The following is a 57,671-nucleotide window of genomic DNA, read 5'->3' as shown; positions in this document are numbered from 1 at the left end:
GGTACCAGGGTAACAGTGGAATCGCGCTTTATAAGGCTGCGTATGATATTGTACTTTACACCGCAATCGATTAATACCACTTTGTATTTTCCGTTTCCGAATATCTTTTTTTCCGGGGTACTCACCTTGGCAACCAGGTTTTCGGCCGATGGGTTATAGAGCGGCACATCTTTGTTGTCGAAAATAATTTTGCCCAGCATGGTGCCTTTTTCGCGTAAAATTTTGGTAAGCTCGCGGGTATCGATACCATAAATGCCGGGCACCTGGTTTTGTTTTAACCATTGGCCAAGGCTCATTTGCGCATTCCAGTGGCTGTATTCTTCGGTGTAATCGCTCACAATAAGTCCTGAAATATGCATACTGAACGATTCATAAAATTTTTCCAGGCCATCCGATTTTTCTCCGCCCGGCACACCGTAATTGCCAATGAGTGGGTAGGTTAGAACCAATATTTGACCCTTGTAGGAGGGGTCGGTAAGGCTTTCGGTATAACCTACCATGGCGGTATTAAACACCACTTCGCCCGAAACCGAATTTTCGCTTCCGAATGAAAAGCCGGAGAATTCACTGCCGTCTTCCAGTATCAGTTTTATCGCTTTATCCATTTTTATTTGTTGTATTTTTTATAGACTTGAATCAGGTCAGCCACATTTTCTGGCCCTAATCTTTTGCCGATGATTTTTTTATTCCGGTCGAGCACAAAAATCTGGGGCGTCGAACGGATGTCATATATTTCTTTGAACTTATAATCGTAGGGGTTCCAGGCATTAATCCAGTCATAAAGCTGTTTCTGGTTCACAAAATCGACCCATTTTTCTTTTCCATCTTCGCCAAAGAGCGTGCTTACTGCTATCACCTGTATGTTCATGGCTTTGAGCGAATCGGTATAAAGCCGATAGAGCTCGGGCACCACAATTTTACAATGGCTGCAATTGGCTTCCCAGAAAACCAAAATGGTAAATTCAGCTTCGATCTGGCTTATTTTGAAAAAGTTTCCGGCATGAGGGTATTTTTTCAGGCTTGTATCGTTAGCAGCTTGTTTAAAATGATCGGAAGGCACATACCTTAACTCCACATCGGGGGCTATTTGCCCTATTAGCAAGGGTTTTAAGAGAGCAACGCGCTCTTTCAGGTCGGCTATAAATTTCTCATCGCTCCACCAGGCCTTTGGAATATAATACTTCTCGGCAATATGCACCTGCACGGCATCCATGCCCATGTACTGGCTTTTACCGTATTTGTTGAACAAGGTGATCAGCACAAAACGGAACAAAGAACTGTCTGCAAGGCTTTTGTCCAGCACCATGTCAATTTCCTTTATCAGGCTGTCTGGTACTTGGGCCACCACCTTGTCGAGGTAATAGTTCATTTTATCTTCGTAGAGCGGGGTGTGCAGCAAACGCACATCGGCCAGGTCGAAATAATCGAAAAAGTGATTTTTATAAAAACCATAACTCAGGCGGGCATCGTCTTTAATAGAGTCAGGTACTTCAGCTTCGAGGGTTGCCGATAAGAAGGTCGATACAAACAATTCGGGAAAAGTCTGGCGTATTTCTTTTATTTTGGCAATGCGTTGTTTGCCAAGGGTAAAAATTTCTTCCTGCACCAATTCTTTGTCTTTATCGCTTTCTGCGGTTTTTAGTTTTTCCTGCAGTAAAGCCATTTCATCTTGCTTATTCAACATAAAGCGCTGGAAGTCGACAAAGATTTCGTTGTCTTTCGATCCTTTGGAAACCAGGTTTTGAACATAATTGATGGTATCAGTTTCAAGTGCAAAATGTTGGTCTTTTCCCATCATAATTTCGAAATAACTGCCATCTTCGAAAAATATCACATAAAGCCCCTGGATGAGGGTTTTTGATCCGGAAAACCTACCTTGACCGGCAATATCCAGGGTAAGTGTATCATCGGGGTACATCGATTTGCCAAAATAGTGGCCCAGAATCAGGTTCTGTCCGCTAAGCTCTTTGACCTTGACATCGATCTGATAGCCCTTTTCCTGCGCTTGAAGGGAGTTAAGTAAAACCACGCAGACCATCGATACGAAAAACCTTTTCATGACACGAAACTATTGGTTGCTGAGGCGCAAAAATAGCATAATAAAGTATTTGAATAAAGTGAATAGTTTATTTTGAATCACAATTCGCTCCGTTTTTAATATTTTTAACTTCAGAAGAATAAAATTACATTTGACAAAAACACACAAAATGTTATCATTTACCGATTGTTCAGCGCTTTTTGGGCAAAAGATTTTAGGTCTGAATTTTCCAGATGAACCAAGCAGCTTGTATGAGCCTGTTCGTTATATTCTCGATTTGGGAGGAAAACGTTTAAGACCTTCACTGGCATTGCTTTCTGCCCAGTTGTTTACCAACGAGTTAGAAAAGGCAATGCCGGCTGCATTGGCCCTCGAGGTGTTTCATAATTTCACACTTATGCACGACGACATCATGGACAAAGCAGATTTACGTCGTGGCAAAGCTACCGTACACAAGGTATGGAACGAAAATACCGCCATTCTATCCGGCGATGCAGCAATGATACTCTCCTACCAGTTTCTCCAGCAGCTTGATACCAGTGTATTTCCTAATGCCTTTGTGCTTTTCAACCAAACGGCCCTGGAGGTTTGCGAAGGTCAGCAATACGACATGGATTTCGAGAGTAGAATGGATGTAAGGCTCGACGAATACCTGGGTATGATACGTCTGAAAACGGCTGTATTAATTGCTGCTTCGCTACAGTTAGGCGGCTTGGCCGCTGGGGCAGGTGTCAGCGAGCAGGCAGCGCTTTACGAACTGGGAGAAAACCTTGGCATGGCCTTTCAGCTTCAGGACGACTACCTCGATGCCTTTTCCGATGCTTCTACCTTTGGAAAAGCAAACTGGTGGAGATATTGTCAACAACAAAAAGACATACATGCTGATCAAAGCTTTGCAAAGTGGCGACAAAGCATTGAGCACCCAATTGAAGCAATGGATCGCTAAAACCGATTTTGTGGCCGAAGAAAAAATAAGGGCTGTGAAAGATATATTCGTTCAGTTAGGAGTAGCCGACGATGCTCAATTGGCTGCCATTACCTTTATCAACAACAGCATAGAAATACTTAACAGCATTGATGTGCCTGCCGATCGCAAAAAACCCCTCGAAGAAATTATTTTTCAGATGATGTACCGACAGATTTAGTTTTTGAATTTTTTCGAATGCTAGACTAGTAATTAAAAAACAGTTCAATAAAATACCAATACAACAAGACTATTTAGATGAGTAAACTCTGGCCATTATTTCTATTTCTGGGGTTATTTAACCCATGCGGTTATTCACAAAACTATAACGACACCATCGAAAAAAATGATTATTTAAGTTTTCAATCAGGGATGATAGCCGATGCATACAATTCATTGGGTGTTCGAACATTTTTTGAATACCAAAAAGACATAAAGAAAAATTGGCAATTTGGAATATCTTATGAGCACTCTACCCATCTCGGATTTTTTATGACAGACCAACCTTACGAACTTAATAGTAATTTAAGTCAGTTAAGTATCAATGGTTATTATAAACTGAATCTCATTAAAGATAGGCTATTTTGGACCGGTGGCTTAGGTTTCGGTGCCTTGCATGTGAATTGGGACAATAACAATGATTTTGGTGCAACAATGAATGCAAGTTTGACCTTGAACATCAGGATAACAAAAAGAATATATTTTGAATCATCTCCTTTGATTGTTCTGATGCCTTTCAATAGAGTCTATTATTCTCCCATGGACATTGATCATTTCGATAATTTTTATGCTTTTACATTCTTCCCTGTAGGTTTGAAAGTAAAGTTGTAGGCAGAAGGAAAGTTTACAATTTACTATGCTTGCAGATTCAATTATTCGAATAAATTTGCAGTAGCACCTTTTCGTTTTTGATAACACTCACTTCAAATCCATATTCTTATGGAAAGCAGTCTTACAATGTTAATGGCTACCGCACTCACACTTGGTTTTGTGCATACTATTACGGGCCCAGACCATTATTTACCTTTTGTTGCCATATCGCAAACTAAAAATTGGACCATGGCCAAAACCATGTGGGTGGTTGGTTTGTGTGGCATTGGCCATGTACTGGGCAGTATTGCCATAGGTTTGGTGGGTATCGGTGCCGGGATATTTGTGGGTAAGCTTGAATTTTTCGAAGGGGTGCGCGGTAGCCTGGCATCGTGGCTCTTGTTTTCTGCCGGTATAGTGTATACCATTTGGGCTATTGTACATCGAATCAGGCACAGAAACCATACGCATAGTCATGGACACAGTCCATTGGAGAAGAACCAGACGGTAACTTTTTGGGTGTTATTTGCCATTTTTGTTTTTGGCCCCTGCGAACCACTGATACCCTTGCTTATGTACCCCGCAGCCGAAATGAATACCTATGCCATTGTAATGGTTTCGCTCCTGTTCTCGCTTGCAACCATAGGCACTATGATGGCTACTACCTATCTGATGATCAAAGGCATTAGTTTAGTCAGGTTCCATCGTCTGGAGAGTTACCAGCACATTCTGGCAGGTTTAACCCTGCTCATTTCGGGTGCCGGCATTATTTTTATGGGGCTTTGAGATGGCTTCAACAAGAATTTCCTGACTCAAGCAACATTACTTTAATTAAAAACCAGCACTCCACTTTTGTACACTTGATTTTCAATACCTAATTGATAGAAATAGGTACCACTTTTCAACTCATGCCTCTCTACCACAAAAGAATCTGTGATGTGTTGGTTTGTTCGAACGCATTGACCGAGTGCATTGTATAATTTCAATGTGTAAACCTGATCAGGCTTTTGGTCGAAGCGAATTACCACAGAGTTTGTTGCGGGATTGGGATATACCGATACCATATTGTCCATTGCATAATCGTTAGCATTGGTAACGAAACAAGAAACTTCGCACCAATCACGCTGATTCAATTCACACAAAATCCTTTCATAAGCTTCTTTGTTGGTTCCATCGCCAACCCAGGTTCTTACACCCAATGTGCGTAAATATTCTTTAAAAATGGTGTCCTGAAGGTTGTAGTATTCTCCAAGTTCATTGACAGCAGCAGCAGACCAGTCGGTACTTTTAAATACGGTGATGTATGGAATATTATCCTGATAAGTATCCCAGGCATTAAACACCTCTGTCCAAAAATCTGCCTGAATAGTTTCGCTGCTGTTGCAAAGGGTACTACTCGCATAACCACACTCGGCAAAATAGATGGGTTGTGAGGTATCTGGATATTCACTTACCAATGCACCAAAATCAGCACTAACTGTACTGGGGGGCTTCATGGTAAAATCAGAATTTAAAGGGTAGTAGGTAACCGTTACTATGTCCAAACCATTGTTTACCGATTTACATAAACTTGCGGTTGAACTGTGCGTCAATCCGTGATGGGTAAAGGTAGTACCTGTGTTTAAATTGGTGCTGTGCAGGTTGAAATAAAGGGCTTTGGCATAATTCGATACTGAATCAAGAAATACTTTGTAGGCATTGTATTGCGCGGCATCTGTTCCAAAGTTGATGTCGCTTTCATTGCCTATATTCAATGCGGCCAGAGTAACATTTGGAATGTGTGCAAATACCGTGTCTAAAAGAATTTTAAACCGGTTTATTACCAAGGGTTCATCAAAGGGCAGGTTCATTAATTCACTGGGCACTTCTTTTACACCTGTGTTGGTAGGGGCAATTTGTAATTCAACTTTCACGTCCCAGGCCGGGTAGTAAATATTGACAATATCCAGGAAGTTGTGGATAAAGGAAGTATTAAAAATGGATGTATCCGACTCCACATCTGTCCATTTAAAAAATAAGTGTACACTTTCCATACAGGCATCATTTCCATAAGTAAATGCACTGTCGTAGTTATAATTCTCTGTCATGTCTATTTGCCAGGCAAGCGTTCTTTCTCCTTTAGGTTGCTGAGAAAACCCGAATCCAATAAATAGAAATATTCCCACAAAGGTTAATATTGATTTTTTCATGAGACGATGCTTTGTTTTAGTTTCAGTAATATCACACTAAAGTCTGAAATAACCCTAATAAAAACCTGGTAAAAATTTCATTTTTTTCTTAATACCGTAAGCAAAATGCCGGCAATTACCACAAACGCTCCGGCTATGGTTAAAGGAGTGAGCACTTCACCACTGATCCAACTTACTTTTTTTGCGCTCAACCAGGCCATTACTGCAAAAGTAATAAGGGGATTTAGGGCAATGATGGCAGAAATTTTATTGGCTTCGAGGTATTTAAAAGCATATGCCAAAGAAACATAGCCAGCCAGGGTATTGAATCCCAGAAATAGAACAATGAACCATTGGACGAACGAAAGGGAAGGAAGTACCTGATAATTTACAAGCGGACTATAAAGCAGGGCCGGAAATCCAAATACTATCAGGTTAAGTTGCATGGGGTTATATTGCCTTACTGCTACCTTCTGAAAAACGGCATAAAGGGTCCAGGATATAGCACCAAAAAGCACCAGCAACACGCCGGTTTTATAGCTTGTCAATCCGCCGGCAATCTGCACAATCTGTTCGTGGTAAAAAATAACCAGGCCAGCCAGTACTATGGCCAGACCCATGCCCTGCCGCAGGCTAACCTTCTCTTTAAAAAATACAAAACCTGCAACAGCAAGCATTACCGTACCGGTTTGGATAAATACCTGGCCAATGGAAGGCGAGGTAAGCTGGATACCGGTGATATATCCCAGGTAATTGAGGCCTAAGAAGATGCCGGCAAAAAGTGCCACCCGGGGAGGTTTAATTACCATATGCAGTTTTTCGCGGTCGCTTACAATGTAATAACCAACCAAAGCAGCAAAAGCCAGCACAAATCGCAACCAGATTACGGTAAAAGCTGGCAGAAAATTCAGTGCCACTTTAATGGCGATTGCCAGGAATCCCCATAAAAGTGCTGTAATGAGGCAAAATATATACCTTTGTTCATGCTGGTGAAGTTAGAAAAAAACCAGCCTGGCGGTTCAGAAAATTGTACAGACATAGATCTAAAAACTCGATTGGGCAATTAACCGATCTGCAACCCAAACTATTTAGCAGCCATGAATTCCGAGAACACCCTTTTACATACCAACCAGTTTGCACCCCATTACGATGCGTACATGGCCAAAACTTACTGGTATGGACCTGAAATGCTTTTTGGCCTTATGCACGAATACATTCAGTCTGGGCAAAATTTGCTTGATTTGGGAATTGGAACCGGCTTAAGTTCTGTGGCTTTTTCGCGGGCCGGCATCAATATTTATGGCATCGATGGTTCGGAAGAAATGTTAAAAATATGCCGCGAAAAACTCTTTGCTATTGATTTGCGTGTAGCCGATCTTTCTCACTTTAAAATGCCCTACCAACAAGCCTTATTTGATCATGCTATCAGCATGGGGGTTTTTCATCTGGTAGGCAACCTGGGCTCGGTTTTTTCTGAAGTGGCCCGCTGCCTGGTGAACGATGGAGTATTTGCTTTTACAACACTTCAGTACTTACCTGGTATTGAATCGGGCTATGAGAAAACGCACATAGAAGGAATTTTTCGCAGGTAAAAGAATCAGGCATCAGGGTTTTTAAGCACAGCAATCAATACATACACGAATTGCTCATGGCGCATCAATTTAAGCTGATAAAGCAAACAGAATTTCTTGCTTACCGCGATGAGGAAGCCGGGAGGGAGTATTTTTTCACTGTTTACCTGGCGCAAAAATGAAGCCTTTTATACTAAGCAAAAAATACCACTTTGAAACACCCATGTTTTGCAAAAAAAAAACGATGTATATCGGAAGAGTTCAACGAAGTTACACACAACTATAAAAAATTCAGCAACATGGGTGTTCCATCATACCTTGTAAATTAATTTTATCATGATGAAAATTCATAGCATTATTCAAAGGGGTTTAGACTACTTAAATTTAGAACCTGAACTGGAAAATCAAGAGTCAGTTTATGAAGAAATTAAAAAGGGGATTATTTTCAAGGGTACGAATCTTTGGATATTGATTTTTGCAATTATTGTGGCTTCGGTGGGTTTAAATATGAACTCCACAGCTGTAATAATCGGTGCCATGCTTATATCTCCCCTAATGGGTCCTATCAATGCAATGGGTTATAGCATTGCAACATATGACCTGGACCTGTTTCGAAAAGCACTGAAAAACTATGCTTTTGCTATATTGGCAAGCCTTGTAGCTTCAACGGCTTATTTTGCATTAAGTCCTGTTTCCACTGCGCATTCTGAATTACTTGCCAGAACAAGTCCAACCATTTATGATGTGTTAATTGCACTTTTTGGTGGTTTAGCTGGAATAGTTGCAATTAGCAGCAAAAACAAAGGGAATGTGATTCCGGGTGTTGCAATTGCTACAGCTCTAATGCCCCCTCTTTGCACTGCTGGTTATGGAATTGCAACAGGGCAATTTGAATTTTTCTTCGGGGCCTTTTATTTGTTCACCATTAACACCATATTTATTGCACTGGCATCCGTTTGGGTTTCTCAGATATTGAAGTTTCCAATCAGAACTATTGTGGACAATGACAAAAAGAAAAAATCGATCGTGCTATCACATTGGTAATTATAATTGTTCTTTTACCCAGCATATTTTTCGGGTACAAACTTGTAAAAAAAGAGGAATTTATACTCAATGCAAATCAATATGTTTCGAATGTGTCACTTTATGAAGGAAATTACCTCTTAAAATCTGATATTGATGCTAAATTAGGTACCATTACATTGGTTTATGGCGGATCAACCCTTTCAGAAAATCAGAAAAATGAAATAGCGGAAAAATCCAAAAACTTTCACATTAAAAATGCCACTATTCAAATCGAACAAGGATTAACCTTCAGTAGTATAGACGATAAAAATTTCGAACTGTTTAAACTAAGGGAGCAAATTGTTGGCCTGAATACTTCACTAACCCAGCGGAATTTGGAATTAGATAGTATTTTAATTCAGCAAGAATTTGGAGAGACTTTATTGAGTGAAATAAAAACTATATTTCCCCAGGTACAAGGTAGTCTGTATGCTGAATCTTTATATTTTCATGATTCACTTTCGTCACCCCAGAGGATGCCTATTGTTATTTTGTCGGTAGATTCAAAATTAGTGGAGAGCGATAAAAAGAAATTAAACAATTGGGTTAAACAAAGATTAAAGAATCAGAATGCAATGATTTACTATGAATAGCACGCTGCATCCAGCATTGTTAATTAACAATGATTTTTAGTGTGTTAAAGTTTTTGCCCTATATTCATCGCAACGTTGGGGGTGTGTCATCCGAAAGCGTGAAAAACAAAAACAAACGAAGCAAATAATTCTCAAAGCTTTAAACCCTCTATCCTTATGCAACATAAAACCAAAGGCATTGTCTTGCATAGCCTGAAATACGGCGAGGGTTCGCTGATTGTGCATGTATATACCCGCGAGTTTGGCCGCCAATCGTATATGGTACAAGGTGTGCGAAGCAAAAAGTCAAAATTTCATGCAGGTTATTTTCAGCCATTGTCGTTGCTCGATTTGGAGGTTGACCATAAGCACACACGCTCCATACAGCGTATTCGCGATCTGAGCCTTGGAAATCCCCTTCACCAAATACGATCAGATATTGTAAAAAGTACCATTTCTTTGTTTATTGGCGAATTGCTCTACCGAAGTTTGCATGAGGCAGAAGCCGATCATAACCTTTTCGATTACCTGGCAGGATCCATCGAAATTCTTGAATTTTGCCACGAAGGCTGTGCCAATTTCCACTTGGTGTTTCTGGTTCAGTTTACCCGCTTTTTGGGTATTTTTCCTCAAAATAACCACGAAATAGATGTGTATCAACCCGCTGGCACAGGATTAAAAATTCATGAGTTATTAGGTTATTCGCTCAACGATTTGCCACGCATTCAGTTAAGCAATGCGCAGCGCAATCTATTGGTTTCGGCCGTGGTCGATTATTATTATTTTCACCTCGAAGGCATGAGCCCTATCAGCTCGCTGAAAATATTACACGAAGTGTTTAGCTGAATAAAATTGATGTATACCGAACAGAAAGCTGGTTGTGCGATCAGAATTCAGCTATATCGCCCTTAAACCGCATGTATTTTGCCATAGAGCGGTGAATGCTTTCCATTTCGAATGCCAGATGCCAGTCTTGTGTGTTTTCGAAATAGGGCAGTAAAATTCCTTTACAAGGCTGGCAAAACAAGCCTGAGGGCAGGGATTTTTTACATCTTATACACTTCATCTGACATTCACTTTCCATGTTACGGCAAAGTTTACGAAATGGGCTAAGCGGTGGTTGCATTTTGGCAGCTGATTCTTCCGATGAGAAAAATCATTCAGGCTTTGACAACCCTGAAGCAATCTGTGCGTAAACCCAATAAAATCACAAAACCATGTATTTTTTCATTCAGGGAACAAAAACAACACCTTATGCCATCATTCAGGAAGGCTATATGAAGATTACCGGGAATTCGACCCCGGTAGAGGCGAACGATGAATTTTACGGGCATATGACCAGGAAAATGAACCTCTATGCGCTGCAACCTGCAAACCAAACAAATGTAGATATTGCTCTTAAACACGTCAATGCAGCTTCGAAACGACACATTATCGAATTGCTTAAAACACTTGAAAAACTTGAACAGCAGGGATTTAAAGTGATAATAAACTGGCAGTACGAAAAGGACAACGAAGACGTACGAGAATTGGGCGAAATTTTACAAACAATGTTTTCGATCGAATTCAGGTTTTTGGCTGCATAATCCGAAATAAAAAAACCCCCTCGGTAATTTCGAGGGCACTGAAAAAGTCCCAAGTACAAGAATATTAATAATATAGCAGTAAAATACAAGATAAAAACTTGGCATTTTACTGCTTTTTTTTGTATCTTAAGAGCCTAAAATAAAGGCACTTATATGCTCGTACAACAGCAAAAACTTCAGCTTAGTTTATACTCTGATCTATATTCCCTTATCGTTCCCAAGGATAATCTACTACGAAAAATTAATGAGCTCATTGATTTTTCGTTCATTTATGATGAACTGGTAACCAAATACTGCTCAACCAATGGGCGCAATGCTGAGAGCCCTATTCGTATGTTCAAATATCTGTTGCTCAAAACGATATACGACATTTCGGATGTAGATGTAGTAGAACGTTCCCGTTTTGACATGTCTTTCAAGTATTTTTTGGAGATGACACCTGAAGAAGATGTGATAAATCCCAGTTCGCTTACCAAATTCAGGAAACTGCGGTTGAAGGATACCGATTTGTTGAATCTTTTGATAGGCAAGACCGTTTCCATTGCCATTGAAAAGGGTATCATCAAATCGAAGTCCATTATTGTTGATGCCACACATTCATTATCCAGATCGAACCCATTGTCCCCCTTGGAAGTGCTCAAAGAACGTGCCCGGCAACTTCGTAAGGTGGTTTATTCCACAGATGAGAACTGGATAGAGCGAATGCCTAAAAAGAACGAAGACAATGATTTGGAGCATGAATTATTATATTGTGATACGCTTGAAAAGGCGATAGAGTCAGACGAAGTAATACGTTCATTCCCAAAAGTAAAAGAAAAGCTAAATCTATTGAAAGAAACCATTGAAGATACACAGGATCATTATACACTTTCAAAGGATCCTGATGCCAGAACAGGCCATAAGACGCAAGACTCTTCATTTTTTGGATTCAAAACCCATATCGCCATGACAGAGGAACGAATTATTACGGCTGCCGTGGTAACATCCGGAGAAAAGGGCGATGGCCCAGAGTTACCGGCATTGCTTGAATCTAGTCAAAATAATGGAATTGAGGTAGATACAATCATTGGCGATGCAGCCTATTCAGGAATGGAGAATCTTAAAATTGCTGATGAACAAGAAATAAAAATCGTTGCAAAATTGAATCCCTCTATTACGCAGGGTTTTAGAAATCAAGAAAATACATTTGACTACAACAAAGATGCCGGAATGTTTGTATGTCCCGCAGGGCATATGGCTATAAGAAAAGCACGTCAAGGAAAGAAAGATGATGGCTCCAACCAAGTAGACACTTATTACTTCGATATTGAAAAATGTAAAACATGTACCTTAAAAAACGGATGCTATAAACCTGATGCAAAAACTAAAACCTATTCTGTTTCTATTAAATCGGATAAACATTTGGAACAAATGGAGTTTCAACAGACCGAATACTTCAAAGAAAAGGCAAAACACCGTTATAAAATTGAAGCAAAAAATAGTGAACTAAAAAACGTACATGGCTATGGAAGAGCTACTTCGTACGGAATTACCAACATGCAAATGCAAGGGGCAATGGCCATTTTTACTGTAAATCTCAAAAGAATCCTCAAATTAATGAATTAACAGGGGACTCCAGCCTCAAATTACATCTACCCTCATTACAAAAAGAATTTAAAAGCTCTTTTTACCAGAAAATTTGCATTTCGTTCTTTAAAAAGAAACTGGCAAATGAAGATATTGTCTTCACTTGCCAGTTATCTTTTAGAGAATTACTTAAATAAGTTGATACTTTTTCAGTGCCCTCGTAATTTCCGAGGGGGTTTTTTTATTTCTTCTTGTTTTGTTCGCGTATAAACTGGTCCAGCGCCATGGTCATCGAAGGGGCTTCGGGCAGCGGAGCCTGAAGGTCGAGTCTTAATCCTGCATCTTTTACGGCCTGGGCAGTGGAGTTTCCGAAAGAACAAATCTTAATTTCGTCTTGCTGAAAATCTGGAAAGTTCTTGAACAGCGATTTTATTCCCGAAGGGCTAAAAAATACCAATACATCGTAATTGATAATCGATAGATCGGTTAAATCGCTGCTAACGGTATTGTATAAAATACAGATTTTATGGTTTACCTTGTACTTTCCCAGCAACTCCGGAATTTCTTTCTTGTGCTGGTCGGATAGGGGCACCAGGTATTTTTCTCCTTTGTGCTTATCGAGTAATTCCACGATGTCGACAAAGCGACCCTTGCCATAGAATATTTTCCGTTTTCTGAATACGATGTATTTCTGCAGGTAGTGCGCAATCGACTCCGAAGTGCAAAAATACTTCATGGTATCCGGAATGGTAGTTCGCATTTCACCGGCAATGCGAAAGTAATTGTCGATGGCAGTTTTGCTGGTGAAAATGACTGCTGTGAAATCGAGAAAATTCACACGCTGTTTTCGAAATTCTTTGGTTGGCACACTTTCGACATGAATAAACTGCCTGAATTCAATTTTCACATTGTGATTTTCGGCAATTTCAAAGTACGGATCCTTGTCTGACGAAGGTTGTGGTTGTGAAACGAGAATATTTTTTATTTTCATATTCTTTAAATCCTCCTATTTTTCTCTGCTACCTCTGCGTTACAACAATTTTAATACCCACCAGAACAGGCAAAATTTCAAGGGTACAAAGGTATAAAATACTATATAATAAAAAAACTTTGTGTTTGAATATAATCTGTAAAGCACGGATGTATCTGTATACGAGCACAAGAGCGATAATTGCTGTGGCGGTGAAAAAAACCCCTTCCCATAGCGCGGGCTGTATATAAAACAAAGCCAATACAAGCGGAAGAAGAAAAATACCCAATACTTTATTGAGGATTAAGGTGTTGTGCATGTATTCGCGGTAAACCGGCCTGGCATCGAAAAGGTACCCCAGCAGCAGTATAGCCCCAATGCGCAAGAGCAAAACAAGAATGAACGAGAATTGCAAAATCAGGTAGAATAAAAAATTGGCAGAGTCATTGCTACCTTGCAGGTATTTAACTGCCTGGTAGAGATACAATGCCATCACTACTACAAAAATGGCATTCAGAAAGAAGAAAGTTCTTTTTACCAGTACGTTACGTTCGCGCAGAAGTTTTTCGGAAATTTGCAGGTTGGCTGCTGAATTGAAAACTGATTGAAGGTATTTTTCGTAATTTTTACGCAAAGTTACCAGCAGTATCACTGCCAATAAGAATAGTCCCAGGCCCCAGCCTTTTTCTGCCAGCAGGTTCGAGGGCAGTTTTTCAAAACGCATTTTTGTTTTTGCAGTAGAATTACCAAATCCGGTAAAACTGTTATTGGCAATCATTACCCGGCTGCTATCTTCATTCTTAATTGTCGGATAAAGCACAATCCATTCTTCCTTTGGCTCTGGCTGCACTGGCAAACTATCGGTGACAAGACTATCGGCCGCTAATCCTATACTCTGGGTAGTATCCGGGACTAGAGTTGTTGTAATAGAAGGGGATTTTAAGGCAATTGCAGGCTGCTGGGGTTTGACGTTGGATGGTGGAAGAGCCGAATCGATTTGCTCAGGCACGTTGACAACCTGGGGCAGGGTGTCGGGGGTGGTTTGAGTTGAATCGGCCTGCTTAAATGGCATAAGCGTTACAATAATTGCTGCAAAGGTAACATACAAGAGGCAAATTGATTTTCAGTTTGCCAAATAATTACCAACACTTACGGTTTGAATTCGATAAAGTTGGGAAAAGGGAATTATTTTTCCAGTTCTTCAAGGTCCTGGAGCAGATTCAATGCAAGGCGGCTTGCACCAATACGGAATCGTTCCGGGAAAAGCCATTCTTCGCCGAGAAGTTCGGCCACAATGGCCAGGTAATTGAGTGCCATGTTGGTTTCCGATATTCCTCCTGCGGGTTTAAATCCGGCAATAAAGGCATTTTCGCGGTAGTAATCTTTGATGGTTTTGCACATGATATAGGCAGCTTCCAAACTTGCTACAGAGCCATCCTTGCCGGTAGAAGTTTTTATAAAATCGGCGCCTGCTTCAAGTGCAATACGGGCAGCCTCTTCGATAAGTTTGTAGTCTTTCAGCAAACTAGTTTCCAGAATAACTTTCAAATGGTGTTTGCCGCAAATCTGGCGCATGGCTTTAATTTCGTCGAAAACCACCGATTCTTTTTTATTCAGAAAAGCCGAGAGATTTAGCACCATATCTATTTCATCGGCACCATGGGCAATGGCCATTTCTGTTTCGAGGTATTTCACTTCGGCAAACGATTGGGCATGCGGAAACACGCCGCTTACGGCAGCGACTTTTACCGGGGTGTTGGCTAACAATTCCTTGCATTTTTTTATATACACCGGATAAATGCATACGGCTGCAACCTGGGGAATTTCTTGCTGCTTGTGCAGGGTCTGCGAAGCCTGGCTACACAATTCCGAAATGTCTTCGTCGGTGGCCGTACTGTTGAGGTTGGTTAAATCGAGTAGCGAATAGAGAAGCATAAGATTCTCCTTGTCGCGGGCTGGCCTGTTGTAGCTGATAATTTCTGAGCAGAGCCGTGTAATTTTATCCATAAATCAATTGAGTTTTTTGTTTTTCAGGTGTCTATCCGAGTCGCGTTGGGTTTTCTTTTCCATGTTCTTTGCAAAAGCTTCGGTAAGGTTTACGCCTGTTTGGTTGGCAAGGCAAAGCAGCACCCACAATACATCGGCCATCTCGTCGGCAATTTTTCCTTCCGGCTCACCTGCTTTAAAAGATTGCTCGCCATAGGTGCGTGCCACCAAACTGGCCAGTTCGCCCACCTCTTCGGTGAGTAGGGCCATGTTGGTAAGCTCGCTGAAATAGCGTACGCCATAGGTTTTTATCCATTTGTCTACTTCAGTTTGGGCTTGCTGTAGGGTCATTGCACAGGTTTTTTAAGATTGATAAAGGTAAAGAATTCTTACTGCTTATTTATAAATCTGACATAATCATATTGGCCGCTATATTTCTTGGTGACAGCCGTATTAACATATTTTAAATACGCAAAAGTCTTGTTGGTATTTATTTCTTTCTATTTTTGTGGCTTATTTTGCATGAGCTATGCCCAAAGGGAACCTGAAAAAATTAGAGAATAGAAGACTACGCAGTTCGTTTATCATTTCCACCATAAGTATATCGTTGTTGCTGTTGCTCCTGGGTGTTGTGGGTGTTTTGTTATTAAATACAAACCGCCTAAGCAATTACGTCAAGGAAAATATCCACTTTAAAGTAATTATCAGCGAACAACTTCGCGAAGCAGAAATCTTCCGCATTCAAAAGGCCCTCGATGCGCGCCCCTATGTAAAAGAAACCAAATACATTACCAAGGAACAGGCAGCTGTGGAGTTGCAGGAAGCTTTAGGAGAGGATTTTCTCACCACACTGGGGTACAATCCACTTCTGCCTACCATCGAAGTGAACTTTTATGCTTCTTATGCCAACAACGATAGTATTGCTGTAATCGAAAACGATTTAAAGGAGTTTGAAGGAATCAAAGAAGTATATTACCAAAAGAACCTGATACAGGCTGTGAACGAGAATGTAAAAAAAATATCCTTGTTTATTCTTTTTTTCAGCGCCTTTCTGTTTCTTATAGCCCTGACACTCATCAACAATACAGTGCGCCTTTCGGTGTATTCTAAACGTTTTCTCATTCGTACCATGCAACTGGTGGGAGCCACTCCGGGGTATATCCGAAAACCATTCCTGCTGGCTGGTTTGTTGCAGGGCTTTGTAAGTGCCCTGGTAGCCATCAGCCTGCTTACGGCAATGATTTATTTTATACAGAAACAAGTAGAAGGCATGGTTAAACTAACCGACCTGAAGCTTTTATTGGCTCTGTACGCCATTGTACTTTTTTTGGGTTTGTTGCTCAATTGGTTCTCGACCTATTTAGCGGTAACGCGCTACATTCATATAAAAACAGATAAACTTTACTCCTGACACATGGCAAAAAAAGTAGAACAAAGCACAACAAAAACCGGCTTCGCTCTGGGCAAAGAAAACTATAAATACCTGCTCATCGGCATGGGAATAATTCTATTGGGTTTCATACTCATGATGGGAGGGGCTTCCGAAGATCCAACAATATTTAATGCCGAAGAAGTTTTTTCATTTCGCCGTATTACCCTTGCGCCCATTGTGGTGCTGAGTGGTTTTATTTTCGTTATTTGGGCAATCATGAAAAAACCAAAAGAATAATAATTCCCGAAATCATTTATCTATTGCCAGACTAACTGGCATAAATACGCATTCATGGATATATTAAAAGCCATTATAATTGCCATCGTAGAAGGCATCACAGAATTTCTGCCGATTTCATCTACCGGGCACATGATTATCACACAAAAATTGCTCAACATCGAAGAGAGCGATTTTGTAAAAATGTTCATTGTGAACATTCAGTTTGGAGCCATTCTCTCGGTAGTGGTCTTATACTGGCGCAGGTTTTTGCAATCGTTTAGTTTTTATCTGAAACTAATTGTTGCTTTCCTGCCTGCTGCAGTGATTGGATTTTTGTTTATCGACCTAATCGACCAATTACTCGAAAGTGTGCTGGTGGTAGCCATATCGCTTGTGGCAGGCGGAGTGGTGCTCTTGTTTGTCGACAATTGGTTTAAAAAACCTGTTCAAAACGAGATTACTTATCCCAAAGCACTTAAAATAGGGTTTTTTCAAGTCATTGCCATGATACCCGGCGTTTCACGATCGGCCGCTACCATCATAGGTGGGCTGAGCCAAAAACTCGACCGTAAAGCGGCCGCAGAATTTTCGTTTTTTCTGGCAGTGCCTACCATGTTTGCGGCCTCGGCATACAAACTTTATAAAAACTATCAATTTATTACCAAAGAAAATATCGATGTCCTGCTCATTGGCAACCTGGTTGCTTTTGTAGTAGCCTTGCTGGCCATAAAGGGGTTTATTACCTATCTTACAAAGCATGGATTTCGAATTTTTGGCTGGTACCGTATAGTGGTAGGGATGATAATTATTCTACTTTTGGCTTTTGGTGTGGATTTAAACATGATGGGCTAACTAAATGATACCCATAATTGATTCCGAATCCATAAGTAGCGGACAAGTTCTTTTATTTGATAAACCTTTTCAATGGACTTCCTTTCAGTTGGTGGGCAAAGTGCGCTGGCTGTTGTGCAGGAAATTTGGCTGGAAGAAGCTGAAAGTTGGTCATGCCGGAACCCTCGACCCCCTGGCAACAGGTCTGATGATTATTTGCACCGGAAAGGCTACCAAACAAATTGCCAACCTTACCGGGTTCGACAAGGAGTATGTGGCCGAAATAAAGTTTGGCGAAACCACTCCTTCTTTCGATCTCGAAACGGAAGTTGATGCCACTTTTGATACGGCAGGAATAAATGCCGAAAAGATAAGAGAGAAGCTGGAAAATTTTATAGGTAACATACAGCAGGTACCACCTATTTTTTCAGCCAAATATGTAAACGGTATTCGCGCCTATTCATTGGCCAGACAAGGTATCGAAGCAGAACTGAAACCATCGGAAGTTACGGTGCATGAGTTTGAATTGCTCGATTACCAGGCTCCGGTTGGAAGGTTTAGAATCCGGTGCAGCAAGGGAACCTATATTCGCTCACTGGCACGCGACCTCGGGCTTGAGCTGGATTCGGGAGCGCACCTTACAGCACTGGTACGCACGGCTGTAGGGGCATACAAGCTTAGTGATGCCATGAAACTGGAAGATTTTGAAAAAAACATAAAATTGTTGTAACCCAGATAGCCTTTTTACGTATAAAGGGCACTTTAATAAAGACCAATAAATAAATATAAAATATGAAGTTATCGCAGTATAAGTACAACCTTCCCGAAGAGCTGATTGCCTTGTATCCAACCCCCAATCGCGATGAGTCGAGGCTCATGGTATTGAACCGTGAAAAAGGAACCATCGAGCATCATGTGTTCAAGGATATTATGAATTATTTTGGCGAGCGCGATGTAATGGTGTTTAACAATACAAAAGTATTCCCGGCACGTCTCTATGGAAATAAAGAAAAAACCGGAGCCGAAATCGAAGTATTTCTTCTGCGCGAACTCAACAAAGAACAAAGACTCTGGGATGTGCTGGTCGATCCGGCCCGCAAAATTAGAATAGGCAATAAGCTCTATTTTGGCGAAGACGATTCGCTGGTAGCCGAGGTAATTGACAATACCACCTCGCGCGGACGTACCTTGCGCTTTTTATTCGATGGCAGTTATGATGAGTTTAAGGCCACCCTTTATGGATTGGGCGAAACTCCGCTTCCTAAATTTATTAAGCGTCAGGTTCAACCCGAAGACAAAGACCGTTATCAAACTGTATTTGCTAAACACGAAGGAGCTGTGGCAGCCCCAACTGCCGGATTGCATTTTAGTCGAGAGTTATTGAAACGCCTCGAGATTAAAGGAGTCAACTTTGCTGAAATAACCCTTCATGTGGGTTTAGGCAATTTCCGTACGGTCGATGTGGAAGACCTCACCAAGCACAAAATGGATTCAGAGCGCATCATTATTCCCGACAGTGCGGTGAAAATTGTGAACCAGGCCAGGGAAGAAAATTGTAAAATCTGCGCCGTTGGCACTACAGTGCTGCGCACCCTTGAAAGCTCTGTTTCTACCCAGGGATTCCTGAAACCATTCGATGGATGGACCAATAAATTCATTTTTCCGCCTTACGAGTTTAGCGTGCCCACCAGCATGATTTCGAATTTTCATTTGCCCCTTTCCACTTTATTGATGACTGTTTCGGCATTTGCCGGTTTCGATTTCCTTTTCGAAGCCTACAAAATTGCCATCAAGGAAAAATACCGTTTTGGCACCTATGGCGATGCCATGCTCATTGTTTAATCAGTGAGACATATTTTTAAAAGTCGAAGACGCCTTAAAATTATTTAGTCGAACTGATCCCGATACCGGAGCTTATCGGGATAAATGAGTTGAATACTGCGATGTATGAATTCCTAGAAGGTGGACTTTTTTAGATGCTTTCGCTGTATGTTGCAGGGAGCTTCTTTTAAAATGCTTAAATGCTTCTAAAAAGCCCGGATTTTTCCGGGTTTTTTTATATATTGTGCAACCCTTGGCCTACTGATTATGTCTTTGCCAATAAGTCTGAACAGCTGTTTGTAGAAATGAAGAAAATATTTACGGCTCTTTTGCTTCTCTTAATTCTATCTGGTATCAAAGCTCAATCTGATACTTTTGAAACCATTGGTAACCCTGATGGCAAAGCTAAAGTACGTGGATTTATGGCACCCCTTATGTGCTTTACCAGAATCGACGACGAGTTTGTTCATATGATGGGTGGTGGAGGTGCCGTGGTAATTAACAATTTCTTTTTTGGCGGTTACGGAATGGGCAAAACCACCCAAACCGAATACAGGGGCAATCCGAATTATTACATGACATATGGCCACGGAGGTCTTTGGATGGGTTATACCTTCAAACCCCACAAAGCCATACATCCCGTGTTGCATACACAAATGGGATGGGGAAAAATAGGCGAAAAGCCTAAAGACCTGAACAGTGAACCCCTTACAAAAACCGGCGACCTGGTGTATGTAATTGTGCCCACACTGGAGTTGGAAATGAATTTTTCATATTTCTTTAAACTTGGTGCCGGAATCAACTACCAATTCTTTTACAATACCGGCGAAATAGTAAGCCCATACACTGCATCAGATTTTGCTTCGCCCGGAGTGTTTGTTTCACTCAAATTCGGATGGTTCCGGTAAGATCCTGCTTATTTTTAGTGTTAAAAGATGCCTATCTGGTATTTTCCCTCTATCAAAAGGAAAAATCCGATAAAAATTTTCCAGCTTAAATTTTATTTGGCTGTAACTTTATTCACTTAAGAGCGTCATAGTATTTGAAATTGCGCGCAAATGACCCTAGCCGAATACAACCTTTGTGTAGAACTCTATGCCGATGGTATCTACAGATTTTTACTGAAGAACCTACGGAACGCTGTGCTTGCAGAAGACATGGTGCAGGATAGTTTCGAAAAGCTCTGGAAGCATTATACCGAAGTAAATTACCAAAAAGCAAAGTCCTACCTTTTTACTACCGCTTATCACACTATGATTGATTCAATCCGAAAAAGCCATCGGAACGAAGAACTTGAAGAGGCTGCTTATGTCTGCGACAAAAGAACCGATTCCTATTCCGATTTAGGGGAAGTGATCCAAAAGGCAGTTGATTTACTTCCTTCCATTCAGCGTTCGGTGGTGCTTTTACGCGACTATGAAGGGTATAACTATCAGGAGATTGAAACCATTACGGGGCTCAACGAAAGCCAGGTGAAGGTGTATATTTACAGGGCCCGTCAGTTTTTGAAGAATTATATTGGTTCGCTTGAAAACGTGATTTAACATGGACATTACACGCGATAATTACGAAAGTTGGGCAGTATCTTACATCGAAGGAACGCTCGATGTAGCCGATGGAGCCATGTTTATGCTCTTTCTGGCTCAGAACCCCGATATTATGGCTGAAATAGAACTTTTGCGAGCCCATTCAGATTCTGTGCCAGATCTTTTATATGCTAAAAACTTTAGATACCTTAAGAAAGATTTTTATTCCATAGCCATTAATGAAATTACCATCGAAGAGTTTTGCATTGCTTACCACGAGGGCGATCTGGATGCAGACACAAAAAAAACACTGGAAGAATTCATCGAAAAAAATCAGGAATACAAGCCAGTTTTTTATTTGTACGAGAAGCTAAAAGTAAAACCAATTAGCGATAGATATAAAAAGAAGAAAGCACTTTACCGTCAGGAGAAATACATCTTGTTAACAAATAAGCGAAGGGCACTTGTTTATTCATTTGCTGCCGCCGCTTCCATTTTGCTCCTGGCCGGTTGGTTTTTTGTTAACCAATCGAGAAATGTGCAGGATGTAACCTGGGGCAATAAACCGGATTTGGCAGAGTCAAATTCTGTAGCCAAGAACATCTCAGAAACTGAAGCAGAGAAGGAGATTAGCATGGATAGTCCGCAAAATAAAGAAATTGCCCAGTCGATGGCTTTGTCAAAAAAAACAATACTTGCTGATAAGATTTCGGAAGAAGTTGTTGATACAACCGGCGAACAGGATGTTTTTATACCTGCGAACCGGATAGAAATTAGCAGAGTGAAAAGCCAAACTCCCATGCAGGAAACAATTTTAATTCCACCTGCAAAAGAGTCTGTAATTGAGCAGGAACAACCAAACCGCCCTCAAATGGCCTGGAGCCTCTTTCAGAAAAAAAGTGCCGAAATACTTGACGAAACCACACAACTATCTGTGAACCAGGTTTTGGAAAAAGGAGTAAACAGCCTTAACCAGCTAACCGAGGCAAACCTTCAGTTCGAATCCGAAACCGACGAAGAGGGCCGAATTATAGCTTTTGCCATATCATCGGAAAGCTTTACAATCAAGCGAAAAGTAAGAAGCAATTGATATTCTATTCAATATTGCTTCAAGAAAAAGATGCCCACCTGTAACATCCCTTCGTTAAGGGCGTCTTACAGAAAAACATTAAACCAGAAGCCATGTACCGTCAAATCGTTCTAATTAGTTTATTTACCTTGTGTTTACTTTTAACAGGGTATGCAAGCGAACCATCTACCGATTCTGCTTCAATCGAAGTATTTCAGGACACTGTTTCTTTTAAGGCAGATACAACTTCAACGTTAGCCGATACCAGCTATTTTACAGTTGGAAAAAAGAATGTAGAAATCATTGAAATTAACGACAGTACCTACGTGAAAATATGGGAAGAAGACGAAGAGAAAGAAGATAATGAGGATGAAGAAGATGGGTTTGACTTTGATACAAAACTTTTCGAAGAATCATCACGGTTCAGAGGTCATTGGGCCGGTTTTGAATTTGGCATGAATAACTACGTTGATGCTAATTTTTCACTGAATCGCTCAACCGAAACCGAATTTATGGACATTAGCACCAATAATTCCTGGAATTTTAACCTCAATTTTATCCAATACAGTTTACCCATTCATAGCTCCTATTTTGGCGCAGTGACCGGTATGGGTATCGAATGGTCTAATTATCATTTTTCGCACTCCAACACCATTGTAAAAAATACACAAACTCAACAAATAGAGCCAAAAAACCTTACCCAGGATTTAAATAAAAACCGTTTTCAGACTACCTACCTCACTGTTCCATTGTTGTTTGAGGTTCAATTTTTCGATGGACCCCGAAAAGATCGTATGTATGTATCGGCTGGAGTAATAGGAGGATTGAAACTGGGCGCCAACACAAAATATACTTATACCGAAAATGGTAACAAGCGAAAAGAAAATTTACGTGGCGATTATTACCTGCGGCCTTTTCGTTATGCTGTTACCGGACGCATTGGCTATAAACTTCTGAAAGTGTACATGAATTACTACCCTGTAAGTTTATTTCTCGACGAGAATGGCCCAGAGCTTTACCCAGTTGCTATGGGATTTTGCATCACTTTCTAAAGGGCTTAAATATTTTCAATGCACCCGTTCTGCATTCTGGAAAAATTGAGTAATTTTTCCAGTACAAACAGAATATTATGAAACTATTTATCAGCTACCTGATTTCTGCAATGGTTTTTGCCTGCAGCTCTCCACACACTAAAAACCTTGCCGAACAAGATATGGCCCTTATGGCAGAGCCTGCTATGGGCAATGAGCAAGCTATAGCCAAGGAATCACCAGCTTCTGACGAGCAGGTTCAAGAACCGGTGCTGAAAATTATCAGGGAGGCCAACATTGGTTTCGAAGTAAAGGATTATTATAAAACCCGCCAGAACCTAGATACAATAATCCGCAAGTACCAGGGCTACCTTGTAAATGAAAGCGAAAGTCATTCCAATGTCCAGCTCTCTAACAATCTTACAATAAGGGTCGAAAGCAAATATTTCGACCAACTTCTAAGCGATATAAGTGCCTTGCCGGGGCGTTTCGAGTATAAAAACATCACAGCCCAGGATGTGACCGAAGAATACATCGATGTGGAAGGTAGGCTAAAAACCAAACGCGAAGCGGAAAAACGTTATTACGAAATACTAAAGCAGGCAAAAACCATTAAAGAAGTGCTGGAAGTGGAAACAGAGTTACGCAAACTTCGTGAAGAGATAGAGTCTGTGGAAGGCAGGTTGCGCTATCTGCAGAATAGAGTCAATTATAGCACGGTATACCTGAATTTTTATCAGAAGTTTGCTTATCAGTACGAACCTGAGTTGCAGAAAAACATTTTTGAAAGGCTAGTAAAAGCCTTGCATACCGGATGGAAAGGTTTAGTGGGCGTATTTGTAGGCCTGTTTTATGTCTGGCCCCTCTTTTTACTTGCAGGACTTGCCTTGCTCTTAATTAAGTATTATCGGAAGAAAAAGAAAAGGAATAAAACTACTTGATACCAGTCAGCCTGATCACATCTGCCTTACCATTATGAAATTCACCTTCGTTTAATTCGAGCTGGTGATAGCTGATTTGTAGCTGTTGTAAGTCCTTAAAATCTTCAGCAAGCTCTTCTTTCGAGTACAAAAAATCGATGTTTTGTGGCCCGCCTGTTTTATTCTGAATTTGACTCTTCGAAAAAGCTTCTAAGATCAGTTTTCCACCTGGTTTAAGGCTTTTAAGCATTTTTTGGTGATAAAGCTGACGATTACCATCTGTAATATGGGCATAAATTAAAGCAAGGCAATCGAACATCGCTTCTGCAGGAATATAATCGGCATAACTAATTACCTGGTAATTAATTGTAACAGAATGGTGATGAGCCAGTTTAAGTGCCTTGTCGTGAGCATTGTTGCTAAAATCGAATGCCCAAACCTTCCAACATTGCCGGGCGGCATGCACTGCATTTCTGCCTTCTCCCTCGCCGGGTAGCAAAAGCTTGCCTGGAGTCAATCCCTGAATCTCTTGTGCAAAAAATTCGTTTGGATTTTCGCCATAGACATATCCATCGAGGCTATACCTGTTGTCCCAGAATGCTTGCATAGGAGCTTAGTGAATAAATACCAGTTTGGTGATGTGGGTTTTACTTCCGTCTTCGGTAGCCAAAAATACAAGGTAAATTCCGGTATTTACTCTATTGCCTGAAAAATTTTTTCCATCCCATGCAGCTTTTCCTCCCAAAGAGTTTGTTTCAAAAACCAGGTTACCCGAAATGTCGGTAATCTTCACTACCGAATTTTCTACCAGACCCGATATAGTAATTTCACCCTCATAATCTGGTCGCACCGGATTAGGGTATACATATACATCGCTGTATTCTTCATTGCCTATTGTTGAAACGCCCATAAATGCTACTAAACCTTTGTTGGTGGAGATAAATACTTCGCCGGTTTTTTGCTGTACATCTACACTTATCACATTGTCTGAAATAATCGGTGAGTTTTCGGAAGTAAACTGATGAATGGTTTTTTTTCCATCCGGCGAAACCAGAAATACACCTGAATTTTCAGTGGCCAGCCATTTTTGGTTGCCACCATCTACAGCGATATCGTTAATTATCTCGTAGTCTAGCAAATAGTCAGCCAGGCCTGTGCCATCGTTGCGTGGTATTTTAATCTGGTTGCCTATGACTTCGGTTTCGTCAAAAAGCTGGTTACTGGAGGAATACACAATTGGACCTTTGTTGGTGCCAACCCATACGTTGCCATCGCGGTCTTCTGCCAAACAATAGCCAGCAGATAGAAACTCTCCATCCTGGTTCTTTATTGTAAAATATTTCTCTCTTTTGTTACCATCGGAAAGTTCCTGAATTACTACAATGCCGTTACGATCGTCGAGCAACCATACCTGGTTGGTTTGGGTTATGATCAGATCACGCCATTTGCTGGCCGACTGAAAAATGGGAGAGACAAGTTGAGGTTGTACCCATTGTTTGTCTTCTCGCAATATAAACACTGGTTGAGGTGTCGATTCCATCACCGTCCATAAATCGCCCTTGTAATTAAAAGCCATGTTCATTATGCGCACACCCAATTCGGCAGGTATTTTATCGGCAAACAAAGGGGTGTTGGTGCGATCGTGCCTTGCTACGACCTTTTCGTCTACAATTTCGAAAAGTGCATAGCGATAAGCGCTTGCATACACATGGTTGATGTTGTTAGGATGAAAGGTAAAGCGGTTGAAATTTCCAATACCTGCCAATTCCTCAGCGTTAGCAGGAGAAAGGGTGAACCAATTTTCGTTGAAAAAATGATAGGCTGCTCCGTTTGCATATGGATAGAAAAAGCCGCCAGAACCTACCCATACATGGTCATCCTTTGCATGCACATAGCCGGTGATATTTCCTAATGGGCCATTGATATATCTCCATTGTTCCTGGGTGCCTCCCCTGAAAATAAGAAAACCTTTGAATGTGGCAGCAGCATATATATTTCCATCGGCATCGTAAACCGCATCGCGGCCCCGGGGCATATCGATCTGATGAACTTTTTGTAAGGAGGAATTGAAAAATGCAGTGATGGAATTGCTTACCACCGCAAGTTTGTCGTTATAGGCCCTCAATTGGTGAATGAGGGTATCGGCAACTGGTGTCCATGGGTTCCAAATCTCATCATGTGTAAACCGGATAACTTTATCGGTATTTTCACCAACAGACTTGTATAGCGCAAAAATCTGGTTATCAAAAGTTTCAATTCGCTTGTACTCCGAATTCGGCTGAGGAATGTTCGCCAAAACTTGCCAATAAGAAAAATCTACAAGGTTTGGAGCATTTAAATCGGCTCTATAGATGCCAATTTTAGTAGCAGCATATAGGTAATTATCGAGCACACTAATATCGTTTACTTCGATAGTGCTTCCGTCTGGGCCAAACATATAACTATCAACCACTTCTTTCTTAATGAGGTCAATTTCTACCACACCAAAGCTACAGGCCAGGTAGGCTCTTGTTCCATACACATAAATCATGTTGATAGACCGGTCTGTTGACATGCGTTTTCGTTTGATATCAGGCATGTTGATCAATCCGGATGAAGTGAGCAGGTCAATGTTTCCGTTCTGATATCCGATGATTAAAACGGCTGCTTCTGAAGAATAAGCCAAAGCTGTTACATTGATATCGGACAAGCCGTTTACTTTTGACAATTTCTCATATTCTCCGCTCGAACGGTGATATACCAGCATGCCGCCATTGGTCATGTTGCAATAAACCTTTTGTGGGGTTACAGCCACACCGGTAGCCTGGTTAAAAGCAAGATGATCGCGCCAGGAGTTGTTAGGTATTTGTGCCTCGGAAACGATACCAGTTAACAAGAATATCCAAAAGAACAAGGCTCTCAACGGCAGGAGGAGAAAGGGAAAGTTTCTGCTGGGGAAAGAATGCATGAGTAAAAATTTAATTATAAGCTAAATACGGCTTTTTCGTTAGAAAATTGTTAGCGTGCATCTAAAAATTGGATAAACTGCTTTAATGCCCTGGCCCGATGCGAAATACTGTTTTTTAGTGAAAGTGGCATTTCGGCAAATGTTTGGCGAAAGCCAAGTGGCAAAAAAATGGGGTCGTAACCGAAGCCCTGGGTGCCGCGTTCGAATTCTATAATTTCCCCTTCCACTTCGCCATTAAAAGTATACACTATACCTTTTTCGACAAGGGCTATTACGGTTCTAAAACGTGCTTTCCGGTTCGAAATACCTTGCATTTCATCGAGCACCATTTTTACATTGTCTGCAAAGGTACAATGCTCGCCTGCATACCTGGCAGAAAAAACACCCGGTCTTCCATCGAGGGCATCAATTTCGAGCCCCGAATCGTCGGCAAAGCAATCGTAGCCGTATTTTGTATAGATGAAAATCGCTTTTTCGATGGCATTCTCCCTTAGGGTATCATGCGTTTCAGGAATTTCTTCTTCAATTTGTAAATCTTGTAGGCTAAGCAGCTCATACTTGTTATGAAGCAGAGTAGCCACTTCTTTCACTTTGTGGGCATTGTTGGTGACAAATAGCAGAGACATAGTGCTGTTTTTTCTGAATTGCTTAAAACAAAACAAGGGCTGTGGAGCCCTTGTTCATTTATTATCGAAGAATGAATTGATTATCCGCCGGCTGTGCTAAAGCTGCCACCTACCTTTGGAGGACGCGGGTTTATACAGATAACCGGAATTTCGTATTTGTTGGCGATAATGTATTGCTCATGCGCACCAAGCATATAGTCTGCAATGCCTATGTCTTTGGTAGTAACAATAAAGATGGCGTCTGTATTTATTTTTTTGGCGTGTTCTACAACCTGGGTGGCAAAATCTTTGTCAGTTTCGGCTTCTTCGATCACAAATTCAACTCCTTTAGACACAAAGTTTTTGGTCAGGAACATGATATTCGACTCGAGACCTTTTACAAAAGCCGGGTCGGTATGTTTTGCCGTGAACATATTTATCTTGGTACTAAAGTAGCGCGAAAAAAAGCTTATCCAGTTGACCGATTCTTTGTTTTCTTTCCTGTAATTAACAGGGAATAGCAGATTTTTGTATTCGAGGTTGGCTGCAGGAGGTCCTTGTACTACAACAAAAGGCACTTTCGAACTCGAAATTACCTTGAGGGCCCAACTACCAAAAAGTTTTTGGGTGCCTTTTATACCATGGGTTCCCATAAATACCATTTTTGCACCATGCTCCTCTGCCGTTTCGGTAATGCTTGTAAAAATGGTTCCGGCAACTACAAGTGCCTCTGGTTTTGGATCGTAATGGTTGTATTTATCGGCAATCACACCATGAAGGCGCTCTTCGGCCGGTTGAATTTCACTGTCTTTTTTTACAATATGCAGCAACACAACCTTTGTACGAATCTTTTTTGCCGCTATTTGGGCATGTAAGAGGGCATTTTCAGAAACTTCTGTAAAATCCCAAGTTACTAGTATCATACTTTTTTCTACCATGTTATCGCTCATTTAATAGCACAAGATAATATTTTATACTTAAATGTGGGTTTAAAAACCTAATTAATAATTAACAGCCATACTAAAACCTATTCTGAACCGCTTGTTTTTCATCCTTAAAAGGAACGATATAATAAGCTCTTTCAGTATAAGTTCAATGTAAAAGATGAAAAGATACTAAAAACATTCAAAGATGACAATAGTTTCTTGTTTAGAATGCGCGAATAACTAAATTTGAAGAGCTCAATGAATTAATTGTTTTAAGCCATGATAAATCTTGACTGGAAGCACCTACCCTTCCAATATACCAAAACCGACTTTAATGTTCGCAGCACCTATTCGGAAGGTTCCTGGGGTGATTTGGAAATCAGCACTTCGGAATACATACAAATTCATATGGCCGCAACCTGCCTGCATTACGGACAAGAGATTTTCGAAGGTCTCAAAGCCTATCGCGGCAAAGATAACAAGGTGCGCATATTTCGTCTCGATGAAAACTGGAAACGCATGCAACGCTCAGCCGAAGGCATTCTAATGCAAGCACCTCCTTATGATTTATTCGAACATGCAGTGCTCACGGCGGTGAAAAAAAATATAGATTTTGTACCGCCCTATGGCACAGGTGCTACCTTATACATCAGACCACTGCTTATAGGCATTGGGTCCGAAGTGGGGGTAAAACCATCGCGGTCTTACATGTTTGTGGTATTTGTTACTCCCGTTGGGTCTTATTTTAAAGATGGGTTTAACCCGGTGGATATCATGATTTGCCGTGATTACGATCGTGCGGCACCGCTTGGAACAGGTTGCTACAAGGTGGGAGGGAACTATGCAGCCAGTTTACTTTCTCTAAAAATAGCCCATGACAGTGGCTATGCCACCAGTCTTTACCTCGATGCTCGTGAGAAAAAGTACATTGATGAGGCAGGCCCTGCCAATTTTTTTGGCATAAAGCAAAATACCTATGTGACTCCTTTATCAAAATCAATATTACCTTCGATTACCAACATGAGCCTGATGACCCTTGCTGAAGATATGGGTATGAAAATAGAACGCAGGCCCATTCCGGTGGAGGAATTGTGGACATTTGACGAAGTAGGAGCCTGTGGTACAGCCGCTGTGATTACTCCTATTCGGAAAATTATTGATCCGGAAACCAATCATATATACTCATACGGAAAGGATAATAAACCCGGAACAGTAAGTACCAGGCTTTATGAGCACCTTACGGCCATACAATTTGGCGATGAGCCAGATGTACACGGATGGCTCAAGTTTGTAGAACCCTGATAAACATAAAATGCATAAAAAAACCGGACTCCTGAAATATTCAATTCAGGGATCCGGTTTATTTTTTTCAGTGTTTATTCGTGAGACTTAAATTTCATGAGTTCACGAAATGAAATTTTATAGTCGAATCCCGATTTAAATCCATCGGGACTGAAAGCGGGTGCGCGGGTAAATACCCCGCCTCTTAAGGCGAATAAAATAAAATCCTTTGCAGATACCCCGTCAACTTGCTGCGGGGAGCTTCATTCGTGAAAAGTACTGATGTTAATTTCCTTCTTAATTTCGGTAATAAAGAGTTTTCGGAGGGTTAAAGCACGTTCGGCGGTTTTGTCTTTGTCGTATATGCGAATTACATTTTGGGGTCCGCAAAAACGGTAAATCACACCGAGGGCAGCATCGAATTCTTTGTTTTTACAATCGAATTTGATTTTTTTTACAATGTATTCGAATCGTTTCCAGTTCAATTCGCCTGAATATTGGAGATAGAATTTTTCACCTTCGTTCAAATCTCGGTAGATACCATTGCTGGTTTCAACCAATTTAAAGGTTTTAAAAATCTTTATCCTGCTTTGCTGGTCGAAGAATTTATAAGCCATCATTTGCAGGGTATTGTTTCTAAGGTATTCCTGAATGCCGGAAAGCTCTGAAATACTAGTTTCTTTCAGACGAATGCAAGGGAGTATGGAATCGTGTGTGATGATTTCACCAAAACTAGGATAGCGGTTCAGTTTTTTATCTTTGAATAAACTACTGTTAATTCGGTTAATTTTTTCGGGCGCATAACGATACCGTAGCACAATAAAGAAGGAACCAAGGCTGCTTCTTTCATTGAAATCTTCACTTTTAATTCCCGGAAAGGGTGTGATATTGTTTAATACCAGCGTGTTGACCAAGGGACCTGTTTCTACCGAACGCAAGTGTTCCATTTTGGTAATGCTCCCGATGGTTTCTATTACCTTATTCTCTTCCATGATATTAATGTTATATTTGTTTGAAAAGGTATTTTTGCATGAACCTTAAAAAGGTTTACTGAGAGGATTGGAAGCTGCAACTCAATTTACAAAATATCGAAGTCATTGTCAATGCTCTGAAAAGGTTCATTTCGATGATTTAACGCATCTATATTATATCGATTTCTGTTCGTTGTGAGCAATATTTTGCTTTATTTTTGGTTGATTCTTTCTAATTTGGCGCATTCTTAATCTCACAGACTACATGCAAGCAGAAAGGCGAAATATTATCACAGGTTTGTTGGGCACCATTGTGTTCCACCTGGCTTTGCTTGTTGTGTTTCTTACTTTTAAAATCGGCGAGGTTAAAAACAAGCACCACGATCTGATTGAGATAGAATTGTCCGAGGAAACCTATAAATCTATCGAGCAGATTATTGAGGAGACGCAGCCTGTGAAAGAAGAGATTGCCCCGCTTACAGAGCAAACTTTGAGCAACATTGCCTCGAATGTAGCCGATAAAATGAACGAAGAAATCAGCACCGAAAAATACATTCAGGAAGTGATGCAGGAAATCGGCACAGAAGATTTGAACCCAAAATTCGAAAATCAATTGCCCGAAGAACCTGCTGTTACTTTTGAGAAAAAGGAGACCAAGCCGAAAGAGGTAAAGACCAATTTTGGACAAACCCGCATTACCTACAATGTGCCTATTAACCGCAAGGCACGTTATATCGACAGGCCTATCTACCGCTGCCAGGGAGGCGGAACAGTGGTGGTGGCCATAGCAGTAAATCCGGCGGGCGATGTCTTGCAGGCTAGTGTTCAAAGCTCATCGACACAGGAAGAATGCATCATGGAAATGGCTGTAGCATCGGCGCAGAATTTTCGTTTCGAGGCCGATAAAACTACCGACAAACGCGTGGATGGAACCATTACCTATGTTTTTGTTTCTCAATAAACTTTTCTGACATGGAACTACCCGGCAAGTGTTTCTATTTCGACAATAATTGGTTTCCGGTTGGCGATTTTGAGCAGATAGTACCCATGCGTGGCAATCATATTTATGAGGTGCTGAGGGTTGTCAATGGCAGGGCGCTTTTTGCCGAAGATCATTTTGCACGCTTTGCCAATTCACTTTATAATCTCCAACTCGAATCACCACTTACCGAAAGGGAAGTAGATGACATTCTAAAGGAACTTATTGCTAAAAATGGATTAAACATTTGCAACCTTCGTTTCGAAGCCATACCGCATGAAGGAAAATTACTTTTTGCCGCTTATTTATATCCTTTTCGTTATCCGCTTCCTACAGCCTATCAACATGGAGTGGCAGTAGGATCTTATGAAGTGGAGCGACCCAACCCGCATGTGAAACAATCGGAAGTGAATGATAAGGTTCGCCAGCAATTGCAAATAATTTTCGAAAGCCAAAAGGTTTTTGAAGTTTTGCTTGTAGATCATTTAGGTAATATTACCGAGGGCAGCCGCACCAATGTATTCTTTGTAAAGGGGAATTGCCTTTACTCTCCACCACGCGGATTATTACTTGAAGGCATTACACGTAAAAAAGTACTTGAAATAGCAGTTGACTTGGATATTAAATATGTTGAACAGAGTATTTCGTTAAGCGATATTAACTTATTCAATGCTTGTTTTTTAACCGGAACTTCTCCTAAAATTTTACCTGCCAATTCTGTCAATGAAGTTCGTTTCGACACCCAAAACGAAATAGTATGGCAATTGATCAATCGCTTTAACCAATTGATTGAAGAGTATTCACGTTAATTAGCAGCAAATTAAAACAAACGACTTTCTTCCTGGTTTCCTCCGAGTGCAAAGGAATAGCGGGTGGAGATGTAAAAATCGAAGCTTGTGGACTGGCTTTCAATGAGGTAACTCAACCTAAGACTTGGAAGAAAGTTCCAGTAAAACCTGAGAAAGTGGGTTTCGAATCCTAGGTCCATACCAACTGAGCTTAGTGTTCCCAGTTTCTGGTTGCGGGTATTTTCGTACTGAAAACGGTCGTAATAGACCAAAGCTTGAACCCGTTTGATGTACACCAGTGGTCCAATGGAGAGGTCTGGGTATGCTACCTGAAAACCATATCCGGCGTTGATCTTAAAGGCTTTATCATATCTTCCGTTAAAAACTGCATAACCCCTCGGTAAGGCCATGCGTTTTCCAAAGCCGTTTTCTAATCCAAACTGAAATTGAAGGGAGTGGTGCCTGAACAAACCTGGCAAATAGACTGTTGCTAAATTTACCGTGCTCTTTCCCCAATATTGCTTTTGAATGGCAGGGGTTAGATGAGAAACAAAATAGTAAAAAGCCCAGCGCGGATATAGGGATTTGTAAGCCATTTTGGTAGAGGCATAGAAGTTAGCCCTGTAATCGAAGCTGGAATATCCCTTGTAATAATAGATCTCTTCACTTGTAAGCCAGGCATTCCCATAATTGCTGGAATCGGCCACATACAAATTCTCATACCGGTGTTTTACGGCAGGAATCAGACCTAAATTGTAGCGCGAAGTGGAGAAATTAAGTGGCACACTGATTTCGGTTAACCACTCCACATGGTTGTGGATGCTTTCCGGAAGATTTGTAATGCTTGCCGAGTTAGTGAGTACATTCGGTGGGCCACCCAGAGTCGATTCGAAACTAATAACGGGGTAGAACATCTGAAAACTGAAGCGGGGTTGCAGATAGTGATAGCCATCTTGAATATAGTAACTTATACTTGAAGTAAGATTGCTTAAACTATTCTGCGAGAATAGTGTAATTCCAGGAAGTATTCTTAATTCCTCGTCAGGCAGATCGGTCAGATTAATGTAGAAGGGCAAAATCCAGCTATGCAGATTGAATAAATGCAAGCCTTTGGGGTAGGGTTTTGAACTGAATTGCTGAAGTGGCAACAAAGTATCTTGGATATTGATTTTTTCTTGTGCTGCCATGGTATCGGCTAATGAGTAAGTGTAGGCTATAATGGCATTAATTGGCTCCCAGATTAGGTTTGGTTTGAGAGCTCTCGGCTGATAGCCACCGGCAGTGTATTCGGAATAAAGTAATTGGCCCGTACCATTTCCAAAGGAAGCATAGTTAGCCCCGATTTTTTCGTCGGTAAGGCGACTGATTTCGCTGGTAGCAGTATCGAGGCTGTAAATATTCGAACGGCCATCGTAACTGTAAGTAAAAACTAAGGCATTGCCTGCCGCAGCAAGTGCTTCGATGTTGTAATAAGCGGGAGCCATCAAGTCTTTCCACAATCCTGTTTGGGTATCGAGTTGCGCTATTCCTTTTCCTTCGGAAGTGAGCACAACCACTGCAATTTTATGGCTATCGAGCCAGACGGGGTAGGACAAATATGTTTCCTGGTCTTTTAAGTATCTTTTAATTAATTTTCCAGTAGATATGTCATAAATTTCTAAATAGTTGTGATTTATGCCATCGTCTTTTATTACACCAATTGTGGTTTCATCGCGACTGATAGTTGGAGAAAAATGCCTTTCTTTCGATTTTAATACATGTGTTTTTCCGTTGTTCTGGTTATAAATTCTTATTACCGAATAATTTTTTTGTTCCCAGCGGGTATCGTATTGAATCTCCTCCCAGGCAATATAGTTGGGGCTACAGGCTATGGTGGAACCTCGAAACGACCCCAGGGTATACAATATTTTTTCTTTTCCGTCCGGGTCAATCTCCACCAGTCTTGCAATATCGTCGATAGAGGTACGCACTGCAATCAGGCTGCCTTTCGAGGTTTGATAAGGGAATTTGTAGCTTGTGAACCGGGACGAATAACTGGTAGGGAACGCAAGCTTATGCTCCGAATGGTTTCCCCGAAGTTCATTTTCTTTTAACCATTCATTTGCCAGCGTTTGTGTGCTTTCGCGGTACAAATCCAGTTTCGAAAGGCCGGTTTCTTTTTTCAACTTAAAATGCAAGGGTGCAATCAGGAAGGGTTTACGGGCTACCTGGTCGATAATTTTTGGCCATAAGCCGTCTGGATATTGCTTACGCGACCAGGCAGTCATAAAATAGCCGTAGTGGTAATAATCTGGTGCATAGGCTTTGTATGTGCCCAGGTAAAATTCGTCGTACCTGATTTTTTTCCCGAGTTGTGTTTCGGCCGCCATCACTTGCTGAATAAATTCAGGATCGCGTCCACGACCGGTATTCGACAAGGCTGTTTCGGTAACCACCGCATCGCCTTCGAGGTACCAAAGCGGTAAAAATCCCGACATAGCACCTGCCACCATTTGGCCACCGAACAGGCTAAGGACTTTGGTAAATCCTTGGTTGAGCTTGTCGATTTGTACCACATGACGGTGTTCATGAAGGGCCAGTTGTTCGAGCCAATTGTGGGCATAGGTATTCTGAGGGCTTGTAGTGATCAGTTCCATTCGTTTGGGCGCCCACACCACAAATCCATTCGAAATTACACTTTGGTTGTATAAAACAATGTCGAGTTTTTTGGGTTTATGGGCAAGACTGTAACCGGTAAAAGGATATACCTGCCGAAGGGTGGATGCATATTTTTGTGCCATTTGTTCTGTTTCGGCAGGGTAAATTAGCCGAAACTGGGGGGTTTGAATCGATTTCCATTTCACAGTAGAAGGGGCGGTGCCTGTAGAATAGAACTGGGCCAATCCTGTACCATTATAAAATGCAAGCAGCAAGACAGCCATCAGGTAAATAAGCCAGCTTTTCATGAAAAAATTGGATGGTTATATCAAATATAGTAATTTAATCAGGCAAAGGACAAGGTCTTAATTTGGAAGAGATTTTCAAATAATTAGAACTCGCATTGATTAGGATTCATCGTGAGGATTATCAATAAAATAGTTCAGATTGAATGATGGAATACACTGGCAACCTTCAGAAAATGCGCACCGAGCCTGGCAAGCCGGTGAACTATTACCTAAGCTTGGGCGACAAGGAAATTTGCATGAATGATTTCCTTGGAAAACCCATTCAACTGAAATATTTAGGTGAAATAAACTGCATTCGGTGTGGACGAAAAACCGCCAAGTCTTTTTCGCAGGGGTATTGCTACCCTTGTTTTATCAGCTCTCCCGAAACGGAAGAATGCGTGTTGCACCCTGAGCTTTGCCGCGCCCACGAAGGCATAGCCCGCGACATGGACTATGCCCAAAGCCATTGCCTGATCGACCAGTTTGTGTATTTGGCCGACACAGGTGACATTAAAGTAGGGGTTACCCGCAGCACACAGTTGCCCACCCGCTGGATAGACCAGGGTGCCACTCAAGCAATGGTGCTTGCACGAACCCCCAATAGGTTTTTAGCGGGGCAAATAGAAGTAGCGTTGAAGCAGTATTTACCAGATAAAACCAACTGGCGAAAGATGTTGCAAGGCTTATCTAAAGCTGAATATTCACTTGCAGAGGTGAAAAGCCAGGTAATAGAAAAACTCGACAGCAGCTTTGAACCCTACCTGGTATGGGAAAATGAACTGATTGAAATAGATTATCCGGTGCTTGACTACCCTCAAAAAGTAGCATCGCTCGACCTGGAGAAATCTCCACAAATAGAAGGGATACTCACAGGCATAAAAGGGCAGTACCTCATGTTCGACCAAAGGAGTGTATTGAATGTGCGCAAATTCGGGGGGTATCGGGTAATGTTTGAACCCATCTAGGTTTTCTCGTTAATTGATAAAAGCAAAGCTAAGTTTTATAAGCTGCCAATATATCCCCTTATCATTTCAACTTCACCTCGCGGCCATACATTTGTTTCTGCGCGAGTAGGTTCTGGCTCACAAATTTCACATCTTCGATGGTATAAAAGGCATTAGGGTTAAATTGCTTTATAATGCCAACAATATCATCCATGTTCTTGCGGTTCACAATCGAATACAATACACCCACTTCTCCCTGGCTGCCTTCGGCTTTAATTGCGGTAACGCTGTAACCATTCGTGCGAAGGCCTTGTATGAGTTGCGAAGCATCTTTGCGGGTAATGATGCGCACAAGTTGTTGTCCGATAGCAATGCGCTCCTCGATTTTCATGCCCACGTACACCCCAATCGAAAAGCCCAGGGGATAAGCCACAAAACTAATCCAATTGTCGAGGTTCGATATAATACGTGTGATGGCTATCAGCCAGATAAACACTTCGAAAAAACCCAATACAGCGGCCAGGGTTTTTAATCCTTTCGAAAGGTAAATAATGCGCAGGGTGCCCATTGACACATCGCAGATACGTGCTGCAATTATTAAAAGTGGAAGCACCAGGTAGTTAAACCAATTGTTGTCTAAAAATTCCATGGTAAAAGCTTTGAACGGAAGTTAGCAAGAAGGTTTTTTATTTCCTAATGCCAAAGTCCTGGTACAAATTTAAACGAGCATTTTCTTCCACCTTCCGCGGGTAAAAATATAAAAGCTGATGAGGCAAAGAATGGTTTCGGCAATAAATACCGACCAGAAAACACCTTTCTCTTCCATGCCGGCTACATTGGCAAGTGTCCATGCCAGAGGAATTTCTATCAGCCAAAAGGCAATGAAATTAAGCCAGGTGGGGGTGTAGGTATCGCCGGCTCCGTTAAAGGCCTGACCTAAAACCATCTGAAAACCATAAAAAATATTGCCAATGCTTATTATGCGTAAACAGTCAACGGCCACCTCAAAGGACCGTGGCGAGGTTTTAAAAATATTGACAAGGTGATGTGGAATGAACAGAAACAAAAGCATTATTACAAACATGTAGCCTACGTTGGCCAGTCCGGTATAATAAACAGCCCTTTCAGCCCTGGCGGGGTTGTTGGCACCCAGGTTCTGGCCTACCAGGGTCGATACGGCATTGCTCAAACCCCAGGCAGGCAATAAGAAAAATATAAACAACCTGATTGCATAGGTATAACCCGCTGTTACTTCATGTTTATATTCACCTAAAATACTGTAAAGGAATATCCAGCTGGTAGTAGCAATAATAAATTGTAACATGCCCCCACCCGATAAAAAAAGTACTTTTTGAATGATCTTCGGTCGTATGATAAAGTATTGCCAGATTAGCTTAATTTTTCCTTCGCCTTTGGCCATAAGGTAGAACTGGTATGCTACGGCAATGCTTCTACCCGTAATAGTGGCTACTGCAGCCCCGGTTACGCCCATTTCGGGGAAGGGACCCCAACCAAAAATAAGTATCGGATCCAGCACCATGTTAATGAGGTTGGCCAGAATAAGCACCCGCATCGAAAGTACCGGATTGCCAGCGCTGCGGAAAATAGCGTTATTAATAAAAAGAAGCATAATCAGCACATTGCTCCCTAGCATGAGCGAAGTATAAGTCTTTCCGTGGGCTACTATTTTGGGTTCGGCATTAAGTAGTTCGAGAATTTTTCCTGGAAAAAGAATGCCAGGAATAGCAATTAAAAAAGACAACATTATTCCGAGCAGTATTGCCTGACCTGCTCCAATGGCAGCATCCTGGTCATGCTTTTCTCCGATGCGTCTGGAAACGAGCGCGGTGGTGCCCATGGCTACACCCATGCCTATGGCATAAATCATGGTCATTACCGATTCGGTAAAACCCACAATAGAGGCAGCCATATCTCCGGTAATTATTTCGTTGTTGATGCGGGAAACAAAAAAGATATCCAGAATGGCAAAAGTCGATTCGAATAGCATTTCCAGTACCATAGGTATGGCCAAAAGAAAAATGGCACGGCTGAGACGTAATTTGGTATAATCTTGTTCACTTCCGCGAATGGCATCGCGGAGGTCGCGCAGGAGGCTATTCATTGTATAGGGATTTGTTCATGAGTGGGGCAGATTGACCTCTAAAAAATTTGTAAAAGTTATAAATGTTTCTGGTGACCATATTCCAAAAAACTAATTTTAACATCGTCGATCTGGCAATATTTCTGCAACAGTTTTTCGCAGTTTTCTATAGCGGATTGTAATTTCTCGGATATTCCAAAATCGAAAAAAACAAAGCTGGTGTGTAATGTTTCAGAGCCAATCATGCTGCGCTCGCTGTCGCTGGTGGGCGAACCGAACACACCAATCTCGTCGCGCAACACTGGCAACCCTTCGATATTAAGCTCCCCACGGCCAATGCCCGTATAGACTTCTTCAGCCCGCCCAATGTCCATAAGAATCGTTCCCTTCAAACTGTTGGTGTTGTACCCACCAATTGAAAAACCGGTTTGAAGCGAAACAAGGTTAAGCACTTCTACCACATTATTAACCTGGTAAAGTCCTAATCCTTTAACAATACGGCGCATAAGCGAATCGGCCGAAGGGCGGTAACGGCTGGGGTCCTTGCCGCATTTTTTATAGGCTAAGCGAGCAGCGGCAATTTCGGGCTGTAGGGTAATCTCTTCCGCTTTTAGAATTTGCTGAATTTGTGCACATTCGGTTTCTATGGTGCGCCATAAATCTGGCGAAGTATTTTCTACCCTGGCAGTAAAATCGATTACGCCCAAGCGCATGGAGACTAATTTTTGGCGAATGGAAGAAGCGAATTGAATGTTCATTCTGAATGTCTTAGGAATAGTTTTATTAAGGATGCAATATACGAAGCATGGCTTTATTCTTTTTATCATTTTATGCCCCTGGAATTGAACCCAGCGGAATAAAATAATTTGGGGGCATAGTTGGCTTAGCCAAAAATAAACAGATTAATATCAAATATTTGCTATCTTTCATCAAGCAAATAAACCTTTTAGCTATTATTGGCGTAATAACCACCAGAACTAAAAATTAAACTCAACAGATGGAACCCATCGTTATCGAAGCCCAAAACCATTCTCCCCACATCGATTTTCATCCGAATGGAATGCTTAAAATTACCGGACGCTCACTTCCCGAAAATGTTGCAGAGCTTTATAATCCACTTATCGACTTTGCCCGTAACCTGCAAGCCGATGTGGTAACTTTCGACATTGTTTTGGAATATTTTAATACAGCCAGTTCGAAAAAACTGCTCGAACTTTTTAAAGCCGTTGACGTGAATCAAAAAGTTTCTCAGGTATTGGTAAACTGGCATTACGAGAAAGACGATGAAGACAGCCTGGAAATGGCAGAAATTTATCAGGATAGTTTAGGTAGATCGGAATTCCGGTACCACGAGCACATAGAGATTGATTTTGTGAAATCGAAGTTCAGGTAAAACCAGAATAGCTGGATAAAAAAAGCCGGTGTGGAATGTGTTCCGCACCGGCTTTTTTCTGTCTTATCGGTTTCTAGCGTGTGTAATAGGCAAACACCGTTTCGCCTTTATACGACCCGTTTAGAATGGTACCGAGGGTTTCTTTGCTATTCAGTATGTCGATGGCCTTTTGTATTTCAGGGTCGTCATTCAGACTGGCTATTATTCTTCCCTTTTGGTAATAGTAGCGGCTGATGATTTCGTCTTTTAGCAGCTCTTTTATTTCAACCTGAAAGGTTTGAAGATCTTTTTCCCTGTCGCCTATCAGCTGGGCTTCCAGTGCAGTTAGTTCGCCCTGTATTTTATCGTAATAGCCTTCGTACCGGGCTGTTTTTATCAGCTCCTGAAGCATTTCGCTGCTTTCGGTGCTGTAAGTAAACTGCTTATCAGAGAGGTAGAGCTTAAATTCGTCGAAGAGGTTGTTCGATACTTCAAATACAGCCGGGCGCTCGATGGATGAATTTTTCGAGGCGAAAATAGTAGCAAAATCGAAGAAATGATTTTCGGCATACAGCGCCATGGTAATGTTACCGGGGGCATCTTCCACAATTTTAATATCGGGTTCAATGCCACCGCCATCGTATACTATACGACCGTTGCGGGTTTTAAAAGCCGAAATGAGCGAATCGGGGATATAACCCACGCTTCCATCTTCGTTGCGGTGGGCATAATCCAATGCTTGTATACATCGTCCGCTAGGAGTATAATACTTAGCAGTAGTAATTTTCAGGTGTGCATTGTAATTGAGGGGTCGGGTTGTCTGCACAAGTCCTTTTCCAAAAGTGCGCTGGCCAATCACCACGGCTCGGTCAAGGTCTTGCAGCGAACCCGCTACAATTTCAGAAGCCGATGCCGACGAACGGTTCACCAATACCACAAGAGGCATACTGGTATCTACAGGACTCTGACGGGTAAGGTAGGTTTTATCGCCCTGTCCGGTGCGGCTGCGTGTACTTACAATTTCCTGGTTACGCTCAATCCATACATTGGATACTTCTACTGCTTCGTTCAGCAAACCACCCGGATTGCTTCTAAGATCCAGAATCAGGGATTTCGCTCCCTGACGCATCAAATCTTCCGACGCAGCTTTTACTTCTTTGCCTGCATTGGGCATAAAGTTGCTTAACAGAATATAGCCAGTATTGTGGTTGAGCATACCATAGTAAGGAATATTTGGTATAGAAACCTGTTCGCGCACCAAAGTGTGGGTGATTACTGAATCGACCCCTAAACGTTTAATTTGAAGACTAAGGGAGGTGTTAGGCGACCCTTTAAGCATTTCACTTACTTCAGCAATATTTTTATCGAAAGTAGATACCCCGTCAATGCTCAGAATAGTATCACCGGCTTGTAAACCCGATTTTTGTGCTGGAAAGCCCTCGTAAGGCTCTGAGACCATAGTATAGTGTCCGGCTTTGCGTATGAGTGCACCCACCCCCCCGTATTTTCCGGTGGTCATAAACTTAAACTCGTCTACATCTTCTTCAGAAATGTAAGTAGTATAAGGGTCAAGCGATTCAAGCATTCCATTGATGCTCGATTCAATCAATTTTTCAGGATCAGTTTCATCGACATAAAGTGCATTTACTTCGCGAAACACATTGAAAAATATTTCGAGGTTTTGGGCTATTTTAAAATCGGTATTGTTAAACGATAACAGACCAAATGCAAGCAAAACAAACGAACTGGAAACGAGGATGATTCTGCTATTTTTTACAAAAAGGTTCTTAAAAGTAATCATAAAAGAAAAAATCTTTAGAGTATTTGATTCTTTGAAAACGTAAAGCTACTTAATTTCTGTATGTGTAACTGGGTTAATAACAAATATTGCGCCGGTTTTTCCTTCTGAAATTCGAACTTCGATACCATATACATTTTAGCTCAGGCATTATTTTTTCGATTAAATTCGTGGTTCTAATTTCAAGGGTGTGCGAATAGTTATTCAACGTGTAAGCAGGGCAGATGTTTCGATAGAAGGTAAAATTGTATCGAAAATAGGCAATGGGTTGCTTATTCTGCTGGGTATCGAAACAGACGATTCACACACCGACATCGATTGGTTATGCGGAAAAATTGCACGCCTAAGGATTTTTAACGATGCACAAGGTGTAATGAATTGCTCGGTTACCGACACCGGGGGAGAATTGTTGGTGGTAAGCCAGTTTACTCTTCATGCAAGCACCAAAAAGGGAAACAGGCCTTCGTACATTCGTGCGGCTGTTCCTGAAATAGCCATTCCGCTTTACGAACAATTTGTGGCTAATCTTGCGCGTGTTTGTCGGACCGAAGTAAAAACCGGAGTTTTTGGGGCCATGATGGAAGTCTCATTGATAAACGACGGGCCTGTAACAATCCTTATCGACAGTAAAAACAAAGATTTCTAACCTTTCTTTTGTAAAATTCTTTTAAGCAGACGAACCATTGGGTTTCGCAGTATCCATCTGGCGAATTTTTCTCTTGAGGCTTATACGAATGGTGGTTCCTTTCCCGGGTTCCGAAGCGGCCACAAATATTTTGCCGCCATGGTATTCTTCAACAATTCGTTTGGTGAGCGAGAGCCCAAGACCCCAACCACGCCTTTTTGTTGTGTAGCCTGGTTTGAAGATGGTTTTATATTTTCCTCTTGGAATTCCCTTTCCACTATCGCTGATATCGATAAACACATACTTTTGGTTATCGATGAGGCTTATTTTAATTTTTCCTTCTCCGGTAATCGCATCCATCGCATTTTTAAAAATGTTTTCCAGCACCCAGTCGAACAATGGTGCATTAAGCGGCAGGTGCACAGGTTCGTTTGGAAGAAATAGCTCAAAACTAACGCGGTGCGAAGATCGGTTTCGAAGATACTTCACCGATTTCTCAATTACTTCTGCAAGATTGGTCATATCGAGACGGGGACGGGCACCAATTTTCGAGAAACGTTCGGTAATTTTTTCCAGACGCAATACATCGTGTTCAAGCTCTGTAAGAGTATTATCGTCGGGCCATTTTGCGCGCAGAATATCGAGCCAGGCCATTAAAGACGAAATGGGTGTGCCCAATTGATGTGCAGTTTCTTTTGAAAGCCCTACCCAAACCTGGTTTTGCTCCGCCCTGCGCGAAGTGTTGAAGGCATAATAGGCTACAAGAAGAAAAACCAAAATTATTGTAAGCTGAACAATGGGGTAATTGGTAAGTTTGGTAAGTATGGTCGATCGGTCGTAATAGAGATATTGCTTTTGTCCTTTTCCAAGGTCAATTTCAATGGGTGGCGAAACAAGGCTCATTTTCCCGAGGCGCTTTTCGATGTAGCCGGGCTTTTTTACTTTAAGGCTGTCGAGGTTTCGCATCATAATTACCTGGCCCTGGTCATCGAGCACGATTACCGGAACTGTTTCGTTGTTCTGAATTACTTCCACCAGAAAGATGAGGCTTTCATCGTTTTCGCTGGTAATAATAAGGCTGGTGGCACGAGCCCAAAGCTCTATTTTTTTACGCTCTTCGTGTGCAAGTTTTTCCACCAGTTGGTTGGTGTAATAAAGCGAACCCATGCCTATTAGCAAGGCAAGAACCAGAAGGATGTATTTAAGGTGTATTTTTCGGCGGTAAATGTTCATGCAACGAGTTTTACAGCAATGCTGTGTATAATACTTTTTAAGCCTTTAAAATGCGAATGGAGCCCATTTTCATAGACCACCTCCTGAATCTTCCTCTTCTTCGGCGCTGTCGTCCCAATCGAGAATAAAATCTTTTGTCTTATTCTGATAGGTACCCGTATTGGTTTTTTCGAGTTGTGGTTTGGTTTGGCTTGTATCGGTCTTAACCTGTTGGGTATTGGTGGCCTGATCCGAAAACATTTCTTTCAGCAGTATCTTTTCTTTACCAATGTTTTCTTTGAACCTGTTGCGGGAAGTTAGTTTATCGTATTTCACGTCGAATTCGGTACCTTTTCCGGTAATCAGGAATGGAACCGTGGTGCGGTTGGGTTGGTCATCGACCAGGTATCCGAATTCGGTAATTTCGTCGCGGCTCTTGTTCGATTTTTTCCAAAGCAAATCGGTGAGCCCTACCTGCAAACGGTATTCGTATTTGTTATCGAAGTCATGTATACCCGAACCTTCGAAATCGATGGCCGAAGAACTGAATTTGGTTTGATCGAGTATTACTTTTTGGTTACGGATGCTCAAAGAAGTGTGCAGGTTGTCGAATCGTATGTGCTTGAGTTCCTTTACATCGATAAAACGCGAAAGACCCATTAGGGGTGGATAATCTTTTAATTCGCCTTTTTCGATCAATAAATCGCCCTGTGCCAGTATCGATTCAGGATCGAGGATCAGCTGGCTGCTCCATACCGATGCAAACTGTATGTTGCCAGAAATCCATCCATTGAGATGCTCTCTGCCAATCACATCTTGCCCGAAATTGTTGAAGGCATTGAACATTTCCTCGAGATTACTGTGCTCGATGGTGACATCTGCCATCATTTTTATTTTATCATCAGAGGGCTGGGTGATGAGCATGTTTCCCCGGGTTTTTCCGGAAAAGCAATTCATCGAAAAATTGCTTAGCTCAAGACTTTTCCCGGTATAATTGATTTCACTGTTGATTTCGCGTGGGGCAAATTTTCCAAAATGATATTCTTCGAGATACAAGCTGCCGTGCAGGTCGATTGAATCTGGGAAAACGATCGCAAAATCACTTTGTCCCTGTTTTTTTTCAGAGGGAATAAAATCGTCGGTATAAATGCTGTAAGCATGTACACGGGCATTCAACGATGGAATGGATCCGGGAATATCGTAATTGGAAAGGCTTCCGTTTATCACCATTCTTGACCGGGCAGCCTGGCAATATACCGAATCGAACACCATGGAATGATCGGGATGCAGGTGAATGGTACCATGGGTGCTGATTTCCGGAATGTTCTGTTCGGTAAATTTTATTTTAAGGTCTGTCATCCGGATCCAGCCAGAAATTTCCAGCTGAGAAGTCAGCGGTTTATCTTTTCCAGGCAGGTAACCTTTCACGGTGATCGAATTGTGAATATTTTCGCCTTTTATTTCCATTCCGGCGAAGCTGGCAAACTTTTTAATATCTTCCAGTGCCAGTTCGCCCTTCAGATTGGCATGCAAATAAGGTTCAGTTTGGTTTTCGAGCTTTAGCCATCCGTATTGGTTGCTGGATTCCGAAGAAACATTAAAAGTATCGATTGAAACACTCAGTGGTTTTTGTTGCTGCTGGCTCGATCCGTTACTGGCTGTGCCGCTTAGGAAAATCTTTTGGTAGGTAATGTCTTTATTGCGATCGTGTATTTCTCCATTTTCCACCTTAAATTTTGCCTGTATCGAAGGAGCCTTCGTATCGATGTAACCTTTCACAGACGACTGAATGGTGAGGGATCCTCCCTCAGGTTCATACCCTGTTTTTCCAATCAGGCCGCTTAAAAGCGATTTGTCGATTTGTTTTATTGGAGCATCTTGTGTTGAAAAAACAAGATCAATAAGAGTTCTTTTACCGGTTCGAAGAGTTCCGATAACCCTTAAAGGAATGTTACTCAGTTCCATCATGCCTTTGGAAATGGAATAGACCTCATTTTGCCGGGTGATGGCTACATCGGTTTTAAATTTTTGCATGGGTTCAAGGCTTTCAGCTTTCAACTTAAGTTTTTCGAGGGTGCCATCAGTTTTTAGGGTAATGGAGAAATTAGATTCTTTAAAGGTACCCGATGCCTCGGCCTTTTTTAAGTAAATAGTCGACTGAAATGAAGACGATTCGCGCTCAGCAACAATTTTGAGATTATTAAAAGTTAACGAACGTATGTTAGTGCTAAACTCACTACTACCGCCATCGGTGCGAATAATATCGAGGCTTGAGTGGCCTTTCGAATCATACAGTATTTGCAAAAAGCCATCGCTCACACTAATTTTTTTCAGGTTGTATTCGTCCTGAAGCAAGCTGCTGAGATTAAGTTGCAGGTAGATTCTTCGCGCAAACAAAAGGGTATCGCCGTGTTCGGCATGAAGGTTTTTCAGATCGAGCTTTTCAGGCACTTTTACTACTAAATTGCGCAATTCGATGGTGGCGTAAGGAAACTTCTTAAACAGGCTGAAATGGACATTGCTCTTTCGCAGGTGCACCTCTGCCAACAATTGGCTGTTGGCTTCTTTAATCAGCAAATCGATTATTTTTTCCTGAAGGGAGCGACTGAATACTAAACCGATAATAACCATAACCACCCACAACGAGGCGATAATTAGAAAGAAATTACGGAATCTGCGAAAGGACTTCATGGACATTATTTGAATAAAAACGAAAAATTGTCGGTCTTATTGAGCTCTTTGGGCGTATCGCCATACCTAAAAACGCGGCAGGCTTTTTCACCTTGCAAAGTGAGGGTGTCTCCATCGAGGCGGAATAAGGTTCCTTCGCGCATGCCAGCTACCCAGGTCTTTTGATTGGCTACCAGATATTCCTCTATGCGCATTTCGCGTGTTTCGCCAGCATGGTTTTCGAGTGTCGCGTCGGTATAGTGAGGATTTATTTGAAACGGAATTAAGCCCAGGGCCGAGAAATTATGCGGTTCAACAATGGGCATATCGTTGGTAGTGCAAATAGTAGGGCAGGCCAAATTCGATCCGGCACTCCAACCAATATAGGGTGTTCCGGTGCGTACTTTTTTCCTGATTACTTCGAGTAAATCTTTGTCCTGAAGTGTTTTGAGCAGATGAAAGGTATTTCCACCTCCAACCATTATCATGGAGGCATTTTCAAGAGCTTGTTTTTCGTTTTTTGTTTGGTGCAGGGGAGAAATTTTTATCCCAAGGTTATTTAAAACCCCGGCCACTTTATTGGAATAGTCGTCCCAGTGAATGGTAATTCCGGCGTAAGGCACAAAAACAGCTTCGGCAGGTTTGTTGTCTAAAAACTGACTGAAATAGGGCAGGGTGTAGGCCAGGTAGTTTTCACCGGCGTTGGTGGAATTACTGAACAGCATCATTTTCATTGGTAATGCAGTTTTTTTATTATCAGATTAGAACCATATTTCTTTTACCGGTTTTTTTGTCAAACGAGCGGGTAAGCATCCCTTAACATAAACCGGAACTATTGTCGTCGATAAAGGTAGTACATTCGGTGATAATCGTGTAAGGTAAAGCCTGCAAGGATTAATTCAGGCTCGGATTTTTTGCCTGGCTTGGAAGAAGTTGTATATCGTGTTTGGCTTTGCCGGTCTCATCGAAGGATTGAGTAGGCTGGGGTTTATTCTGTATAAACTGGCTAATCTTGGCCAGTAGGTTTTCGGCATGAATTGGTTTGGTAATGTAATCGTCGCAGCCGGCTTCAATACATCGGTTTCTGTCTCCCTCCATGGCAAAGGCAGTCTGGGCAATTACAGGTAGTTGAGGATATGTTTTCTTTATTTCACGGGTAGCTTCCAGTCCGTTTAGTTCAGGCATACGCAGATCCATAAGTACTAAATCGATATCGGAGTGGAATTGAAGTGCTTCAATTGCTTCGCGGCCGTTATGGGCACGTAATACTTGTGCACCAGTAGTAAAGAGCAATTGAGCCATAAACTCAAAACTAAAATCATCGTCTTCTGCCACCAGAATCTTTTTACCGGCCCAATTGGTATTCACAGTTTGAACTGCCACAGGCTGGATGGTAATATCTTCTGCTACCCGTATGTAAGGCAAGTCGAAGGTAAATCGTGTACCCTTGCCCGGCTCGCTGTGCACCCACATAGTACCACCAAGCAATTCAACCAGGTTTTTGGCAATGGCAAGACCTAAGCCTGTACCGCTTATTTTTTTTTCTTCGCTGAGGGCAGTACGTTTAAAGCGGTCGAAAATGGTCCGCAGGTCATCCTTGTTCATCCCAATGCCCGTATCTTCGACATAAAATTCAATATAGCGTTGGTTCTTCACTAGCATTCCGATCTCAATTCCACCTTCTTCGGTAAACTTAATGGCATTGCTGATCAGGTTCGAGAGTATTTGTTTCAGCCTTATTTCGTCGGTACGGAAGTGAATGGGTTCATTGGGAAGAACCAGCTGTATGGAAAGATTTTCCTTCTCTATTTTGTTTTTGTATGCCTCGAAAGATGCCTGAAGCGATTGAATCAGGCTTGCAGGATGGCAGTTGGTTTTTTTTATTTTTAGTTGACCGTCTTCGATCTTGGCAATATCGATGATGTCGTCAATCAGATGAAGCAGCATTTCGCTGCTGGTTTGTATGTGCCCAATGAAGTTTTCTTTCATTTCATCCGAAATTTCTTTGGACGAAAGCATGTTCGTAAACCCAATGATCGAATTCATGGGTGTGCGTATTTCATGCGACATATTGGCCAGAAACGATGATTTGTGGCGGTCTGAAGTAACGGCTCTGGCTGTTTCTTTTTTCAGGCTGTCGATGTATTGTTGCTTTAGACTTGTATCGATAATAATTCCTCTGCGGCCAATTACACGAACACCCTTGCGGATAACATCTGAAAACACGGTTGCTGGGAACCGGCTCCCATCCTTTCGGGTGGCAATAAAATCATTGTTTTCTACCTTAGAAAAACCAAAAAGACTGCTATTTGTATCGGCATTCAGTATTTCTATCAAGTTGATTCCGTGGTCGATATCAGCCTCTTCGTAACCAAATACTTTAAACCAGGCTTTGTTTACATAAGTGAGGTTGCCCATACGGTCGGTTTCATAAACACACTGAGGCAGCAAGTCGGCCAGGTCGCGGTAACGCATCTGGGTATCTTCTGCCATGCGAAGGGCTTGGTTACGCTGTTGATCGCGTACACGTAAATCGGCCAGCATGTTGCGGAAAGCAAGGTATATGTCGCGTATTTCGCTGGTAGAATGACGCAGGTCGAAATCGGCTCGTTGCGCGAAATTGGTTTTTGCCAGAGAATGAATGTAAAGACTTAGTTGTTCGAGATGTTTGACTAAATACCGCGAGGTATAAACACTCATTGTAAAGCTAAGGGCTATTAACAGGAAAATGGCCAGGGCAAAGAAGAGGTTAATTTTTCTCATGTTGGCCTGGTAACTGATTTGCTCTTCTGAAATAAGGCTTTCGGCTAAGTTCTCGAGCATAAAGCCCAGTTCCGATAATTCCTGTTGGAGCCCACTGTTGGTATGGGTACCAATTTCATTGTCGAGGGCAACAATTTTATAAAAAGTCTTTTTGTATGACTTGAGTGTCTCCACTAATATTTTTTTCTCCTGGGGCGTATAGTTTTCTGCTAAAAGTGCATGGGTAATCAGGTTGTTGCATAGTCTTTCAACACGTTCGATGTATTGAGGATCCTGGTGAATGATGTATTCTTTCTCGGCCACCTTAAGTTGGAGCAATTCTCCGGAGCGGATTTCAAATTTGTTTTCCAGATTGTATATGTAACTGGCCAGTTCACCTTCGAGTCCATAAAATTCATAGCCCCTCTGGTAAATTTTGTATACCAGGCTATCGAGTAGCATGCAGTAATTCGAATAAGCCAGACGGATGTCGGAGAATTTAGCTAAATCAGCATCGTCCTTTGGCAGGTGCGAGGCATAATGTACAAGGCTGCTGTCGATGTTGGCGGCGGTTTTGTAATGTCCCAGCAGGTAATCGCTCTCGCCGGTCATATAAAACTGGTCGTTGGTGGGGTCGGCAGCCTGAAAGTTAGCCACCAGGGTTTGGTCTTTTTGAAATTGGTGCCTTAGGTATTGGAGGGTTTCAAGCGTAAGCTGTTGGTTGCTTTTGGCCGATTTATGAAAGCGGAAAAGTAGAAACGAAGTTACAGATAGCAGTATTGTTGACAATACAAACCAAAGCAATAATCTGTATCTTAACGACTTAAGCATTCAGAATGAGCGTGTTTTGAACCGAGTGTAAAATAAGCATTAACTTTTAGTCCAAAGATTGATTGGTGTAAAAGTTATTCACAAGGGAATGAACCGTTTTTTGAATTTGCAAAACCTGTCCGATAGGAGATTATTTCAGGCTGAATGAATATTCTGAAAGGTTTATGAACAGATTTTTAGTGAGCAGGGGCGATGCTTTTTGGAGGACAACCTTAAGGGCTTCGCCAGCCAGAATATTACCGCACACTGAATAGACCAGTACAATGGGTGTTTGTGTATCTGCCCTAGATTGTTTAAGAAAAGAATGAAGGCTTTTTTCCTTTACCGGGGTGTCGTTGCCAGGCATTTTTACCCCTGCGATGGCAACCTGATTTGCAATATTTGCCCAAACTAAAGGTTTATTTGCAGTTTCGGTAACTGTGAACAAAATGCCATGTGTACTCGGGTCATTTGAGGCATCGACAACCATGTTGTATGGCAAAAGCAGGTTGAGGGCGTTTTCGTTGTTCAGGCGGATGTTATGGATTTTAATTTGGGTAAACTGGTTTAGGTTCTGCAAGTGCTGCTTGGTAGCAATGGCTTTTTGTTTGCCTAAGTCAATATCGTTATAAAGGCTTTGTCGGCCAAGGTCTTCTTCCTCAAGTAATGCATCATCGCAAATTCCAAGGTATCCAACACCAGCGGCAATTAAACTTTTTATTGCTGGCGTCCCAAGGCCTCCTGCACCTATAACCAATACACGAGCGTTTTTTATTTTTTCCTGGCCCTCAAGGCCTATTCCATTCATGTCAATTTGCGCCTGATATCGACGAAGTTCTCTTTCGGAAAGGATATTTTTTTCCATGTTCGATGGGTGGTTTGAAGCGTAAAACTAAGGATTTGAGGAAAGAATATGAATTATTTTTAAGAATGATTTTGCCTTATGAAGTCAAAGCATTAATGCATGATGAAATAGCTCAGGATTTAAAAGAGAGTTTCACTCAGCATATTTTATGGTAAACCGGAATGTAGAACCAACCCCCACTTCAGACTCTACGGAAATATATCCTCCTAATACTTCTACCAGTCCTTTCGAAATGGATAATCCCAAACCGGTGCCTCCGTATTTTCGCGAAGAAAACTCTTCGACCTGCCGGAACTGGTCGAAAATCGATGCAAGGTATTGGTCGGGAATGCCAATTCCGGTATCACTCACACAAAATTCAAGTATGCTTTTGCTTTTTGCAGCATAACTTAAGGTAACCGATCCTTTTTCTGTAAACTTTATGGCGTTGTTAATCAGGTTGGTGATTACCTGGTAAAGCCGCTCGCGGTCGGTATTCACCTTATCTTCTCCATCGGCAAAGCCTTTGTGGACAAAGAATTCGATTTTTTTGTTTTTCAATTTTATTTCATGGAGTATCCAGGTTTCGATGTCACCAATAAGGCCATTTAATTGAATTTTTTCTTTGGTAATGGAGAGCTGTCCGGTTTGTATACGCGAAATATCGAGAATATCATTAATGATGCGCAAAAGTTGCTGGTTGCTGGCTTGGATGATATGAAAATACTTTTCTCTTTTATCGTCATTTAGCCCTTTGTTACAGAGCAATTCGCTAAAACCTAAAATACCATTGAGTGGTGTGCGGATTTCGTGCGACATATTGGCCAGAAAGGCAGTTTTAAGTTTGTCGCTTTCCTCTGCCAGTTTTTTGGCTTTTATCAATTCACGTTCGTGCTCCTTGAGTTTGGTTGTGTCGAGTTTGGTACCCCAATAGCGGATAAGCCGGTTTTTTTCTACTATGCCTACAATGTTATTCAAAAAGTAGCGCATTCTTCCTTGGGCATCGTATTCGATGGTTTCATGGTCCTTCAGCATGTAATTGTGTTGAACCAATTCGCGCATGAGGTCCTGAATTTCTGCCTGATTTATATCGGGATATACTTCAGAAGTCTTTTTGCCATAGAAGTTTCCATCATTTTTCAAGTGATAGATTTCCGAAAAGGCCGGATTCGATTCTGCAAGATAGGCAGTGTTAAAAATGGCTTGTACCTGCATATCTATGGGCAGGCTTATATCGAGGGGTTTTTTTAAATCAAAACGGTAAACTGCTTCCGAGGTTTGTTGGATAAAGGCAGCATATCGTTCTTTGTTTTCCAGAAGTTCTTCGTTGTAGGTTTGTAATAGTTGGTTTGTTTCTTCCAGTTCGCGGTTGAGCAGCTTGTGTTTTTCCGAAAGAGAGGCAATGCTACTTTTTTCGGTTATTACCGTTTTAACCAGATTGTATTTAATGCTTCGGTCAGAAACATAGAGTAAATATTGTTTTTCGTTTTCGGGGTTATTGCAGGTGCAAAAGATTGAGACTTCAAAAGAACCTTCGGGGATAAAAAATGTCACTTCAAGCTTTAAATTCATTTCCATCGAAAGCAAAAAATCGCTCATGAAAACAGAGTTTTCTCCGGAAATTGAGAACGAATCGGGGTCTTTAAGTAAGACCGATAGCAGTGACGCCAACGTTAAGGGAGAATGATTTTTTGAAATATAAATAGGTTTTAAATTTTTATCCAGTAAATAAACTTGTATATATGCAAGGTTGTCTATCAATTCGGTTTTCCAATCAGGTAAAAGACTGGAAGCATTTTTGGTGGAACTGTCATTCATTTGATTTTTTTGTTGAATATACCACGTCAACACAAATACGATTAGTATAAATGCACCTTCGAAATATATTCGGCTGGGATTCAACAAAAACAAGCGGTTTAAAAGAATTAATACAAGGCTTAATCCGGAAATAAGCGAAGCAACCAATAATGCTGACTTATGGAACTTGAATACAGGCATGGACTTTTTCAAAGGAAAAATTAGACCAACAAGTTAATGAAAATTACCACTTACTTGAAATGAAGGGCAAAAAATGTAAGGTGGTTTATTTGCAGGTACAATTTAAAATTCACCATTAAAGTGGAATAGGTGGATAGACCTTTAGGCCTTAAACCAGCTTTTTCTGACGAAGAATAAATACTAATGAAATTAACAGAATGGTGCCAATGGCAACCAGCGAGAGATCGTCCATGGCATGAGAGATCTTTTTACCAATGATATCGCTGCATGCTCCACCGATAAAGATCAGCGAAACCACCACCAGGCGTTTTTGCAGGCTTGTAAAATAAGCATAATGGATTAATACCAGAAACACCAAAATTTGTCCAAAACCAAAGGCGTTGCTGGTTGTAAAAGCCAATAAAGGTATGAGGGCCGTGAGAAGGCCAAATTCTGCAACTACCGGATTGATCTGATTTTTTGGCAAAGCTGTTTTTATGAAATAAAGAACAGACAAACCAATTCCTCCCAGCATCAATAACTGATAAACCATACTTGCCAGCGAGCTGGAAAGAATCCAGCGCAGTGGAGTATAACGTGCCACAACCGAAAATATCGTATGGTTTTCTGGCATTAATAGGGTCTGTTTGGCTTTAAGTTCTACCAGCAATTCCACTTTCCAATTCTGGTATTCTGCCACAAACATTGACCACGATTGCCAGAATGCAAGTGGAAGCAGACCAAGTATCAAAAGAAACAAAGCTGAATAACCTGCAAGCTTGTAGTATTTTTTGTATATAAAGTAGGGCAGAAAGATGAATCCGAAGGGTTTGATGTAAATACTGGCGGCAATGAGCAATCCTGCAAGCAGATATTTCTCTTTTAAAAGAATGGCCAGAGCTCCAATGTACATTACCAATAGCAGATGGTTTACCTGACCCAGGTGCAACTCGCGGGTAAAATGCAACACCAGCGGCAAAAGAGCCAGCACGATTATTTTATTGGCCCTGGATGGCTGCGATAACAGGGTGGGGTCGATAATCTGTATGCAAAGGTAATAGCCAAGGATAATGATTGCAGTAAGCAGCACCCAATAAACAATTTTGGCTACCTCGAAAGGAAAAACATGAAACGGGATGAAAAACATAGCCGAAGCTGGGGAATATTTGAAAAGATAATGAGGATCGTTGTCGATGTAGCAATTGTACAACGAATTTCCCCATAAGATATTTTCGGCTGCCTGGTAATACACTTTAAAATCTATGACCCTTAAATTGTTGTTTGCACTATCAGCAAATAAATAGGCAAGACTAATAAGTACAATAAGGCCAAAGCCAATAAAAGTGCTTTTCGACCAGGCTAACCTGCTAATCATATTTTTAATCGGTTCAGTCACACACGACCTCTTTTTGAGGGCTATCAAAAAATTCAAACATCAATTCAATCTGTTCCTGACAAGTCCGGGGAAGCGAAAGAGGCAAGCGTTCGCTGCGGTCCATCCATTTTGCGTCCAGGGTTTCCATGCCATGTGTTAGTTCGCCTCCCAGGTCTTTACACAGAATAAACATTTTGTAAATATGGTATTTATCCGGGGGCATGGGCCAGCGTGTTTTGTCGAGCACTGCTAACAGGCGAACAGGATCTACTTTAAGCCCTGCTTCTTCCCACACTTCTTTTTTTGCCACTTCGAAAGGAGTGTGAGCAATGTCGGCCCATCCGCCAGGAAGGGCCCAGTTACCGTCCACCCCTTCTTTTACCATAAGCAACTTATTTTCGCGAAACACTACTCCGCGCACGTCTACCTTAGGGGTTTGATAACCCTTTTCACAGGCAAACAGGTTTGTAATTTTTTCCACAGGCTCATCCGAAAGCCCATGCATAATTTCAACACTAATTTCGCGCAGCTGCTGGTAGCGGTCGAGGTCGTACTTATCATAACCAAACTCCAGTCCACCCTGGGCAATGGCCTGTATGCGCTTTGCGATGCTTAGCCAGTCTGCTTCCATAATTGCTAGAATTGTTTGGAATCAGGGCTGTACTCATCCCAGCTTCGTATCGAAATGTCGTCGATATTCAACTTGCAAATTCCGATGAGAAAGGCGCTTGCCAACCTTGCATTGGTAATGAGCGGGATATTAAAATCTACCGCGCTGCGGCGAATAGTATAATCGTTGTCGAGCTCGGCTGTGCTTAAATCTTTTGGAATGTTGATTACCAGGTCAATCATTTTATTTTTAAGGTAGTCGAGCGTATTGGGTTTTTTGGGTTCGTCGGGCCAGGCAAGCGAAGTTACTTCAAGGCCATTCATTTCGAGGAAAGTGGCTGTGCCGGGTGTGGCGAAAAGGTTGTAGCCTTTTTGTAATAACAGGCGGCAGCTATTTAACAATTCAACTTTTTCTCGCATAGGTCCTGTCGACAATAGAATATTTTTTTTCGGAATGTTATATCCAACCGAAAGCATAGCCTTAAGAATAGCCTCGTAAAAATCGTCGCCAATGCATCCTACTTCTCCGGTCGAGGCCATATCGACACCCAGTACCGGATCGGCTTTCGATAGGCGCGAGAAACTAAACTGTGGTGCCTTAATACCAATGTAGTCGATATCGAAAATATGCGACGAGGGTTTTTCTACTTCCTTTCCTAACATCACCAAGGTAGCCAATTCGATAAAATTGGTTTTAAGCACTTTCGAAACAAAAGGAAAGCTTCTCGATGCCCTCAGGTTACATTCAATTACTTTTATGTCGTTGTCTTTGGCCAGAAATTGCATGTTGAAGGGACCGCTTATTTCGAGGGCTTTAGCTATCTGGCGTGCAATGCGCTTAATTCGGCGCTGGGTTTCGAAATATATTTTCTGGGCCGGAAATACGATAGTGGCATCGCCCGAGTGAACTCCGGCAAATTCTACATGCTCGCTTATGGCATAAGCGACCAGTTCGCCATCTTTGGCCACAGCATCTATCTCAATTTCTTTGGCCAGCTGTAAAAATTCCGACACCACCACCGGGTATTGTTTCGAAACTTTGGCGGCCAGGTTCAGGAAGTGCTCCAATTCATCGCGGTTCGACACCACGTTCATGGCTGCACCGGAAAGCACATACGAAGGGCGCACAAGCACCGGAAAATTCACCTCGTCGACAAAAGTATGGATATCTTCAATGCTTGTAAGCTCTTTCCAGCGGGGTTGGTCAATTTTAAGCTCGTCGAGCATGCTCGAGAATTTATGCCTGTTTTCGGCTCTGTCGATGTTGTAGGCCGAAGTACCTAAAAGCTTAACGCCCTTTTTGTCGAGTCGGGTGGCAAGGTTATTGGGTATTTGCCCTCCTACCGAAACAATGACTCCGCGCGGATTTTCCAGTTCCACAATATCGAGTACCCGTTCGAGGGTAAGTTCATCGAAGTAAAGTCTGTCGCAGATATCATAATCGGTACTTACAGTTTCGGGGTTGTAGTTAATCATTACCGAACGAAGTCCTTCTTTGTTGATGGTATTCAGGGCATTGACACTACACCAGTCGAACTCTACCGAACTACCGATGCGGTAGGCCCCTGAACCCAGTACAATAACTGATTTATCCTGGTCGGTAAAGGAGATGTCGTGTGAATTACCCGAATAGGTAAGGTATAAGTAGTTGGTTTTAGCCGGAAATTCAGCTGCCAGTGTGTCGATCTGTTTTACAAAGGGAATAATACCATTCGAAATGCGAAAATTGCGTACCTGGTGAATGCCATGATCGACATAATCATTTTCTTGTTTCAATACAAAACGGGCAAGCTGAAAATCGGAAAAACCATACACTTTGGCTTTTCGTAACAAATCGAGCGGAAGTTTTTCAAGAGAATGATATTGTTCCAACTCGTTTTTCAACTTCCATACTTTTTCGAGCTTACTGATAAACCACTTGTCGATTTTTGTAAGCTGGTGTATCTGATCTATAGTATACCCTTTTTCAAAGGCTTGGGCTATGACAAAAATACGCATGTCGGTAGGTTGGTTCAGCTCCTTGTCGATGTTGCTGAATTCGAGGTCACGATTACCCACAAAACCATGCATTCCCTGGCCAATCATGCGCAGCCCTTTTTGTATGGCTTCTTCGAAAGTACGGCCGATAGCCATTACCTCGCCCACGCTTTTCATGCTCGATCCAATCTCTTTCGAAACGCCAATGAATTTATTTAAATCCCATCGCGGTATTTTGCAAACTACATAATCGAGCGCCGGCTCGAAAAAAGCTGGGGTGGTTTTGGTGATAGAGTTTTTAAGGTGGTGCAGGCCATAACCCAGGGCAAGCTTGGCGGCAACAAAGGCCAATGGGTATCCGGTTGCTTTGGAGGCCAGAGCTGATGAACGCGAAAGGCGGGCATTTACTTCTATCACCCTGTAATCTTCCGATTCGGGGTCGAGGGCATATTGCACGTTGCATTCGCCCACCACACCTATGTGCCGGATTATTTTAATGGCCAATTCACGTAGCTTATGGTATTCGCTGTTCGAAAGGGTTTGCGAAGGTGCAACTACAATACTTTCGCCCGTATGGATACCCAGCGGATCGAAGTTTTCCATGTTGCACACGGTAATGCAGTTATCGAAACGGTCGCGCACGACTTCGTATTCTACTTCCTTCCAACCTTTTAACGATTTTTCAACCAATATCTGTGGTGCATAGGAAAGTGCTTTGCTGGCAAGTTTATCCAGTTCGTCGTCGTTGTCGCAAAACCCCGAGCCTTGTCCGCCAAGAGTGTAGGCTGCACGTATTATGATCGGATATCCCAGTTCATTTGCAGCTCTTTTGGCCTCTTCTATGGTAGTTACTGCTTCGCTTTTAATGGTTTTTACATCTATTTCGTCGAGTTTCTTGACAAAAAGCTCGCGGTCCTCGGTATTCATAATGGCTTCTACCGGAGTGCCCAGTACCCGTACATTGTTCTTTTTCAGGGCACCAGATTTAAAAAGTGCAGTGCCGCAGTTCAGTGCGGTCTGTCCGCCAAAGGCCAGCAGAATGCCAT

At 41.7% G+C, this 57,671-nt stretch carries 50 protein-coding genes and 2 pseudogenes (2 of these 52 cut by a window edge); 24 read left to right on the top strand and 28 right to left on the bottom strand.

What is annotated here, in order from left to right:
• Both carA and IPM71_07825 read right to left on the bottom strand, forming a co-directional pair.
• On the bottom strand, window positions 1-611 hold the 5' portion of the coding sequence (gene carA, locus IPM71_07830; protein QQS52796.1) for a glutamine-hydrolyzing carbamoyl-phosphate synthase small subunit. It extends 472 nt beyond the left edge of the window; the window shows 611 of its 1,083 coding nt (coding positions 1-611); it begins with the start codon at window positions 609-611; its stop codon lies off the left edge, out of view.
• Entirely contained in the window at window positions 608-2,059 is a 1,452-nt protein-coding gene (locus tag IPM71_07825) for a DUF5106 domain-containing protein (GenBank protein QQS52631.1), read from the bottom strand. The genes carA and IPM71_07825 overlap by 4 nt, the downstream gene beginning before the upstream one ends.
• Window positions 2,060-2,207: 148 nt before the next feature.
• On the opposite strand from IPM71_07825, the pseudogene IPM71_07820 reads away from it, so the two are divergent.
• The 3 genes and pseudogenes from IPM71_07820 to IPM71_07810 all read left to right on the top strand — a co-directional run bounded on the left by IPM71_07820 (window position 2,208) and on the right by IPM71_07810 (window position 4,598).
• A pseudogene (locus IPM71_07820) lies at window positions 2,208-3,183 on the top strand (polyprenyl synthetase family protein).
• Window positions 3,184-3,260: 77 nt separating this feature from the next.
• Window positions 3,261-3,833, top strand: a complete 573-nt coding sequence (locus IPM71_07815; protein QQS52630.1) for a hypothetical protein — start codon at window positions 3,261-3,263, stop codon at window positions 3,831-3,833.
• 108 nt (window positions 3,834-3,941) lie between these two features.
• Window positions 3,942-4,598, top strand: a complete 657-nt coding sequence (locus IPM71_07810; GenBank protein ID QQS52629.1) for a hypothetical protein — start codon at window positions 3,942-3,944, stop codon at window positions 4,596-4,598.
• Between the two features lie 41 nt (window positions 4,599-4,639).
• Here IPM71_07810 and IPM71_07805 read toward each other — a convergent pair whose 3' ends face one another.
• Entirely contained in the window at window positions 4,640-6,001 is a 1,362-nt protein-coding gene (locus IPM71_07805) for a T9SS type A sorting domain-containing protein (protein QQS52628.1), read from the bottom strand.
• A gap of 77 nt (window positions 6,002-6,078) precedes the next feature.
• Window positions 6,079-6,897, bottom strand: a complete 819-nt coding sequence (locus tag IPM71_07800; protein QQS52627.1) for a DMT family transporter — start codon at window positions 6,895-6,897, stop codon at window positions 6,079-6,081.
• A 180-nt stretch (window positions 6,898-7,077) separates the two neighbouring features.
• Here IPM71_07800 and IPM71_07795 point away from each other — a divergent pair, with 180 nt between their 5' ends.
• The 3 genes and pseudogenes from IPM71_07795 to recO all read left to right on the top strand — a co-directional run bounded on the left by IPM71_07795 (window position 7,078) and on the right by recO (window position 10,034).
• Window positions 7,078-7,572: a class I SAM-dependent methyltransferase gene (locus tag IPM71_07795; GenBank protein QQS52626.1), complete on the top strand. Its 495-nt coding sequence runs from the start codon at window positions 7,078-7,080 to the stop codon at window positions 7,570-7,572.
• Between the two features lie 318 nt (window positions 7,573-7,890).
• A pseudogene (locus tag IPM71_07790) lies at window positions 7,891-9,209 on the top strand (TIGR00341 family protein).
• A 156-nt stretch (window positions 9,210-9,365) separates the two neighbouring features.
• Window positions 9,366-10,034 carry a DNA repair protein RecO gene (gene recO / locus IPM71_07785; GenBank protein ID QQS52625.1) on the top strand — a complete coding sequence of 223 codons (669 nt, stop codon included), beginning with the start codon at window positions 9,366-9,368 and terminating at the stop codon, window positions 10,032-10,034.
• A gap of 40 nt (window positions 10,035-10,074) precedes the next feature.
• Here the strand turns inward: recO and IPM71_07780 are convergent, their stop codons facing one another.
• Window positions 10,075-10,254, bottom strand: a complete 180-nt coding sequence (locus IPM71_07780; GenBank protein ID QQS52624.1) for a hypothetical protein — start codon at window positions 10,252-10,254, stop codon at window positions 10,075-10,077.
• 151 nt (window positions 10,255-10,405) lie between these two features.
• On the opposite strand from IPM71_07780, the gene IPM71_07775 reads away from it, so the two are divergent.
• Both IPM71_07775 and IPM71_07770 read left to right on the top strand, forming a co-directional pair.
• Window positions 10,406-10,774, top strand: coding sequence for a DUF1987 family protein (locus IPM71_07775; GenBank protein ID QQS52623.1), 369 nt, complete (start codon window positions 10,406-10,408; stop codon window positions 10,772-10,774).
• 153 nt (window positions 10,775-10,927) lie between these two features.
• Window positions 10,928-12,379: an IS1182 family transposase gene (locus tag IPM71_07770; GenBank protein ID QQS52622.1), complete on the top strand. Its 1,452-nt coding sequence runs from the start codon at window positions 10,928-10,930 to the stop codon at window positions 12,377-12,379.
• A gap of 202 nt (window positions 12,380-12,581) precedes the next feature.
• Here IPM71_07770 and IPM71_07765 read toward each other — a convergent pair whose 3' ends face one another.
• The 4 genes from IPM71_07765 to IPM71_07750 all read right to left on the bottom strand — a co-directional run bounded on the left by IPM71_07765 (window position 12,582) and on the right by IPM71_07750 (window position 15,647).
• A complete protein-coding gene (locus tag IPM71_07765; GenBank protein ID QQS52621.1) occupies window positions 12,582-13,331 on the bottom strand; it encodes a uroporphyrinogen-III synthase in 750 nt (249 codons plus the stop codon).
• 28 nt (window positions 13,332-13,359) lie between these two features.
• Window positions 13,360-14,418 carry a DUF4271 domain-containing protein gene (locus IPM71_07760; GenBank protein QQS52620.1) on the bottom strand — a complete coding sequence of 353 codons (1,059 nt, stop codon included), beginning with the start codon at window positions 14,416-14,418 and terminating at the stop codon, window positions 13,360-13,362.
• Window positions 14,419-14,495: 77 nt separating this feature from the next.
• The gene (gene deoC, locus IPM71_07755) at window positions 14,496-15,317 is read right to left on the bottom strand and encodes a deoxyribose-phosphate aldolase (protein ID QQS52619.1); all 822 of its coding nucleotides are present in this window, start codon (window positions 15,315-15,317) and stop codon (window positions 14,496-14,498) included.
• 3 nt (window positions 15,318-15,320) lie between these two features.
• Window positions 15,321-15,647, bottom strand: a complete 327-nt coding sequence (locus IPM71_07750; protein QQS52618.1) for a nucleotide pyrophosphohydrolase — start codon at window positions 15,645-15,647, stop codon at window positions 15,321-15,323.
• A 178-nt stretch (window positions 15,648-15,825) separates the two neighbouring features.
• Here IPM71_07750 and IPM71_07745 point away from each other — a divergent pair, with 178 nt between their 5' ends.
• The 10 genes from IPM71_07745 to IPM71_07700 all read left to right on the top strand — a co-directional run bounded on the left by IPM71_07745 (window position 15,826) and on the right by IPM71_07700 (window position 24,166).
• A complete protein-coding gene (locus IPM71_07745; GenBank protein QQS52617.1) occupies window positions 15,826-16,707 on the top strand; it encodes a cell division protein FtsX in 882 nt (293 codons plus the stop codon).
• A gap of 3 nt (window positions 16,708-16,710) precedes the next feature.
• Entirely contained in the window at window positions 16,711-16,965 is a 255-nt protein-coding gene (locus IPM71_07740; GenBank protein ID QQS52616.1) for a DUF3098 domain-containing protein, read from the top strand.
• A gap of 54 nt (window positions 16,966-17,019) precedes the next feature.
• Window positions 17,020-17,799, top strand: a complete 780-nt coding sequence (locus tag IPM71_07735; protein QQS52615.1) for an undecaprenyl-diphosphate phosphatase — start codon at window positions 17,020-17,022, stop codon at window positions 17,797-17,799.
• Between the two features lie 4 nt (window positions 17,800-17,803).
• Window positions 17,804-18,508: a tRNA pseudouridine(55) synthase TruB gene (gene truB / locus IPM71_07730; GenBank protein QQS52614.1), complete on the top strand. Its 705-nt coding sequence runs from the start codon at window positions 17,804-17,806 to the stop codon at window positions 18,506-18,508.
• A gap of 62 nt (window positions 18,509-18,570) precedes the next feature.
• Window positions 18,571-19,620, top strand: a complete 1,050-nt coding sequence (gene queA / locus IPM71_07725; GenBank protein QQS52613.1) for a tRNA preQ1(34) S-adenosylmethionine ribosyltransferase-isomerase QueA — start codon at window positions 18,571-18,573, stop codon at window positions 19,618-19,620.
• Between the two features lie 284 nt (window positions 19,621-19,904).
• A complete protein-coding gene (locus tag IPM71_07720; GenBank protein QQS52612.1) occupies window positions 19,905-20,507 on the top strand; it encodes a hypothetical protein in 603 nt (200 codons plus the stop codon).
• A 150-nt stretch (window positions 20,508-20,657) separates the two neighbouring features.
• Window positions 20,658-21,143: an RNA polymerase sigma factor gene (locus IPM71_07715; GenBank protein QQS52611.1), complete on the top strand. Its 486-nt coding sequence runs from the start codon at window positions 20,658-20,660 to the stop codon at window positions 21,141-21,143.
• Window position 21,144: 1 nt separating this feature from the next.
• Window positions 21,145-22,215 carry a hypothetical protein gene (locus tag IPM71_07710; GenBank protein QQS52610.1) on the top strand — a complete coding sequence of 357 codons (1,071 nt, stop codon included), beginning with the start codon at window positions 21,145-21,147 and terminating at the stop codon, window positions 22,213-22,215.
• 92 nt (window positions 22,216-22,307) lie between these two features.
• A complete protein-coding gene (locus IPM71_07705) occupies window positions 22,308-23,246 on the top strand; it encodes an outer membrane beta-barrel protein (GenBank protein QQS52609.1) in 939 nt (312 codons plus the stop codon).
• Between the two features lie 77 nt (window positions 23,247-23,323).
• On the top strand, window positions 23,324-24,166 hold the full coding sequence (locus IPM71_07700) for a DUF4349 domain-containing protein (GenBank protein ID QQS52608.1): 843 nt from the start codon (window positions 23,324-23,326) through the stop codon (window positions 24,164-24,166).
• Here IPM71_07700 and IPM71_07695 read toward each other — a convergent pair.
• The 4 genes from IPM71_07695 to IPM71_07680 form a co-directional block, all read right to left on the bottom strand.
• A complete protein-coding gene (locus IPM71_07695; protein QQS52607.1) occupies window positions 24,159-24,752 on the bottom strand; it encodes a class I SAM-dependent methyltransferase in 594 nt (197 codons plus the stop codon). The two genes, IPM71_07700 and IPM71_07695, sit on opposite strands and share 8 nt — an antisense overlap.
• Window positions 24,753-24,758: 6 nt before the next feature.
• Entirely contained in the window at window positions 24,759-27,092 is a 2,334-nt protein-coding gene (locus tag IPM71_07690; protein ID QQS52606.1) for a T9SS type A sorting domain-containing protein, read from the bottom strand.
• Between the two features lie 50 nt (window positions 27,093-27,142).
• A complete protein-coding gene (rdgB, locus tag IPM71_07685) occupies window positions 27,143-27,718 on the bottom strand; it encodes an RdgB/HAM1 family non-canonical purine NTP pyrophosphatase (GenBank protein ID QQS52605.1) in 576 nt (191 codons plus the stop codon).
• An 80-nt stretch (window positions 27,719-27,798) separates the two neighbouring features.
• A complete protein-coding gene (locus IPM71_07680; protein QQS52604.1) occupies window positions 27,799-28,620 on the bottom strand; it encodes a universal stress protein in 822 nt (273 codons plus the stop codon).
• A 282-nt stretch (window positions 28,621-28,902) separates the two neighbouring features.
• On the opposite strand from IPM71_07680, the gene IPM71_07675 reads away from it, so the two are divergent.
• Entirely contained in the window at window positions 28,903-29,925 is a 1,023-nt protein-coding gene (locus IPM71_07675; protein QQS52603.1) for a branched-chain amino acid aminotransferase, read from the top strand.
• A 242-nt stretch (window positions 29,926-30,167) separates the two neighbouring features.
• On the opposite strand, the gene IPM71_07670 is transcribed toward IPM71_07675, so the two are convergent.
• Window positions 30,168-30,896 carry a hypothetical protein gene (locus tag IPM71_07670; protein ID QQS52602.1) on the bottom strand — a complete coding sequence of 243 codons (729 nt, stop codon included), beginning with the start codon at window positions 30,894-30,896 and terminating at the stop codon, window positions 30,168-30,170.
• Between the two features lie 244 nt (window positions 30,897-31,140).
• Between IPM71_07670 and IPM71_07665 the strand changes: the two genes are divergently transcribed.
• Both IPM71_07665 and IPM71_07660 read left to right on the top strand, forming a co-directional pair.
• Window positions 31,141-31,836, top strand: coding sequence for a TonB family protein (locus IPM71_07665; GenBank protein ID QQS52601.1), 696 nt, complete (start codon window positions 31,141-31,143; stop codon window positions 31,834-31,836).
• A gap of 11 nt (window positions 31,837-31,847) precedes the next feature.
• A complete protein-coding gene (locus tag IPM71_07660; protein ID QQS52600.1) occupies window positions 31,848-32,663 on the top strand; it encodes an aminotransferase class IV family protein in 816 nt (271 codons plus the stop codon).
• Between the two features lie 11 nt (window positions 32,664-32,674).
• On the opposite strand, the gene IPM71_07655 is transcribed toward IPM71_07660, so the two are convergent.
• A complete protein-coding gene (locus IPM71_07655; protein QQS52599.1) occupies window positions 32,675-35,587 on the bottom strand; it encodes a hypothetical protein in 2,913 nt (970 codons plus the stop codon).
• Window positions 35,588-35,730: 143 nt separating this feature from the next.
• On the opposite strand from IPM71_07655, the gene IPM71_07650 reads away from it, so the two are divergent.
• Complete coding sequence (locus IPM71_07650) at window positions 35,731-36,534, top strand: DUF2797 domain-containing protein (GenBank protein QQS52598.1); 804 nt, start codon at window positions 35,731-35,733, stop codon at window positions 36,532-36,534.
• Between the two features lie 61 nt (window positions 36,535-36,595).
• Here IPM71_07650 and IPM71_07645 read toward each other — a convergent pair whose 3' ends face one another.
• The 3 genes from IPM71_07645 to IPM71_07635 all read right to left on the bottom strand — a co-directional run bounded on the left by IPM71_07645 (window position 36,596) and on the right by IPM71_07635 (window position 39,372).
• Complete coding sequence (locus IPM71_07645) at window positions 36,596-37,162, bottom strand: DUF2179 domain-containing protein (protein ID QQS52597.1); 567 nt, start codon at window positions 37,160-37,162, stop codon at window positions 36,596-36,598.
• A 69-nt stretch (window positions 37,163-37,231) separates the two neighbouring features.
• Window positions 37,232-38,635: an MATE family efflux transporter gene (locus IPM71_07640; protein ID QQS52596.1), complete on the bottom strand. Its 1,404-nt coding sequence runs from the start codon at window positions 38,633-38,635 to the stop codon at window positions 37,232-37,234.
• 56 nt (window positions 38,636-38,691) lie between these two features.
• Window positions 38,692-39,372: a hypothetical protein gene (locus tag IPM71_07635; GenBank protein QQS52595.1), complete on the bottom strand. Its 681-nt coding sequence runs from the start codon at window positions 39,370-39,372 to the stop codon at window positions 38,692-38,694.
• 239 nt (window positions 39,373-39,611) lie between these two features.
• Here IPM71_07635 and IPM71_07630 point away from each other — a divergent pair, with 239 nt between their 5' ends.
• Entirely contained in the window at window positions 39,612-40,007 is a 396-nt protein-coding gene (locus tag IPM71_07630) for a DUF1987 domain-containing protein (GenBank protein QQS52594.1), read from the top strand.
• A 73-nt stretch (window positions 40,008-40,080) separates the two neighbouring features.
• Here the strand turns inward: IPM71_07630 and IPM71_07625 are convergent, their stop codons facing one another.
• The gene (locus IPM71_07625) at window positions 40,081-41,787 is read right to left on the bottom strand and encodes a S41 family peptidase (GenBank protein QQS52593.1); all 1,707 of its coding nucleotides are present in this window, start codon (window positions 41,785-41,787) and stop codon (window positions 40,081-40,083) included.
• Between the two features lie 187 nt (window positions 41,788-41,974).
• On the opposite strand from IPM71_07625, the gene IPM71_07620 reads away from it, so the two are divergent.
• Window positions 41,975-42,430 carry a D-tyrosyl-tRNA(Tyr) deacylase gene (locus IPM71_07620; GenBank protein QQS52592.1) on the top strand — a complete coding sequence of 152 codons (456 nt, stop codon included), beginning with the start codon at window positions 41,975-41,977 and terminating at the stop codon, window positions 42,428-42,430.
• 21 nt (window positions 42,431-42,451) lie between these two features.
• Here IPM71_07620 and IPM71_07615 read toward each other — a convergent pair whose 3' ends face one another.
• The 9 genes from IPM71_07615 to carB all read right to left on the bottom strand — a co-directional run.
• Window positions 42,452-43,642, bottom strand: coding sequence for a HAMP domain-containing histidine kinase (locus IPM71_07615; protein QQS52591.1), 1,191 nt, complete (start codon window positions 43,640-43,642; stop codon window positions 42,452-42,454).
• A 69-nt stretch (window positions 43,643-43,711) separates the two neighbouring features.
• Window positions 43,712-46,312 (bottom strand): hypothetical protein, encoded by a 2,601-nt coding sequence (locus IPM71_07610; protein ID QQS52590.1) that lies wholly within the window; start codon window positions 46,310-46,312, stop codon window positions 43,712-43,714.
• Between the two features lie 5 nt (window positions 46,313-46,317).
• A complete protein-coding gene (pepE, locus tag IPM71_07605; protein QQS52589.1) occupies window positions 46,318-47,025 on the bottom strand; it encodes a dipeptidase PepE in 708 nt (235 codons plus the stop codon).
• Between the two features lie 160 nt (window positions 47,026-47,185).
• Window positions 47,186-49,864, bottom strand: a complete 2,679-nt coding sequence (locus IPM71_07600; GenBank protein QQS52588.1) for a response regulator — start codon at window positions 49,862-49,864, stop codon at window positions 47,186-47,188.
• Window positions 49,865-49,994: 130 nt separating this feature from the next.
• Complete coding sequence (locus IPM71_07595; GenBank protein QQS52587.1) at window positions 49,995-50,708, bottom strand: ThiF family adenylyltransferase; 714 nt, start codon at window positions 50,706-50,708, stop codon at window positions 49,995-49,997.
• A 132-nt stretch (window positions 50,709-50,840) separates the two neighbouring features.
• On the bottom strand, window positions 50,841-52,685 hold the full coding sequence (locus tag IPM71_07590) for a hypothetical protein (GenBank protein ID QQS52586.1): 1,845 nt from the start codon (window positions 52,683-52,685) through the stop codon (window positions 50,841-50,843).
• Window positions 52,686-52,833: 148 nt separating this feature from the next.
• Window positions 52,834-54,039 (bottom strand): DUF2029 domain-containing protein, encoded by a 1,206-nt coding sequence (locus IPM71_07585; GenBank protein QQS52585.1) that lies wholly within the window; start codon window positions 54,037-54,039, stop codon window positions 52,834-52,836.
• Window positions 54,040-54,052: 13 nt separating this feature from the next.
• Window positions 54,053-54,670 (bottom strand): NUDIX hydrolase, encoded by a 618-nt coding sequence (locus IPM71_07580; GenBank protein QQS52584.1) that lies wholly within the window; start codon window positions 54,668-54,670, stop codon window positions 54,053-54,055.
• 5 nt (window positions 54,671-54,675) lie between these two features.
• Window positions 54,676-57,671, bottom strand: the 3' portion of a protein-coding gene (carB, locus tag IPM71_07575; protein ID QQS52583.1) for a carbamoyl-phosphate synthase (glutamine-hydrolyzing) large subunit. 244 nt of this gene lie beyond the right edge of the window; only the last 2,996 of its 3,240 coding nucleotides appear in the window; its start codon lies off the right edge, out of view; its stop codon occupies window positions 54,676-54,678.

It is taken from the genome of Bacteroidota bacterium, from assembly GCA_016699695.1.
GTDB lineage: Bacteria > Bacteroidota > Bacteroidia > Bacteroidales > UBA10428 > UBA10428.
The sequence above is the reverse complement of the archived record's forward strand: the minus strand, read 5'-3'. Positions and strand labels throughout refer to the sequence as shown.

Bases quoted from the DNA above. Each gene is read 5' to 3' on its own strand.
- pepE (QQS52589.1), bottom strand. From the start codon at position 47,025: ATGAAAATGATGCTGTTCAGTAATTCCACCAACGCCGGTGAAAACTAC.
- IPM71_07740 (QQS52616.1), top strand. From the start codon at position 16,711: ATGGCAAAAAAAGTAGAACAAAGCACAACAAAAACCGGCTTCGCTCTG.
- IPM71_07765 (QQS52621.1), bottom strand. From the start codon at position 13,331: ATGAAAATAAAAAATATTCTCGTTTCACAACCACAACCTTCGTCAGAC.
- IPM71_07610 (QQS52590.1), bottom strand. From the start codon at position 46,312: ATGAAGTCCTTTCGCAGATTCCGTAATTTCTTTCTAATTATCGCCTCG.
- IPM71_07595 (QQS52587.1), bottom strand. From the start codon at position 50,708: ATGGAAAAAAATATCCTTTCCGAAAGAGAACTTCGTCGATATCAGGCG.
- truB (QQS52614.1), top strand. From the start codon at position 17,804: ATGATACCCATAATTGATTCCGAATCCATAAGTAGCGGACAAGTTCTT.
- IPM71_07775 (QQS52623.1), top strand. From the start codon at position 10,406: ATGTATTTTTTCATTCAGGGAACAAAAACAACACCTTATGCCATCATT.
- IPM71_07815 (QQS52630.1), top strand. From the start codon at position 3,261: ATGAGTAAACTCTGGCCATTATTTCTATTTCTGGGGTTATTTAACCCA.
- IPM71_07650 (QQS52598.1), top strand. From the start codon at position 35,731: ATGATGGAATACACTGGCAACCTTCAGAAAATGCGCACCGAGCCTGGC.
- IPM71_07710 (QQS52610.1), top strand. From the start codon at position 21,145: ATGGACATTACACGCGATAATTACGAAAGTTGGGCAGTATCTTACATC.
- IPM71_07645 (QQS52597.1), bottom strand. From the start codon at position 37,162: ATGGAATTTTTAGACAACAATTGGTTTAACTACCTGGTGCTTCCACTT.
- IPM71_07600 (QQS52588.1), bottom strand. From the start codon at position 49,864: ATGCTTAAGTCGTTAAGATACAGATTATTGCTTTGGTTTGTATTGTCA.
- IPM71_07780 (QQS52624.1), bottom strand. From the start codon at position 10,254: ATGAAGTGTATAAGATGTAAAAAATCCCTGCCCTCAGGCTTGTTTTGC.
- recO (QQS52625.1), top strand. From the start codon at position 9,366: ATGCAACATAAAACCAAAGGCATTGTCTTGCATAGCCTGAAATACGGC.
- IPM71_07795 (QQS52626.1), top strand. From the start codon at position 7,078: ATGAATTCCGAGAACACCCTTTTACATACCAACCAGTTTGCACCCCAT.
- IPM71_07625 (QQS52593.1), bottom strand. From the start codon at position 41,787: ATGATTACTTTTAAGAACCTTTTTGTAAAAAATAGCAGAATCATCCTC.
- IPM71_07670 (QQS52602.1), bottom strand. From the start codon at position 30,896: ATGGAAGAGAATAAGGTAATAGAAACCATCGGGAGCATTACCAAAATG.
- IPM71_07705 (QQS52609.1), top strand. From the start codon at position 22,308: ATGTACCGTCAAATCGTTCTAATTAGTTTATTTACCTTGTGTTTACTT.
- IPM71_07655 (QQS52599.1), bottom strand. From the start codon at position 35,587: ATGAAAAGCTGGCTTATTTACCTGATGGCTGTCTTGCTGCTTGCATTT.
- IPM71_07660 (QQS52600.1), top strand. From the start codon at position 31,848: ATGGAACTACCCGGCAAGTGTTTCTATTTCGACAATAATTGGTTTCCG.
- IPM71_07715 (QQS52611.1), top strand. From the start codon at position 20,658: ATGACCCTAGCCGAATACAACCTTTGTGTAGAACTCTATGCCGATGGT.
- IPM71_07635 (QQS52595.1), bottom strand. From the start codon at position 39,372: ATGAACATTCAATTCGCTTCTTCCATTCGCCAAAAATTAGTCTCCATG.
- IPM71_07750 (QQS52618.1), bottom strand. From the start codon at position 15,647: ATGACCCTACAGCAAGCCCAAACTGAAGTAGACAAATGGATAAAAACC.
- queA (QQS52613.1), top strand. From the start codon at position 18,571: ATGAAGTTATCGCAGTATAAGTACAACCTTCCCGAAGAGCTGATTGCC.
- IPM71_07700 (QQS52608.1), top strand. From the start codon at position 23,324: ATGAAACTATTTATCAGCTACCTGATTTCTGCAATGGTTTTTGCCTGC.
- IPM71_07680 (QQS52604.1), bottom strand. From the start codon at position 28,620: ATGATACTAGTAACTTGGGATTTTACAGAAGTTTCTGAAAATGCCCTC.
- IPM71_07640 (QQS52596.1), bottom strand. From the start codon at position 38,635: ATGAATAGCCTCCTGCGCGACCTCCGCGATGCCATTCGCGGAAGTGAA.
- IPM71_07615 (QQS52591.1), bottom strand. From the start codon at position 43,642: ATGAACATTTACCGCCGAAAAATACACCTTAAATACATCCTTCTGGTT.
- IPM71_07770 (QQS52622.1), top strand. From the start codon at position 10,928: ATGCTCGTACAACAGCAAAAACTTCAGCTTAGTTTATACTCTGATCTA.
- IPM71_07630 (QQS52594.1), top strand. From the start codon at position 39,612: ATGGAACCCATCGTTATCGAAGCCCAAAACCATTCTCCCCACATCGAT.
- deoC (QQS52619.1), bottom strand. From the start codon at position 15,317: ATGGATAAAATTACACGGCTCTGCTCAGAAATTATCAGCTACAACAGG.
- IPM71_07745 (QQS52617.1), top strand. From the start codon at position 15,826: ATGCCCAAAGGGAACCTGAAAAAATTAGAGAATAGAAGACTACGCAGT.
- IPM71_07720 (QQS52612.1), top strand. From the start codon at position 19,905: ATGAAGAAAATATTTACGGCTCTTTTGCTTCTCTTAATTCTATCTGGT.
- IPM71_07825 (QQS52631.1), bottom strand. From the start codon at position 2,059: ATGAAAAGGTTTTTCGTATCGATGGTCTGCGTGGTTTTACTTAACTCC.
- IPM71_07675 (QQS52603.1), top strand. From the start codon at position 28,903: ATGATAAATCTTGACTGGAAGCACCTACCCTTCCAATATACCAAAACC.
- IPM71_07810 (QQS52629.1), top strand. From the start codon at position 3,942: ATGGAAAGCAGTCTTACAATGTTAATGGCTACCGCACTCACACTTGGT.
- rdgB (QQS52605.1), bottom strand. From the start codon at position 27,718: ATGTCTCTGCTATTTGTCACCAACAATGCCCACAAAGTGAAAGAAGTG.
- IPM71_07805 (QQS52628.1), bottom strand. From the start codon at position 6,001: ATGAAAAAATCAATATTAACCTTTGTGGGAATATTTCTATTTATTGGA.
- IPM71_07690 (QQS52606.1), bottom strand. From the start codon at position 27,092: ATGCATTCTTTCCCCAGCAGAAACTTTCCCTTTCTCCTCCTGCCGTTG.
- IPM71_07590 (QQS52586.1), bottom strand. From the start codon at position 52,685: ATGCCTGTATTCAAGTTCCATAAGTCAGCATTATTGGTTGCTTCGCTT.
- IPM71_07580 (QQS52584.1), bottom strand. From the start codon at position 54,670: ATGGAAGCAGACTGGCTAAGCATCGCAAAGCGCATACAGGCCATTGCC.
- IPM71_07585 (QQS52585.1), bottom strand. From the start codon at position 54,039: ATGATTAGCAGGTTAGCCTGGTCGAAAAGCACTTTTATTGGCTTTGGC.
- IPM71_07735 (QQS52615.1), top strand. From the start codon at position 17,020: ATGGATATATTAAAAGCCATTATAATTGCCATCGTAGAAGGCATCACA.
- IPM71_07665 (QQS52601.1), top strand. From the start codon at position 31,141: ATGCAAGCAGAAAGGCGAAATATTATCACAGGTTTGTTGGGCACCATT.
- IPM71_07695 (QQS52607.1), bottom strand. From the start codon at position 24,752: ATGCAAGCATTCTGGGACAACAGGTATAGCCTCGATGGATATGTCTAT.